This is a genomic window from Ancylobacter sp., from assembly GCF_965229075.1.
Classification (GTDB): Bacteria; Pseudomonadota; Alphaproteobacteria; order Rhizobiales; family Xanthobacteraceae; genus Ancylobacter.
Genome location: NZ_CBDDIO010000001.1, coordinates 781,305 through 834,057 on the forward strand (window position 1 = coordinate 781,305; position 52,753 = coordinate 834,057).

67 protein-coding genes and 1 tRNA gene (1 of these 68 running past the window's edge) are annotated in these 52,753 nt (G+C 64.7%); 53 read left to right on the plus strand and 15 right to left on the minus strand.

The genetic code is table 11. The annotated features are described in order from the left end of the window. The 37 genes from rpoC to ACO07Z_RS04025 all read left to right on the plus strand — a co-directional run. On the plus strand, positions 1-3,500 hold the 3' portion of the coding sequence (rpoC, locus tag ACO07Z_RS03845) for a DNA-directed RNA polymerase subunit beta' (RefSeq protein WP_421697479.1). Its footprint begins 691 nt before the window's first position; the window shows 3,500 of its 4,191 coding nt (coding positions 692-4,191); its start codon lies off the left edge, out of view; the stop codon is at positions 3,498-3,500. Positions 3,501-4,096: 596 nt separating this feature from the next. After that, the gene (rpsL, locus tag ACO07Z_RS03850; RefSeq protein WP_018390597.1) at positions 4,097-4,468 is read left to right on the plus strand and encodes a 30S ribosomal protein S12; all 372 of its coding nucleotides are present in this window, start codon (positions 4,097-4,099) and stop codon (positions 4,466-4,468) included. Between the two features lie 11 nt (positions 4,469-4,479). Next, on the plus strand, positions 4,480-4,950 hold the full coding sequence (gene rpsG / locus ACO07Z_RS03855; protein ID WP_244376923.1) for a 30S ribosomal protein S7: 471 nt from the start codon (positions 4,480-4,482) through the stop codon (positions 4,948-4,950). Positions 4,951-4,977: 27 nt separating this feature from the next. Further along, entirely contained in the window at positions 4,978-7,053 is a 2,076-nt protein-coding gene (gene fusA / locus ACO07Z_RS03860) for an elongation factor G (RefSeq protein ID WP_244376922.1), read from the plus strand. Positions 7,054-7,115: 62 nt separating this feature from the next. Further along, entirely contained in the window at positions 7,116-8,306 is a 1,191-nt protein-coding gene (tuf, locus tag ACO07Z_RS03865; RefSeq protein WP_421697473.1) for an elongation factor Tu, read from the plus strand. Positions 8,307-8,403: 97 nt separating this feature from the next. Beyond that, entirely contained in the window at positions 8,404-8,712 is a 309-nt protein-coding gene (gene rpsJ, locus ACO07Z_RS03870) for a 30S ribosomal protein S10 (protein ID WP_013166261.1), read from the plus strand. Positions 8,713-8,733: 21 nt separating this feature from the next. Continuing rightward, entirely contained in the window at positions 8,734-9,483 is a 750-nt protein-coding gene (rplC, locus tag ACO07Z_RS03875) for a 50S ribosomal protein L3 (protein WP_307017035.1), read from the plus strand. Next, positions 9,483-10,103 carry a 50S ribosomal protein L4 gene (gene rplD / locus ACO07Z_RS03880; RefSeq protein WP_244376919.1) on the plus strand — a complete coding sequence of 207 codons (621 nt, stop codon included), beginning with the start codon at positions 9,483-9,485 and terminating at the stop codon, positions 10,101-10,103. Before rplC ends, rplD begins: the two co-directional genes overlap by 1 nt. Beyond that, positions 10,100-10,396 carry a 50S ribosomal protein L23 gene (locus ACO07Z_RS03885; protein ID WP_244376918.1) on the plus strand — a complete coding sequence of 99 codons (297 nt, stop codon included), beginning with the start codon at positions 10,100-10,102 and terminating at the stop codon, positions 10,394-10,396. Before rplD ends, ACO07Z_RS03885 begins: the two co-directional genes overlap by 4 nt. A 23-nt stretch (positions 10,397-10,419) precedes the next feature. Beyond that, positions 10,420-11,253, plus strand: coding sequence for a 50S ribosomal protein L2 (gene rplB, locus ACO07Z_RS03890; protein ID WP_244376917.1), 834 nt, complete (start codon positions 10,420-10,422; stop codon positions 11,251-11,253). Between the two features lie 17 nt (positions 11,254-11,270). Further along, complete coding sequence (gene rpsS / locus ACO07Z_RS03895) at positions 11,271-11,549, plus strand: 30S ribosomal protein S19 (RefSeq protein WP_131835104.1); 279 nt, start codon at positions 11,271-11,273, stop codon at positions 11,547-11,549. 10 nt (positions 11,550-11,559) lie between these two features. Further along, positions 11,560-11,940, plus strand: coding sequence for a 50S ribosomal protein L22 (gene rplV / locus ACO07Z_RS03900; protein ID WP_018390605.1), 381 nt, complete (start codon positions 11,560-11,562; stop codon positions 11,938-11,940). Next, positions 11,940-12,647, plus strand: a complete 708-nt coding sequence (rpsC, locus tag ACO07Z_RS03905; protein WP_421697480.1) for a 30S ribosomal protein S3 — start codon at positions 11,940-11,942, stop codon at positions 12,645-12,647. The genes rplV and rpsC overlap by 1 nt, the downstream gene beginning before the upstream one ends. A 30-nt stretch (positions 12,648-12,677) precedes the next feature. Next, positions 12,678-13,091, plus strand: a complete 414-nt coding sequence (gene rplP, locus ACO07Z_RS03910; RefSeq protein WP_244376915.1) for a 50S ribosomal protein L16 — start codon at positions 12,678-12,680, stop codon at positions 13,089-13,091. A gap of 11 nt (positions 13,092-13,102) precedes the next feature. After that, positions 13,103-13,312: a 50S ribosomal protein L29 gene (gene rpmC, locus ACO07Z_RS03915; protein ID WP_244376914.1), complete on the plus strand. Its 210-nt coding sequence runs from the start codon at positions 13,103-13,105 to the stop codon at positions 13,310-13,312. Positions 13,313-13,322: 10 nt separating this feature from the next. After that, entirely contained in the window at positions 13,323-13,571 is a 249-nt protein-coding gene (gene rpsQ, locus ACO07Z_RS03920) for a 30S ribosomal protein S17 (protein WP_244376913.1), read from the plus strand. A 73-nt stretch (positions 13,572-13,644) separates the two neighbouring features. After that, positions 13,645-14,013, plus strand: coding sequence for a 50S ribosomal protein L14 (gene rplN / locus ACO07Z_RS03925; RefSeq protein WP_018390610.1), 369 nt, complete (start codon positions 13,645-13,647; stop codon positions 14,011-14,013). After that, positions 14,013-14,330 carry a 50S ribosomal protein L24 gene (gene rplX, locus ACO07Z_RS03930; RefSeq protein ID WP_244376912.1) on the plus strand — a complete coding sequence of 106 codons (318 nt, stop codon included), beginning with the start codon at positions 14,013-14,015 and terminating at the stop codon, positions 14,328-14,330. The genes rplN and rplX overlap by 1 nt, the downstream gene beginning before the upstream one ends. Next, complete coding sequence (gene rplE, locus ACO07Z_RS03935) at positions 14,323-14,880, plus strand: 50S ribosomal protein L5 (protein ID WP_421697481.1); 558 nt, start codon at positions 14,323-14,325, stop codon at positions 14,878-14,880. The genes rplX and rplE overlap by 8 nt, the downstream gene beginning before the upstream one ends. A 58-nt stretch (positions 14,881-14,938) precedes the next feature. Beyond that, positions 14,939-15,244 (plus strand): 30S ribosomal protein S14, encoded by a 306-nt coding sequence (gene rpsN / locus ACO07Z_RS03940; RefSeq protein ID WP_244376911.1) that lies wholly within the window; start codon positions 14,939-14,941, stop codon positions 15,242-15,244. Between the two features lie 13 nt (positions 15,245-15,257). Further along, the gene (gene rpsH / locus ACO07Z_RS03945) at positions 15,258-15,656 is read left to right on the plus strand and encodes a 30S ribosomal protein S8 (RefSeq protein ID WP_421697482.1); all 399 of its coding nucleotides are present in this window, start codon (positions 15,258-15,260) and stop codon (positions 15,654-15,656) included. 20 nt (positions 15,657-15,676) lie between these two features. Next, positions 15,677-16,210, plus strand: a complete 534-nt coding sequence (gene rplF, locus ACO07Z_RS03950; RefSeq protein ID WP_244376909.1) for a 50S ribosomal protein L6 — start codon at positions 15,677-15,679, stop codon at positions 16,208-16,210. Positions 16,211-16,222: 12 nt separating this feature from the next. Then, positions 16,223-16,585: a 50S ribosomal protein L18 gene (rplR, locus tag ACO07Z_RS03955; protein WP_244376908.1), complete on the plus strand. Its 363-nt coding sequence runs from the start codon at positions 16,223-16,225 to the stop codon at positions 16,583-16,585. Positions 16,586-16,625: 40 nt separating this feature from the next. Then, a complete protein-coding gene (rpsE, locus tag ACO07Z_RS03960) occupies positions 16,626-17,177 on the plus strand; it encodes a 30S ribosomal protein S5 (protein ID WP_013166279.1) in 552 nt (183 codons plus the stop codon). 25 nt (positions 17,178-17,202) lie between these two features. After that, positions 17,203-17,394, plus strand: a complete 192-nt coding sequence (gene rpmD, locus ACO07Z_RS03965) for a 50S ribosomal protein L30 (protein ID WP_018390618.1) — start codon at positions 17,203-17,205, stop codon at positions 17,392-17,394. A 21-nt stretch (positions 17,395-17,415) separates the two neighbouring features. Further along, the gene (gene rplO, locus ACO07Z_RS03970; protein ID WP_421697483.1) at positions 17,416-17,907 is read left to right on the plus strand and encodes a 50S ribosomal protein L15; all 492 of its coding nucleotides are present in this window, start codon (positions 17,416-17,418) and stop codon (positions 17,905-17,907) included. Between the two features lie 55 nt (positions 17,908-17,962). Beyond that, on the plus strand, positions 17,963-19,294 hold the full coding sequence (gene secY / locus ACO07Z_RS03975; protein ID WP_244376906.1) for a preprotein translocase subunit SecY: 1,332 nt from the start codon (positions 17,963-17,965) through the stop codon (positions 19,292-19,294). Next, positions 19,291-19,875 carry an adenylate kinase gene (locus ACO07Z_RS03980; protein WP_244376905.1) on the plus strand — a complete coding sequence of 195 codons (585 nt, stop codon included), beginning with the start codon at positions 19,291-19,293 and terminating at the stop codon, positions 19,873-19,875. Before secY ends, ACO07Z_RS03980 begins: the two co-directional genes overlap by 4 nt. Positions 19,876-20,063: 188 nt before the next feature. Next, positions 20,064-20,432 (plus strand): 30S ribosomal protein S13, encoded by a 369-nt coding sequence (gene rpsM, locus ACO07Z_RS03985; RefSeq protein WP_244376904.1) that lies wholly within the window; start codon positions 20,064-20,066, stop codon positions 20,430-20,432. Positions 20,433-20,548: 116 nt separating this feature from the next. Next, positions 20,549-20,938 carry a 30S ribosomal protein S11 gene (gene rpsK, locus ACO07Z_RS03990; protein WP_018390623.1) on the plus strand — a complete coding sequence of 130 codons (390 nt, stop codon included), beginning with the start codon at positions 20,549-20,551 and terminating at the stop codon, positions 20,936-20,938. Positions 20,939-21,061: 123 nt separating this feature from the next. Continuing rightward, complete coding sequence (locus ACO07Z_RS03995) at positions 21,062-22,078, plus strand: DNA-directed RNA polymerase subunit alpha (protein WP_307017049.1); 1,017 nt, start codon at positions 21,062-21,064, stop codon at positions 22,076-22,078. Between the two features lie 72 nt (positions 22,079-22,150). Further along, complete coding sequence (gene rplQ / locus ACO07Z_RS04000; RefSeq protein WP_244376902.1) at positions 22,151-22,579, plus strand: 50S ribosomal protein L17; 429 nt, start codon at positions 22,151-22,153, stop codon at positions 22,577-22,579. 129 nt (positions 22,580-22,708) lie between these two features. Further along, positions 22,709-24,136 carry a DegQ family serine endoprotease gene (locus ACO07Z_RS04005; RefSeq protein ID WP_421697484.1) on the plus strand — a complete coding sequence of 476 codons (1,428 nt, stop codon included), beginning with the start codon at positions 22,709-22,711 and terminating at the stop codon, positions 24,134-24,136. A 7-nt stretch (positions 24,137-24,143) separates the two neighbouring features. Next, positions 24,144-25,463, plus strand: a complete 1,320-nt coding sequence (locus ACO07Z_RS04010; RefSeq protein WP_421697485.1) for a replication-associated recombination protein A — start codon at positions 24,144-24,146, stop codon at positions 25,461-25,463. 24 nt (positions 25,464-25,487) lie between these two features. Continuing rightward, entirely contained in the window at positions 25,488-25,871 is a 384-nt protein-coding gene (crcB, locus tag ACO07Z_RS04015; RefSeq protein WP_421697486.1) for a fluoride efflux transporter CrcB, read from the plus strand. Positions 25,872-25,919: 48 nt separating this feature from the next. Beyond that, positions 25,920-27,014: an RluA family pseudouridine synthase gene (locus tag ACO07Z_RS04020; RefSeq protein WP_421697487.1), complete on the plus strand. Its 1,095-nt coding sequence runs from the start codon at positions 25,920-25,922 to the stop codon at positions 27,012-27,014. Positions 27,015-27,149: 135 nt separating this feature from the next. Then, positions 27,150-27,923, plus strand: a complete 774-nt coding sequence (locus ACO07Z_RS04025) for a polysaccharide deacetylase family protein (RefSeq protein ID WP_421697488.1) — start codon at positions 27,150-27,152, stop codon at positions 27,921-27,923. 111 nt (positions 27,924-28,034) lie between these two features. On the opposite strand, the gene ACO07Z_RS04030 is transcribed toward ACO07Z_RS04025, so the two are convergent. Continuing rightward, positions 28,035-28,119: transfer RNA gene (locus tag ACO07Z_RS04030), tRNA-Leu, on the minus strand. A 172-nt stretch (positions 28,120-28,291) separates the two neighbouring features. Here ACO07Z_RS04030 and lipB point away from each other — a divergent pair. After that, positions 28,292-29,026 carry a lipoyl(octanoyl) transferase LipB gene (gene lipB, locus ACO07Z_RS04035; protein ID WP_421697880.1) on the plus strand — a complete coding sequence of 245 codons (735 nt, stop codon included), beginning with the start codon at positions 28,292-28,294 and terminating at the stop codon, positions 29,024-29,026. Here the strand turns inward: lipB and ACO07Z_RS04040 are convergent. Continuing rightward, entirely contained in the window at positions 29,023-29,316 is a 294-nt protein-coding gene (locus tag ACO07Z_RS04040; protein ID WP_421697489.1) for an acylphosphatase, read from the minus strand. The genes lipB and ACO07Z_RS04040 overlap by 4 nt on opposite strands. A 159-nt stretch (positions 29,317-29,475) precedes the next feature. Here ACO07Z_RS04040 and mgtE point away from each other — a divergent pair, with 159 nt between their 5' ends. Further along, complete coding sequence (gene mgtE, locus ACO07Z_RS04045; protein ID WP_421697490.1) at positions 29,476-30,870, plus strand: magnesium transporter; 1,395 nt, start codon at positions 29,476-29,478, stop codon at positions 30,868-30,870. Between the two features lie 16 nt (positions 30,871-30,886). Beyond that, on the plus strand, positions 30,887-31,699 hold the full coding sequence (locus ACO07Z_RS04050; protein ID WP_421697491.1) for a YdcF family protein: 813 nt from the start codon (positions 30,887-30,889) through the stop codon (positions 31,697-31,699). A 28-nt stretch (positions 31,700-31,727) separates the two neighbouring features. On the opposite strand, the gene ACO07Z_RS04055 is transcribed toward ACO07Z_RS04050, so the two are convergent. Together ACO07Z_RS04055 and ACO07Z_RS04060 are read right to left on the minus strand one after the other, a co-directional pair. Next, positions 31,728-32,021: a DUF3253 domain-containing protein gene (locus ACO07Z_RS04055; protein ID WP_421697492.1), complete on the minus strand. Its 294-nt coding sequence runs from the start codon at positions 32,019-32,021 to the stop codon at positions 31,728-31,730. Further along, positions 32,011-32,694 carry a DUF599 domain-containing protein gene (locus ACO07Z_RS04060; RefSeq protein WP_421697881.1) on the minus strand — a complete coding sequence of 228 codons (684 nt, stop codon included), beginning with the start codon at positions 32,692-32,694 and terminating at the stop codon, positions 32,011-32,013. Before ACO07Z_RS04060 ends, ACO07Z_RS04055 begins: the two co-directional genes overlap by 11 nt. Positions 32,695-32,968: 274 nt before the next feature. Between ACO07Z_RS04060 and ACO07Z_RS04065 the strand changes: the two genes are divergently transcribed. The 4 genes from ACO07Z_RS04065 to ACO07Z_RS04080 all read left to right on the plus strand — a co-directional run bounded on the left by ACO07Z_RS04065 (position 32,969) and on the right by ACO07Z_RS04080 (position 34,686). Then, positions 32,969-33,094, plus strand: coding sequence for a hypothetical protein (locus tag ACO07Z_RS04065; RefSeq protein WP_421697493.1), 126 nt, complete (start codon positions 32,969-32,971; stop codon positions 33,092-33,094). Positions 33,095-33,282: 188 nt separating this feature from the next. Continuing rightward, on the plus strand, positions 33,283-33,957 hold the full coding sequence (locus tag ACO07Z_RS04070) for a glutathione S-transferase family protein (protein WP_421697494.1): 675 nt from the start codon (positions 33,283-33,285) through the stop codon (positions 33,955-33,957). Positions 33,958-33,984: 27 nt separating this feature from the next. Further along, a complete protein-coding gene (locus ACO07Z_RS04075; RefSeq protein ID WP_421697495.1) occupies positions 33,985-34,419 on the plus strand; it encodes a DUF1489 family protein in 435 nt (144 codons plus the stop codon). Positions 34,420-34,488: 69 nt separating this feature from the next. Then, on the plus strand, positions 34,489-34,686 hold the full coding sequence (locus ACO07Z_RS04080) for a hypothetical protein (RefSeq protein WP_421697496.1): 198 nt from the start codon (positions 34,489-34,491) through the stop codon (positions 34,684-34,686). Positions 34,687-34,691: 5 nt separating this feature from the next. Here the strand turns inward: ACO07Z_RS04080 and panC are convergent, their stop codons facing one another. Then, on the minus strand, positions 34,692-35,558 hold the full coding sequence (gene panC, locus ACO07Z_RS04085; RefSeq protein ID WP_421697497.1) for a pantoate--beta-alanine ligase: 867 nt from the start codon (positions 35,556-35,558) through the stop codon (positions 34,692-34,694). Positions 35,559-35,705: 147 nt separating this feature from the next. On the opposite strand from panC, the gene ACO07Z_RS04090 reads away from it, so the two are divergent. Together ACO07Z_RS04090 and ACO07Z_RS04095 are read left to right on the plus strand one after the other, a co-directional pair. Beyond that, on the plus strand, positions 35,706-36,434 hold the full coding sequence (locus ACO07Z_RS04090) for a VWA domain-containing protein (RefSeq protein ID WP_421697498.1): 729 nt from the start codon (positions 35,706-35,708) through the stop codon (positions 36,432-36,434). Further along, complete coding sequence (locus ACO07Z_RS04095; protein ID WP_421697499.1) at positions 36,431-37,129, plus strand: DnaJ domain-containing protein; 699 nt, start codon at positions 36,431-36,433, stop codon at positions 37,127-37,129. The genes ACO07Z_RS04090 and ACO07Z_RS04095 overlap by 4 nt, the downstream gene beginning before the upstream one ends. Before the next feature lie 13 nt (positions 37,130-37,142). On the opposite strand, the gene ACO07Z_RS04100 is transcribed toward ACO07Z_RS04095, so the two are convergent. Next, positions 37,143-38,774 carry a serine hydrolase gene (locus ACO07Z_RS04100; protein WP_421697500.1) on the minus strand — a complete coding sequence of 544 codons (1,632 nt, stop codon included), beginning with the start codon at positions 38,772-38,774 and terminating at the stop codon, positions 37,143-37,145. Positions 38,775-39,171: 397 nt separating this feature from the next. Between ACO07Z_RS04100 and ACO07Z_RS04105 the strand changes: the two genes are divergently transcribed. From ACO07Z_RS04105 to ACO07Z_RS04125, 5 genes are all read left to right on the plus strand, one after another. Further along, complete coding sequence (locus tag ACO07Z_RS04105) at positions 39,172-39,510, plus strand: phasin family protein (protein WP_421697501.1); 339 nt, start codon at positions 39,172-39,174, stop codon at positions 39,508-39,510. Between the two features lie 309 nt (positions 39,511-39,819). After that, positions 39,820-40,191, plus strand: coding sequence for an ATP-dependent Clp protease adapter ClpS (gene clpS / locus ACO07Z_RS04110; protein WP_370874064.1), 372 nt, complete (start codon positions 39,820-39,822; stop codon positions 40,189-40,191). A 31-nt stretch (positions 40,192-40,222) separates the two neighbouring features. Continuing rightward, complete coding sequence (gene clpA / locus ACO07Z_RS04115) at positions 40,223-42,664, plus strand: ATP-dependent Clp protease ATP-binding subunit ClpA (protein ID WP_421697502.1); 2,442 nt, start codon at positions 40,223-40,225, stop codon at positions 42,662-42,664. 177 nt (positions 42,665-42,841) lie between these two features. Beyond that, entirely contained in the window at positions 42,842-43,585 is a 744-nt protein-coding gene (locus tag ACO07Z_RS04120) for an AzlC family ABC transporter permease (RefSeq protein WP_421697503.1), read from the plus strand. After that, positions 43,582-43,935 carry an AzlD domain-containing protein gene (locus ACO07Z_RS04125; RefSeq protein WP_421697504.1) on the plus strand — a complete coding sequence of 118 codons (354 nt, stop codon included), beginning with the start codon at positions 43,582-43,584 and terminating at the stop codon, positions 43,933-43,935. Before ACO07Z_RS04120 ends, ACO07Z_RS04125 begins: the two co-directional genes overlap by 4 nt. Here the strand turns inward: ACO07Z_RS04125 and ACO07Z_RS04130 are convergent. From ACO07Z_RS04130 to ACO07Z_RS04145, 4 genes are all read right to left on the minus strand, one after another. Continuing rightward, on the minus strand, positions 43,925-44,347 hold the full coding sequence (locus ACO07Z_RS04130; protein ID WP_421697505.1) for an HIT family protein: 423 nt from the start codon (positions 44,345-44,347) through the stop codon (positions 43,925-43,927). The genes ACO07Z_RS04125 and ACO07Z_RS04130 overlap by 11 nt on opposite strands. A gap of 48 nt (positions 44,348-44,395) precedes the next feature. Then, positions 44,396-45,604, minus strand: coding sequence for a GNAT family N-acetyltransferase (locus ACO07Z_RS04135; protein ID WP_421697506.1), 1,209 nt, complete (start codon positions 45,602-45,604; stop codon positions 44,396-44,398). A gap of 116 nt (positions 45,605-45,720) precedes the next feature. Further along, positions 45,721-46,488, minus strand: a complete 768-nt coding sequence (locus tag ACO07Z_RS04140) for a glycerophosphodiester phosphodiesterase family protein (RefSeq protein WP_421697507.1) — start codon at positions 46,486-46,488, stop codon at positions 45,721-45,723. An 8-nt stretch (positions 46,489-46,496) separates the two neighbouring features. Beyond that, on the minus strand, positions 46,497-46,958 hold the full coding sequence (locus ACO07Z_RS04145; protein ID WP_421697508.1) for a RidA family protein: 462 nt from the start codon (positions 46,956-46,958) through the stop codon (positions 46,497-46,499). A gap of 157 nt (positions 46,959-47,115) precedes the next feature. On the opposite strand from ACO07Z_RS04145, the gene ACO07Z_RS04150 reads away from it, so the two are divergent. Next, positions 47,116-47,934 (plus strand): cell envelope integrity EipB family protein, encoded by an 819-nt coding sequence (locus ACO07Z_RS04150; RefSeq protein WP_421697509.1) that lies wholly within the window; start codon positions 47,116-47,118, stop codon positions 47,932-47,934. Here ACO07Z_RS04150 and ACO07Z_RS04155 read toward each other — a convergent pair. Continuing rightward, a complete protein-coding gene (locus tag ACO07Z_RS04155) occupies positions 47,891-49,261 on the minus strand; it encodes a DNA polymerase IV (protein WP_421697510.1) in 1,371 nt (456 codons plus the stop codon). The genes ACO07Z_RS04150 and ACO07Z_RS04155 overlap by 44 nt on opposite strands. 22 nt (positions 49,262-49,283) lie before the next feature. Next, the gene (locus ACO07Z_RS04160; protein ID WP_421697511.1) at positions 49,284-49,586 is read right to left on the minus strand and encodes a DUF3572 domain-containing protein; all 303 of its coding nucleotides are present in this window, start codon (positions 49,584-49,586) and stop codon (positions 49,284-49,286) included. Between the two features lie 106 nt (positions 49,587-49,692). Between ACO07Z_RS04160 and ACO07Z_RS04165 the strand changes: the two genes are divergently transcribed. Further along, positions 49,693-50,064, plus strand: coding sequence for a response regulator (locus ACO07Z_RS04165; protein WP_244376874.1), 372 nt, complete (start codon positions 49,693-49,695; stop codon positions 50,062-50,064). Positions 50,065-50,419: 355 nt separating this feature from the next. Here ACO07Z_RS04165 and rpmG read toward each other — a convergent pair whose 3' ends face one another. The 3 genes from rpmG to ACO07Z_RS04180 form a co-directional block, all read right to left on the minus strand. Continuing rightward, positions 50,420-50,587 (minus strand): 50S ribosomal protein L33, encoded by a 168-nt coding sequence (gene rpmG / locus ACO07Z_RS04170; protein ID WP_018390658.1) that lies wholly within the window; start codon positions 50,585-50,587, stop codon positions 50,420-50,422. 131 nt (positions 50,588-50,718) lie between these two features. Continuing rightward, the gene (locus tag ACO07Z_RS04175) at positions 50,719-51,879 is read right to left on the minus strand and encodes an MFS transporter (RefSeq protein ID WP_421697512.1); all 1,161 of its coding nucleotides are present in this window, start codon (positions 51,877-51,879) and stop codon (positions 50,719-50,721) included. Between the two features lie 117 nt (positions 51,880-51,996). Next, positions 51,997-52,737, minus strand: a complete 741-nt coding sequence (locus tag ACO07Z_RS04180) for an NUDIX hydrolase (protein WP_421697513.1) — start codon at positions 52,735-52,737, stop codon at positions 51,997-51,999. Between the last annotated feature and the right edge of the window lie 16 nt (positions 52,738-52,753).

Genomic DNA, 52,753 nt, shown 5'->3' on the forward strand with positions numbered 1-52,753 from the left:
AATCCGGCAACAAGCCGGAGTGGATGATCCTGACGCATGTGCCGGTGATCCCGCCGGACCTGCGCCCGCTCGTCCCGCTGGACGGCGGCCGTTTCGCCACGTCGGACCTCAACGACCTCTACCGCCGCGTCATCAACCGCAACAACCGTCTCAAGCGGCTGATCGAGCTGAAGGCTCCGGACATCATTATCCGCAACGAGAAGCGCATGCTTCAGGAAGCGGTTGATGCGCTGTTCGATAACGGCCGTCGCGGCCGCGTCATCACCGGTGCCAACAAGCGCCCGCTGAAGTCGCTCGCCGATATGCTGAAGGGCAAGCAGGGTCGGTTCCGCCAGAACCTGCTCGGCAAGCGCGTCGACTATTCCGGCCGTTCGGTGATCGTCGTCGGTCCCGAGCTGAAGCTGCACCAGTGCGGCCTGCCGAAGAAGATGGCGCTGGAGCTGTTCAAGCCCTTCATCTATTCGCGTCTCGACGCCAAGGGCCTGTCCGCGACCGTGAAGCAGGCGAAGAAGCTGGTCGAGAAGGAGCGTCCCGAGGTGTGGGACATCCTCGACGAGGTGATCCGCGAGCATCCCGTGATGCTGAACCGCGCGCCGACCCTGCATCGCCTGGGCATCCAGGCGTTCGAGCCGGTGCTGATCGAAGGCAAGGCGATCCAGCTGCACCCGCTGGTTTGCTCGGCCTTCAACGCGGACTTCGACGGCGACCAGATGGCGGTGCACGTGCCCCTGTCCATCGAGGCGCAGCTGGAAGCGCGCGTGCTGATGATGTCGACCAACAACATCCTGCACCCGGCGAACGGCGCGCCGATCATCGTGCCGTCGCAGGACATCGTTCTGGGCCTCTACTATCTCACCATGATGCGCGAGGGTGAGCCCGGTGAGGGCATGGCTTTCGCCAATATGGGCGAGATCGACCACGCGCTGGCGGCCAAGGCCATCACCCTGCACACCAAGGTGCGCGGGCGGTACATCGGCGTCGACGAGGACGGCAATCCGGCCCCGAAGATCTACGAGACCACCCCCGGCCGCATGAAGCTCGGCGAACTCCTGCCGAAGAACCCCAAGACCCCCTTCGACGTCGTCAACAAGCTGATGACCAAGAAGGAAATCTCGAACATGATCGACACCGTCTACCGCCACTGCGGTCAGAAGGAGACGGTCATCTTCTGCGACCGCATCATGACGCTCGGCTTCTCCAACGCCTTCCGCGCCGGCATTTCGTTCGGCAAGGATGACATGGTGGTGCCGTCCAAGAAGTGGGACATGGTCGAAGAGACCCGTGCGCTCACCAAGGAGTATGAGCAGCAGTACAATGACGGCCTGATCACCCAGGGCGAAAAGTACAACAAGGTCGTCGATGCGTGGGGCAAGTGCTCCGCCCGCCTCGCCGATGAGATGATGGCCGAGATTTCGGCGGTGAAGAAGGACCCGGTGACGGGTCGCGAGAAGCAGATCAACTCGATCTACATGATGGCGCATTCCGGCGCGCGTGGTTCGCGCGAGCAGATGCGTCAGCTGGCCGCCATGCGCGGCCTGATGGCGAAGCCGTCGGGTGAGATCATCGAGACACCGATCATCTCGAACTTCAAGGAAGGCCTCTCCGTGCTCGAGTACTTCAACTCGACCCACGGTGCCCGTAAGGGTCTGGCTGACACCGCGCTGAAGACCGCCAACTCGGGCTACCTGACCCGTCGTCTTGTTGACGTCGCCCAGGACAGCATCATCACCCTGCGTGATTGCGGCACCACCAACGGTATCGCGATGCGCGCCATCATCGACGCGGGCAACATCGTCGCCACGCTTGGCTCGCGTGTTCTCGGCCGCACCGCGGCTGAGGACGTGATCGAGGGCGCGACCGGCAATGTGATCGTGCCGGCCGGCCACATGATGGACGAGGCGGATGTCGAGCGCATCTCGAAGGCCGGCGTGCAGGAGATCAAGATCCGCTCCGTGCTGACCTGCGAAGCCAAGAATGGCGTCTGCGGCACCTGCTATGGCCGTGATCTGGCGCGCGGTACGCCGGTCAACATGGGCGAGGCGGTCGGCGTCATCGCGGCCCAGTCGATCGGCGAGCCGGGTACGCAGCTCACCATGCGTACCTTCCACATCGGTGGCGCGGCGCAGCTGTCCGAACAGTCCTTCATCGAGGCCTCTTTCGAGGGCACGGTGAAGATCCGCAACCGCAACGTCGTGCGGAACTCGGATGGCGAACTGATCGCGATGAGCCGCAACCTGTCGGTTCTGATCGTCGATCACGACGGTTCGGAAAAGGCGGCGCACCGCATCCAGTTCGGCGCCAAGCTGAAGGTGGATGATGGCGACGCCATCAAGCGCGGCCAGCGCATCGCGGAGTGGGACCCCTATACCCGTCCGATCCTCACCGAGGTCGAGGGTATCGTGGGTTACGAGGACCTGGTCGAAGGCGCCTCGCTCAGCGAGACGGTCGACGAATCGACCGGTATCGCCAAGCGTGTCGTTACCGACTGGCGCACTGGGCGTGGTTCGGAACTGCGTCCTTCGCTGGTGGTGAAGGGTGCGGATGGCAAGGTGCTGAAGCTGCAGCGCGGCGGCGATGCCCGCTACACGCTGCCGGTGGACGCGATCCTTTCCGCCGATCCCGGCTCGACCATCAAGGCGGGTGACGTGCTCGCACGTGTGCCGATGGAGTCGGCCAAGACCCGCGACATCACGGGCGGCCTGCCGCGCGTGGCGGAGCTGTTCGAGGCCCGTCGTCCGAAGGATGCGGCGATCATCGCTGAAATCTCCGGCACGATCCGCTTCGGCAAGGACTACAAGAACAAGCGCCGCGTGAGCATCGAACCGCAGGACTCGAACGACGATACGGCCGAGTACTTGATCCCGAAGGGCAAGCACATCCACCTGCAGGATGGCGACCTCGTCGAGAAGGGTGACTTCATCGTCGACGGCAACCCGGCGCCGCACGACATTCTGGCGATCAAGGGCGTCGAGGAACTCGCGGCCTATCTCGTGAACGAGATCCAGGAGGTCTACCGGCTGCAGGGCGTGCTCATCAACGACAAGCACATCGAGGTGATCGTTCGCCAGATGTTGCAGAAGGTGGAGATCGACGACGCCGGCGAGAGCGACCTGCTCACCAATGAGCAGATCGACGCCTCGGAGTTGAACGAGATCAATGAGCGGCTGATCGCCGAGGGCAAGAAGCCCGCGTCCGGTCACCCGGTTCTGCTCGGCATCACCAAGGCGAGCCTGCAGACGCGCTCGTTCATCTCGGCCGCCTCCTTCCAGGAGACGACGCGCGTGCTCACCGAGGCGGCTGTCAACGGCAAGTCCGACGACCTCGCAGGCCTCAAGGAGAACGTCATCGTCGGCCGCCTCATCCCGGCGGGCACCGGTGCGCAGATGGCGAAGCTCCGTGTGACGGCTACCACCCGCGACGACCTGATCGCCGCGCAGAACGAGCAGGACGGCGTCGCCTCCAATGCGCCGCGCCTCGAAGGTCCCGCCGCCGCCGAGTGATCGCTGCGGCAAGACCTGGCAGAATCGAAAGGCCGCCCCTCGCAGGGCGGCCTTTTTCGTGGATTCGGAAATCGCGGGCGCGGTGCACGAGTCGCCTGTATGCCGACGCGATTCCCTTTAATGGCGCTCACTGCCAGCGACGTAATTTCGAGCATCTTTGTTGCGTAGCGGGCGTCATGGATGAAATCTAACGACGGCAACGCCTCGCACGGGGCTGTGAGCGGCCAAACTCGCGGTTAAGGGTTGACGAACGGCGAGTCGCCGCGTAGAAGGCGCGTACTTTCACGGCAGGCGGTTGATGTTGCCGCGTTCGGACACCCTGTCTGGACACAGAACGTCAAGACGCTGCCGGAACGCACGCACGACCAAATCCGGCGCATGACCGCGCAACTGACAGATTTAATTTCTGTCGCGTGGTCCTCTGAACGTACAGCGCCCTCGGCCAGATCCTGGCCGGCGGCGCTTCTTTCGTTCGCAGATAGCTCGGTATGTGCTGACTGTTCCGATCCGTCGAGAGAAGAATGCGGTTGTGGCCGCGGAAATTGGGTTAGCGCGGGACATTCCTGTTCCAGCGCAGCGAGACGAAGGCGAGACACGTGCCGACGATCAACCAGCTGATCCGCAAGCCGCGGGAAGCCCAGAAGGCCCGGAACAAGGTTCCGGCGCTGCAGGCCAGCCCGCAGAAGCGCGGCGTATGCACCCGCGTCTATACGACGACCCCGAAGAAGCCGAACTCGGCGCTTCGTAAGGTCGCGAAGGTTCGTTTGACCAATGGCTATGAGGTCATCGGTTACATCCCCGGCGAGGGGCACAACCTGCAGGAACACTCCGTGGTGATGATCCGCGGCGGCCGCGTCAAGGATCTTCCTGGCGTGCGCTATCACATCCTGCGCGGCGTGCTCGATACGCAGGGCGTCAAGAACCGCAAGCAGCGCCGGTCGAAGTACGGCGCCAAGCGGCCGAAGTGAGGATTTGAGCGATGTCCCGTCGTCATCGTGCAGAGCGCCGTGAAGTCACTCCCGATCCGAAGTTCGGGTCGGAAGTGCTGAGCCGCTTCATGAACGCCGTCATGTATGACGGCAAGAAGTCGGTCGCCGAGGCGATCGTGTACGGCGCGCTCGACCTCGTCGAGACCCGTGCCAAGTCGGAGCCGCTGGGTGTGTTCACCCAGGCGCTCGACAATGTGAGCCCGGCCATCGAGGTGCGTTCCCGCCGTGTCGGCGGCGCCACCTACCAGGTGCCGGTCGAAGTGCGCCCCGAGCGCCGTCAGGCTCTTGCGATCCGCTGGCTGATCACTGCCGCCCGCGCCCGCAATGAGAAGACGATGGTCGAGCGCCTGTCGGGCGAACTGCTCGACGCCTCGAACAATCGCGGCACCGCCGTGAAGAAACGTGAAGACACGCACCGCATGGCGGAGGCCAACCGGGCCTTCTCTCACTATCGCTGGTGATGACGAGAGCCGGTACGAGGATCTGATATGTCGCGCACGCACGCTATCGAAGACTACCGCAACTTCGGCATCATGGCCCACATTGATGCCGGCAAGACCACGACCACTGAACGGATCCTCTATTACACCGGCAAGAGCCACAAGATCGGCGAAGTCCATGATGGCGCCGCCACCATGGACTGGATGACCCAGGAGCAGGAGCGCGGCATCACGATTACGTCGGCCGCGACGACCGCTTTCTGGCAGGGCAAGCGCCTGAACATCATCGACACCCCCGGCCACGTCGACTTCACCATCGAAGTCGAGCGTTCGCTGCGCGTGCTCGACGGTGCGGTGTGCGTGCTCGACGGTAACCAGGGTGTCGAGCCCCAGACGGAAACCGTGTGGCGTCAGGCCGATAAGTACAACGTTCCGCGCATCGTGTTCGTCAACAAGATGGACAAGACTGGCGCCGACTTCTTCCGTTGCGTGGAGATGATCGTCGACCGCGTGGACGGCAAGCCGGTGTGCTGCCAGCTGCCGATCGGTTCCGAGAACAACTTCAAGGGCATCATTGACCTCGTCCGCATGAAGGCGGTCGTGTGGGACAATGAAGAGCTCGGTGCGAAGTATCACGACGAAGAGATCCCGGCCGAACTGCTCGACCAGGCGGTCGAGTATCGCGGCAAGCTGCTCGAAGCGGCGGTCGAGCTCGACGACGACGTGCTGTCGGCCTATCTCGACGGCGTGGAGCCGGACGAGGCGACGCTCAAGGGCCTGATCCGCAAGGCGGTTATCGGTCGCGTGTTCAATCCGGTGTTCTGCGGCTCCGCCTTCAAGAACAAGGGCGTGCAGCCCCTGCTCGACGCGGTCGTGGACTTCCTGCCGTCGCCGATTGATCGTGGCGCGATCAAGGGTATCGACTTCAACACCGAAGAAGAGACCGATCGCAAGCCGTCGGACAGCGATCCGCTCTCCGTGCTCGCGTTCAAGATCATGGACGACCCCTTCGTCGGCACCATTACCTTCTGCCGCGTCTATTCGGGCAAGCTTGAGACCGGTATGGGTCTCCTGAACTCGACCCGCGACAAGAAGGAGCGTGTCGGTCGTATGCTGCTCATGCATGCGAACAACCGTGAGGACATCAAGGAGGCCTATGCGGGCGACATCGTCGCTCTTGCCGGCCTCAAGGAAGTCCGCACCGGCGACACGCTGTGCGACCCGGCCAAGCCCGTCATCCTTGAGAAGATGGAGTTCCCCGAGCCGGTCATCGAGATCGCGATCGAGCCGAAGTCCAAGGCCGACCAGGAAAAGCTGGGCCTCGCTCTCGCGAAGCTCGCCGCTGAGGATCCGTCCTTCCGCGTGTCGACCGACTTCGAGAGCGGCCAGACCATCCTCAAGGGGATGGGTGAACTGCACCTCGACATCAAGGTCGATATCCTGAAGCGCACCTACAAGGTTGACGCCAACATCGGCGCGCCGCAGGTCGCTTATCGCGAGACGATCACCCGCAAGACCGAAGTCGACTACACCCACAAGAAGCAGACCGGTGGTACAGGTCAGTTCGCTCGGGTGAAGTTCGTGGTCGAGCCGAACGAAGTCGGCAAGGGCTTCGCCTTCGAGAGCAAGATCATCGGCGGCGCCGTGCCGAAGGAGTATATCCCCGGCGTCACCAAGGGTCTGGAAAGCGTGCTCGGTTCGGGCGTGCTGGCCGGCTTCCCGGTGGTGGACGTCAAGGTCGACCTGATCGACGGCGCCTATCACGAAGTCGACTCGTCGGCGCTGGCCTTCGAAATCGCCTCGCGTGCCGCTTTCCGTGAAGCCCTGCAGAAGGGCGGCGCGGTGCTGCTGGAGCCGATCATGAAGGTCGAGGTCGTGACCCCGGAAGACTACACCGGTTCGGTCATCGGCGACCTCAACTCCCGTCGTGGCCAGATCCAGGGCCAGGACATGCGTGGCAATGCGAACGTCGTGAACGCGATGGTCCCGCTCGCCAACATGTTTGGCTACGTCAACACGCTCCGGTCCTTCTCGCAGGGCCGCGCTACCTTCACCATGCAGTTCGACCACTACGAGCAGGTGCCGTCGAACGTCGCTCAGGAGGTTCAGGCCAAGTACGCGTGAGCGTCGGCCTGAGTTTCTGAAGCGATTTCGTATCCACATCGATAAGACCGACGGAGAGCCCCGTGGCCAAAGAGAAGTTCAACCGTTCGAAGCCTCACTGCAACATCGGGACGATTGGCCATGTTGACCATGGCAAGACGTCTCTGACGGCAGCGATCACGAAGGTTCTTGCGGAGACGGGCGGCGCGACGTTCACGGCGTACGACCAGATCGACAAGGCGCCGGAAGAGAAGGCGCGCGGCATCACGATCTCGACCGCTCACGTTGAGTATGAGACGACGAACCGCCACTACGCGCATGTCGACTGCCCCGGCCACGCCGACTATGTGAAGAACATGATCACCGGCGCGGCGCAGATGGACGGCGCGATCCTGGTGGTGTCGGCGGCGGACGGCCCGATGCCGCAGACCCGCGAGCACATCCTTCTTGCGCGTCAGGTCGGCGTTCCGGCTCTGGTGGTGTTCCTCAACAAGTGCGACATGGTCGACGACGAGGAACTGCTTGAGCTGGTGGAGCTCGAGGTTCGCGAGCTTCTGTCGAAGTACGACTTCCCGGGCGACGACATCCCGATCATCCGTGGCTCGGCGCTGGTGGCGCTTGAGAACGGCGATCCGAAGCTCGGCCGCGACGCCATCCTGAAGCTGATGGAGTCGGTGGACGCCTACATCCCGCAGCCGGAGCGTCCGGTTGACCTGCCGTTCCTGATGCCGATCGAAGACGTGTTCTCGATTTCGGGCCGCGGCACGGTGGTGACCGGTCGCGTCGAGCGCGGCGTGATCAAGGTCGGCGAGGAAGTCGAGATCGTTGGCATCCGTCCGACGGTGAAGACGACGGTGACGGGCGTGGAAATGTTCCGCAAGCTGCTCGACCAGGGCCAGGCCGGCGACAACGTCGGTATCCTTGTCCGTGGCACGAAGCGCGAGGACGTTGAGCGCGGCCAGGTGGTGTGCAAGCCGGGTTCGGTGAAGCCGCACACGAAGTTCAAGGCCGAGGCCTACATCCTGACGAAGGAAGAGGGCGGGCGCCACACGCCGTTCTTCACCAACTACCGTCCGCAGTTCTATTTCCGCACGACGGACGTGACGGGCATCGTGACCCTGCCGGAAGGCACGGAAATGGTGATGCCGGGCGACAACATCACGGTTGACGTGGCGCTGATCGTTCCGATCGCGATGGAAGAGAAGCTGCGCTTCGCCATCCGCGAAGGCGGCCGCACCGTCGGCGCCGGCGTCGTCGCTTCCATCATCGAGTGACATCGACAATCCCGAGGGGCGCGGGAACGCCTGCGCCCCTTTTTCGTGGAGCTCGTTACTGAGCCCGACTGACGAGCCCTCTGGGAGCCTGAAGTCAATGAACGGCCAAAATATTCGGATCCGCCTCAAGGCGTTCGATCACCGCATCCTGGATGCCTCGACGCGCGAAATCGTTTCGACGGCCAAGCGCACGGGCGCCCAGGTTCGCGGGCCTATTCCGCTTCCGACGCGGATCGAGAAGTTCACGGTCAATCGTTCTCCCCACGTGGACAAGAAGTCCCGTGAGCAGTTCGAAATGCGGACGCACAAGCGTCTGCTGGACATAGTCGACCCGACCCCCCAGACGGTGGACGCGCTGATGAAGCTCGACCTCGCCGCGGGTGTCGACGTCGAGATCAAGCTCTGAGAGAGGCGAAGGGACACGGCCATGCGGTCAGGCGTCATCGCCCAGAAGGTCGGCATGACCCGCATCTTTAACGATGCAGGTGAACATGTTCCGGTCACTGTGCTGAAAGTCGATAATTGCCAGGTGGTTGCCCACCGTACGCTCGAGAAGAACGGCTACACGGCCGTCCAGCTCGGCGTCGGACAGGCGAAGCCGCAGAACACCACCCGCGCTCTGCGCGGCCACTTCGCCGTGGCGAAGGTTGAGCCGAAGCGCAAGATGGCGGAATTCCGCGTCGAGGAAACCGACCTCATTCCGGTCGGCGCCGAACTGACGGTCGATCACTTCGTGGTCGGTCAGTTCGTTGACGTGACGGGCACCTCCATCGGCAAGGGCTTTGCCGGTGGTATGAAGCGCCACAATTTCGGTGGTCTTCGCGCTACGCACGGCGTGTCGGTTTCGCATCGTTCGATCGGTTCGACCGGTGGTCGTCAGGACCCCGGCAAGACCTTTAAGAACAAGAAGATGCCGGGCCACATGGGTCACGAGACGGTGACGACCCAGAACCTCAAGGTGGTGCTCACCGATGTCGAGCGCGGCCTGATCGCGGTCGAGGGTGCGGTTCCCGGCAACAAGGGTGGCTGGATCATCGTCGCTGACGCGGTGAAGAAGAAGCTGCCCGACGCCGCGCCGAAGCCGGGCAAGTTCCGTCTCCCGGGCGCGGAAGCGTCGAGCGAGCCGGCGGCTGACGTTGCGCCCGCGACCGAGGCTGCGGCCGAGGAGAACGTGTGATGGAACTCGCCGTCAAGACTCTCGAAGGGGCCGAAGCCGGCTCCGTCACCCTGTCGGACGAGATCTTCGGTCTCGAGCCGCGCCAGGATATTCTGCACCGCTGCGTGGTGTGGCAGCTGTCGCGTCGTCAGGCCGGCACCCACCAGACCCTTTCGCGCGCCGACGTCAACCGCACCAAGCGGAAGATGTACAAGCAGAAGGGCACCGGCGGCGCTCGCCACGGTGCGGCTTCCGCGCCGCAGTTCCGCGGCGGCGCCAAGGCGTTCGGTCCGGTCTCCCGCAGCCATGCGAGCGACCTGCCGAAGAAGGTGCGTGCGCTCGCTCTGCGGCATGCTCTGTCATCGAAGGCCAAGGACCAGCAGATCGTCGTCCTCGACGACGCCGTGCTGTCCGAGCCGAAGACCAAGCTGCTCAAGGAGCGGCTGGCGGGCCTCGGCCTGTCGAGCGCCCTGGTCGTGTCCGGCGCCGAGGTGGATGCCAATTTCGGCCTCGCCTCGCGCAATGTCACCCATCTCGACGTGCTGCCCGTCCAGGGCATCAACGTCTACGACATCCTGCGCCGCCAGACCCTGGTGCTGACGAAGGCGGCTGTCGACGCTCTGGAGGCGCGCTTCAAATGAGTCTCGATCCGCGCCACTACGACGTGATCGTGTCCCCGGTGATCACCGAGAAGGCCACGATGGCGTCCGAGCACAACAAGGTCGTCTTCAAGGTTGCTCTGACGGCTACCAAGCCGCAGATCAAGGAAGCGGTCGAGAAGCTCTTCGACGTGAAGGTCGAGAGCGTCAACACGCTGGTCCGCAAGGGGAAGACGAAGTTCTTCAAGGGCCGCAAGGGCGTGCAGAGCGACGTGAAGAAGGCGGTCGTGACCCTCGCCGAGGGGCACTCCATCGACATCACGACGGGTCTGTGAGCCGGAATTAAGGGACCAGAGACATGGCGCTCAAAACCTTCAAGCCGGTAACGCCGAGCCTCCGCCAGCTGGTCATCGTCGACCGCTCGGCCCTGTACAAGGGCAAGCCGGTCAAGACGCTGACAGAGGGCAAGTCGGAGGCGGGCGGCCGCAACAACACCGGCCGGGTGACCGTGCGCTTCCGTGGCGGCGGGCACAAGCAGGCCTATCGCCTCGTCGACTTCAAGCGCACCAAGCGCGATGTGGCGGCGACGGTGGAGCGGATCGAATACGATCCCAACCGCACGGCCTTTATCGCCCTCATCAAGTATGAGGACGGTGAGCTCAACTACATCCTGGCGCCGCAGCGCCTCGCGGTTGGCGATCAGGTGATCGCTTCCAAGAGCGTGGACGTGAAGCCGGGCAACGCGGCTCCTCTCGGCAACCTGCCGGTGGGCACGATCGTGCACAATATCGAGCTGAAGATCGGCAAGGGCGGCCAGATCGCCCGTTCCGCCGGCTCCTATGCGCAGATCGTCGGTCGCGATCAGGGCTACGTCATCGTTCGCCTCAATTCGGGTGAGCAGCGGCTGGTCCATGGCGAGTGCATGGGTACGGTCGGCGCCGTGTCGAACCCGGACCACATGAACACCAATCTCGGCAAGGCTGGCCGCAAGCGCTGGCTGGGCCGTCGTCCGCACAACCGTGGTGTCACCATGAACCCGGTCGATCACCCGCATGGCGGCGGCGAAGGCCGCACCTCGGGTGGACGTCATCCGGTCACGCCCTGGGGTTTCCCCACCAAGGGCAAGAAGACCCGGAAGAACAAGTCGACCACGAAGTTCATCGTGTCCAGCCGGCACGCCCGCAAGAAGTGAGCGAGGGAAACTGAACTATGTCTCGATCGGTCTGGAAAGGTCCGTTCGTCGACGGCTACCTCCTCAAGAAGGCGGATGCCGCGCGCACGTCGGGTCGTCACGACGTCATCAAGATTTGGAGCCGCCGTTCCACCATCCTCCCGCAGTTCGTGGGGATCACGTTCGGCGTCTATAACGGCAACAAGCACGTCCCGGTTTCGGTTTCCGAGGACATGGTGGGCCACAAGTTCGGCGAGTTCGCCCCGACCCGTACCTATTACGGGCATGCGGCGGACAAGAAAGCCAAGCGGAAGTAGAGGCAGGGTCATGGGAAAGGCAGCTCGTCCGCGCACGCTCGCGGATACGGAAGCCAAGGCGGTTGCGCGTAACCTTCGCGTCAGCCCCCAGAAGCTCAACCTCGTCGCCGGTCTCATCCGGGGCAAGAAGGTCGCGACCGCTCTGGCCGACCTTCAGTTCTCGCGGAAGCGGATCGCCGGCGACGTGAAGAAGTGCCTGGAGTCGGCCATTGCCAATGCCGAGAATAATCATGAGCTCGATGTCGACGATCTGATCGTCGCCGAGGCGCATGTCGGCAAGGGCCTGGTCATGAAGCGCTTCGCGGCCCGCGCCCGTGGCCGTGCGAGCCGGATCGAAAAGCCGTTCTCGCATATCACCATCGTGGTGCGTGAAGTCGAGGAGAAGGCCTGATGGGTCAGAAGGTCAACCCGGTCGGGCTCCGGCTCGGCATCAACCGCACCTGGGACTCGCGCTGGTTCGCGGGCAAGGGCGAGTACGGCCAGCTGCTTCACGAGGACATCAAGATCCGTGAAGCGCTGCAGAAGCTCTTGAAGCAGGCCGCGGTCTCCAAGATCGTGATCGAGCGTCCGCACAAGAAGTGCCGCGTTACCATCCACTCGGCTCGTCCGGGCGGGGTGATCGGCAAGAAGGGCGCGGACATCGACAAGCTGCGCAAGAAGGTCGCCGAGATGACGAACTCGGAGGTCTTCATCAACATCGTCGAGATTCGGAAGCCCGAAATCGATGCGCGGCTCGTCGCTGAGTCGATTGCGCAGCAGCTCGAGCGCCGTGTGGCATTCCGCCGCGCCATGAAGCGCGCCGTCCAGTCGGCGATGCGTTTGGGCGCGGAAGGCATTCGTATCAACTGCTCCGGCCGCCTCGGCGGCGCGGAAATCGCCCGCCTCGAATGGTATCGTGAAGGGCGTGTGCCGCTTCACACCTTGCGCGCGGACGTGGATTACGGTACGGCCACCGCCTTCACGACCTACGGCACCTGCGGTGTGAAGGTCTGGATCTTCAAGGGCGAGATCCTGGAGCACGATCCGATGGCGCAGGACAAGCGCCAGGCGGAAGGCGATTCCTCGGGTGGTCGCCCGTCGCGTCGCGACGCGGCGTGAGCAGATTGATAAAGGAATAAGAGGCGCGACATGCTGCAACCAAAGCGCACGAAGTTCCGCAAGCAGTTCAAAGGCCGTATTCACGGCGTTGCGAAGGGCGGGACTGACCTCAATTTCGGCCAGTTCGGGCTGAAGGCCATGGAGCCGGAACGCGTTACCGCGCGTCAGATCGAAGCCGCGCGTCGCGCGCTCACCCGTCACATGAAGCGTGCGGGCCGGGTGTGGATTCGCGTTTTCCCCGACGTGCCGGTGTCTTCGAAGCCGACTGAAGTCCGCATGGGTAAGGGTAAGGGCGCGCCCGATTATTGGGCCGCCAAGATCAAGCCCGGCCGCATCATGTTCGAGATCGATGGCGTGAGCCAGGATATCGCTCGTGAAGCGCTTCGGCTGGCGGCGGCGAAGCTGCCGATCAAGACGCGTTTCGTCGAGCGCATCGCTGAGTGACGGAGGAACAGATGACGAAGGCTTCCGACATTCGGACGAAGACCGCCGACGAGCTGCAGGACCAGCTGCTGGGCCTCAAGAAGGAGCAGTTCAACCTGCGCTTCCAGAAGGCGACCGGCCAGCTCGAAAACACGGCGCGGGTGCGTCAGATCCGTCGCGACATCGCGCGGGTCAAGACGATCCAGGCGCAGAAGGCCGCGTCCGCGGCCAAGGCTAAGTGAGGAGAGGGCGATGCCGAAGCGTTTGCTGCAGGGCGTCGTGGTGAGCGACAAGCAGGACAAGACCGTCGTGGTCCGGGTCGAGCGCCGTTTCACCCATCCGCTGCTGAAGAAGACCGTCCGCCGTTCCAAGAAGTACCACGCCCATGACGAGGCGAACGCTTGGAAGGAAGGCGACACCGTCTGGATCGAGGAGCACCGCCCCTTGTCCAAGCTCAAGAACTGGATCGTGGTCCAGGGCGAGAAGCGGGCTGAAGTCTGAGCGCCCGGAAACGGGATTGAGGGGCGCGCGCCGGTGACGGCTGCGCGCGGTTTTTGCGAGAAATAGGTGCGTCATGATCCAGATGCAGACCAATCTCGACGTGGCGGACAATTCCGGTGCGCGTCGCGTCATGTGCATCAAGGTGCTTGGCGGTTCGAAGCGCAAGTATGCCCATGTCGGTGACATCATCGTGGTGTCGGTGAAGGAAGCTATCCCGCGCGGCCGCGTGAAGAAGGGCGACGTGATGAAGGCGGTTGTGGTTCGCACCGCCAAGGACATCCGTCGCGTCGATGGTTCGGTGATCCGCTTCGACCGCAATGCGGCCGTGCTGATCAACAACAACAAGGAGCCGGTCGGCACCCGCATCTTCGGGCCGGTTCCGCGCGAGCTCCGCGCCAAGAACCACATGAAGATCATCTCGCTGGCGCCGGAGGTGCTTTGATGGCCGCTAAGATCAAGAAGGGCGACAAGGTCGTCGTTCTCACCGGCCGCGACAAGGGTCGCACGGGCGAGGTTTTCGAGGTGCTGCCGAAGGAAGGCACCGCGCGCGTGCGCGGCGTCAACCTCGTGAAGCGGCACCAGCGGCAGAGCGCGAACCAGGAAGGCGGGATCATCTCGAAGGAGGCCCCGCTCAACCTGTCGAACATCGCACTCGCCGATCCGAAGGATGGCAAGCCGACCCGCGTCGGTTTCCTTGTGCAGGCGGACGGCACCAAGGTGCGCGTCGCCAAGCGCTCGGGGGAGAAGATCGATGGCTGAGACCAGCTACAGCCCGCGGATGAAGGCCTTCTATGAGGCTGTCGTCCGCCAGAAGATGATCGAGCAGTTCGGCTACAAGAACCCCATGGAAGTGCCGACGATCGAGAAGATCGTCATCAACATGGGCGTTGGCGAAGCGACTGCCGACACCAAGAAGGTGCAGACCGCTGCCGGGGACCTCGCGCTCATCGCCGGTCAGAAGCCGGTCGTGACCCGCGCCCGCAAGGCGATCTCGAACTTCAAGCTGCGCGAGAACCAGCCGGTCGGCGCGAAGGTCACCCTTCGCAAGACCCGCATGTTCGAGTTCGTCGACCGCCTGGTGAATATCGCCCTGCCGCGCGTCCGCGACTTCCGTGGCCTGAATCCGAAGAGCTTCGACGGCCGTGGCAACTACGCCATGGGCATCAAGGAGCACATCGTGTTCCCCGAGATCAACTACGACAAGGTTGATCAGATGTGGGGCATGGACATCATCGTCTGCACGACGGCGAAGACGGACGAAGAGGCGCGCGCGCTTCTGAAGGCCTTCAACTTCCCGTTCCGTCAGTAAGCATCCCCTTCCGGCTGTGGGGCGGAGCCCCAAACGCGGAGACTAGGAGCAAGATCATATGGCCAAGAAGAGCTCGGTCGAAAAGAACGAACACCGCCGCAAGCTCGTGAAGAGCTATGCCGGCCGGCGTTCGCGTCTGAAGGCCCTGGTGAGCAACAAGGAACTGCCGATCGAGGAACGCTTCGCCGCGGTTCTCAAGCTGGCGGAACTGCCGCGCAATTCGGCGAAGGTGCGCATTCGCAATCGTTGCGAAGTCACCGGCCGCCCGCGCGCCTATTATCGCAAGCTGAAGATGAGCCGTATCGCGCTGCGCGAGCTCGGTTCCCAGGGCCAGATTCCTGGCCTCGTCAAGTCGAGCTGGTGAGGAGGGTCGATCCATGTCCACGACTGATCCGATCGGCGATCTGATTACCCGCATCCGCAACGCGCAGATGCGCCGCAAGGAAAAGATCTCCACGCCGGGTTCGCGTCTGCGCGCCAGCGTGCTCGAGGTTCTTGCGGCCGAAGGCTACATCCGCGGCTATTCGGCTTCCGAGCCGGTCAATGGCCGTACCGAGTTCGAGATCGAACTCAAGTACTTCGATGGCGAGCCGGTGATCCGCGAGATTTCGCGTGTCTCCAAGCCGGGTCGGCGGGTTTATTCCTCCGTCAAGACCCTTCCCCGCGTCGCCAACGGCCTTGGCGTCGCTGTCGTCTCCACGCCGCAGGGCGTGATGGCGGACCACGAAGCCCGCGAGAAGAACGTGGGCGGCGAGGTCCTCTTCACGATCTTCTGATCGGGGAGGAGAGAGAGCACATGTCCAAGATCGGTAAAGCCCCCATCACCATTCCGGCCGGCGTCACGGCGTCGATCGATGGTCAGACGGTGAAGGTCAAGGGTCCCAAGGGGACGCTGGAGACCACCGTTGTCGACGAGATCTCGGTCAAGATGGAGGACGGGGCCATCCTGTTCGCCCTCAACGGCGAGACCAACCGCCACAAGGCGATGTGGGGCCTGTCCCGCACGCTGGTGGCCAATCTGGTCGAAGGCGTGACCAAGGGCTTCGAGAAGAAGCTCGAGATCAGCGGCGTCGGCTATCGCGCGGCCGTGCAAGGCAAGAGCCTGAGCCTGGCGCTCGGCTTCAGCCACGACGTCAACTATCCGATCCCGGAAGGGATTCAGATCGTGACGCCGAAGCCGACCGAGATCGTCATCAGCGGCATCGACCGTCAGCAGGTCGGTCAGGTCGCTGCCGAGATTCGCGACTATCGCGGTCCCGAGCCCTACAAGGGCAAGGGCGTGAAGTACGCGGGTGAGTTCATCTTCCGCAAGGAAGGCAAGAAGAAGTAACGGACCCGAACCATGGCACAGTACAAGGACGCTACCGAGCGCCGTAAGGCGCGTGTCCGTCGTGCTCTCCGCACGACGGCGAACGGGCGGCCGCGCCTCTCGGTGCATCGCTCGTCGAAGCACATCTATGCGCAGATCATCGACGATGCGCGTGGCGTGACGCTTGCGTCCGCCTCCACGCTCGAGAAGACCCTGCGGGAAAGCCTCAAGACCGGCGCGGATATCGCGGCGGCCCAGGCGATCGGCAAGCTCGTGGCGGAACGCGCCGTCGCAGCCGGTGTGAAGGACGTGGTCTTCGACCGCGGCGCCTTCATCTATCACGGCCGCGTCAAGGCGCTCGCCGAGTCCGCCCGCGAGGGCGGTCTCAACTTCTGAGATCACGAGCGGGATCCCCCGCAGAACGAAGGATATGATCATGGCTCGTGAACGTGAGCGTGAACGCGAGGATCGCGACAACACGTTCGTGGACAAGCTGGTCCACATCAACCGTGTCGCGAAGGTTGTGAAGGGTGGCCGTCGCTTCGGCTTTGCCGCTCTTGTGGTTGTCGGTGACCAGAAGGGTCGCGTCGGTTTCGGTCACGGTAAGGCCCGTGAAGTGCCGGAAGCGATCCGTAAGGCGACGGAAGCTGCCAAGCGCGCGCTGATCCGCGTGCCGCTGCGCGAAGGCCGTACGCTGCATCATGACGTGCATGGCCATCACGGCGCTGGCAAGGTGATCCTGCGTGCGGCTCCGGCCGGTACCGGCATCATCGCCGGTGGCCCGATGCGCGCGGTGTTCGAGACGCTTGGCATGCAGGACGTGGTGGCGAAGTCGTTTGGCTCGTCCAACCCGTACAACATGGTCCGTGCGACCTTCGAGGCCCTGAAGAACCAGGACAGCCCGCGTCTCGTCGCGGCGCGTCGCAGCCTCAAAGTCTCGCAGCTTCAGTCGCGCCGTCGTGTTGACGACGCCGAAGCGACCGACTGACGCCTGAGAGGTAGGGAAGCTAATCATGGCGAACAGCACCAATACGGTCACGGTCGAACAGACCGGCAGCCCGATCCGCCGCCCCGAGGCTCAGCGCGCGACGCTGATCGGTCTCGGCCTCAACAAGCTCGGGCGTCGCTCGACGCTTGAAGACACCCCGGCCGTGCGTGGCATGATCTACAAGGTCCGCCACCTCGTTCGCGTCGTCGAAGCGTGACGGCGCTGTAGGAGACTGGCGATGAGCAGCCTTAACGAGATCAAGGACAATTCCGGCGCTCGCAAGAAGCGCATGCGCGTCGGCCGCGGCATCGGTTCGGGCAAGGGCAAGACCGCGGGTCGCGGCGTGAAGGGTCAGACCTCGCGCACCGGCGTTGCGATCAAGGGCTTCGAGGGCGGCCAGATGCCGATCCATCGTCGTCTGCCCAAGCGCGGCTTCACGAACATCTTCGCGCTGGACTGGAACGAGGTTTCTCTCGGCCGCATCCAGACCGCGATTGACGCTGGTAAGCTGGATGGCAAGGAGACCATCACTCAGGCGTCGCTCGTCGAGGCCGGCGTCCTGCGCCGTGCCAAGGACGGCGTGCGCGTGCTGGGTTCCGGCGAGCTGACCGCCAAGGTCACGCTGGAAGTTGCCCACGCGACCAAGTCTGCGGTCGAAGCGATCGAGAAGGCCGGCGGCCAGGTGACGCTGCTCGCGTCCAAGGCCGAGGCTAGCGAGACGGCGGCCTGACGCTTAAGTCAGGCCGTACTAAACTTACAGGGCACAGACGAGGAGCGGAGCCACCATGGCCTCGGCAGCAGAACAGCTCGCGGCAAACCTCAACTTCGGTGCTCTGGCAAAAGCCGATGAACTGAAGAAGCGCATCTGGTTCACCCTGGGTGCGCTTCTCGTTTATCGGCTGGGCACCTACATTCCGATGCCGGGGATCAATCCCGACGCGCTCGCCGACGTGTTCCGTACGGCGCAGCAGGGCATCATCGGCCTCTTCAACATGTTCTCGGGCGGCGCGGTCTCGCGCATGGCAATTTTCGCCCTGAACATCATGCCGTACATCTCCGCCTCCATCATCATTCAACTGCTGACCACCGTCTCGCCGACGCTGGAAGCGTTGAAGAAGGAGGGCGAGTCCGGCCGCAAGCAGATCAACCAGTACACGCGCTACCTCACGGTCGTGCTGGCTGTGTTCCAGTCCTACGGCATTGCTGTTGGGCTCGAAGGCTCCGGCGCCGTGGTTTCGGATCCCGGCTGGTTCTTCCGCATCTCCACGGTGATCACGCTTACCGGCGGCACTATGTTCCTGATGTGGCTCGGCGAGCAGATCACCTCGCGCGGCATTGGCAACGGCATTTCGCTGATCATCTTCGCTGGCATCGTGGCGGAATTGCCCTCGGCGATCGCCAACACGCTCGAGCTGGGTCGCCAGGGCGCGCTGTCCACCGGCATCATCCTCGCGGTGATTTTGATGGCCGTCGGCATCATCATGTTCATCGTGTTCATGGAGCGGGCGCAGCGCCGGCTGCTGATCCAGTACCCCAAGCGTCAGGTCGGCAATAAGGTGTATGAGGGTCAGTCCTCGCACCTGCCGCTGAAGCTGAACACCTCGGGCGTGATTCCTCCGATTTTCGCCTCGTCGCTGTTGCTGATCCCGACCACGGTTGCGAGCTTCATGCAGAACTCGGGGCCGGCCTGGCTGACGACGGTAACGACGTTGATCGGACACGGGCAGCCGCTGTTCATGCTGCTCTATGTGCTGCTGATCGTGTTCTTCTGCTTCTTCTACACCGCGATCGTGTTCAACCCGACCGAGACGGCCGACAATCTGAAGAAGCATGGCGGCTTCATTCCGGGCATCCGCCCGGGCGAGCGGACTGCCGAGTACATCGACTATGTGCTGACTCGCATCACGGTCATCGGTGCGGCTTACCTTGCGATTGTGTGCCTCTTCCCGGAGATTCTGATCTCCTATGCCGCGGTCCCGTTCTACTTCGGCGGAACCTCGCTGCTTATCGTGGTCAGCGTGACCATGGATACGGTGGCTCAGGTTCAGGGTCATTTGCTGGCGCATCAATATGAGGGGCTGGTCAAGAAGGCCAAGCTCAGGGGGAAGCGCCGATGAGGCTTATACTGCTCGGACCTCCGGGCGCGGGGAAGGGCACGCAAGCGCAGCGACTGGTGGCGCGGCACGGTATCGTGCAACTGTCTACCGGCGACATGCTGCGCGAGGCGGTTCGTAACGAGACGCCGATCGGCCTGAAGGCTAAGGCGGTGATGGACGCCGGGAATCTGGTCTCAGACGAGATCGTGATCGGCATCATCTCTGATCGGATCGATCAGGCGGATTGCGCGAAGGGGTTCATCCTCGACGGCTTTCCGCGCACGGTCGCACAGGCTGAGGCACTCGACCGCATTCTGGCGGAGAAGGGTCTGAAGCTCGACGCGGTAATCGAACTGAAGGTCGACCAGACCAAGCTGGTCGACCGGATCGTCCAGCGCGCCAAGGAGACGGCGGCGCGGGGTGAGCCGGTTCGTAAGGACGACGATCCGGAGGTCTTCAAGACTCGGCTCGAGGCCTTCAATCGCGATACCGCCGTCGTCGCCCCCTATTATGCGGAGCGGGGGATGCTGGCGACCATCGACGGGATGAAGCCGATTGATGAGGTTACCAAGGCGATTGCCGACGTCCTCGAATTGGCGTGAGGACTCTTGTGCGGCTTGACATTGGAGCGGAATCGCTCTAAGTGCCGCGCTTCACTCAAGCGGGTGCCGCCGATCGACATCACGTCGCGGATGTCGGGCGGCCTCGTGCGTATCTCCGCAAGGGCCGGCCTCCACCGGCGCGGAGCATTCCAAATCACCGGTTCGCCGGTCCACATGGAGAGAGCGACGTGGCTCGTATTGCAGGCGTTAACATCCCGACCAACAAGCGCGTCATCATTGCGCTTCAGTACATTCACGGCATCGGTGCGAAGAACGCAGCCGATATCGTTGAGAAGGTCGGCATTCCCCTTGATCGTCGCGTGAACCAGCTCACCGACCAGGAAGTGCTGCAGATTCGCGAGACGATTGATCGTGATTATCTCGTCGAGGGCGATCTGCGCCGCGAAGTATCGATGAACATCAAGCGCCTGATGGACCTTGGCTGCTATCGTGGCCTGCGTCATCGGCGTGGCCTGCCGGTGCGCGGTCAGCGGACCCACACCAATGCCCGCACCCGCAAGGGTCCGGCCAAGGCGATCGCCGGCAAGAAGAAGTGAGGGGAGCGGGCGCGAGCCCGCTTTTCCGCGCCGGCGCCGCGTGCGGCCGGCGCATTCGTTCCTACTGATGTCCCGAGCGCCTGGAATGACGGGCGCGCCCGAAGGATCCAAAGTCTATGGCTAAAGAAGCTGCCCGCATTAAGCGCCGTGAGCGCAAGAACATTGCCTCCGGCGTTGCGCATGTGAATGCGTCGTTCAACAACACCATGATCACCATCACCGACGCGCAGGGCAACACCATTGCCTGGTCCTCGGCGGGCGCCATGGGCTTCAAGGGGTCGCGTAAGTCCACGCCGTATGCGGCGCAGGTCGCGGCCGAGGATTGCGCCCGCAAGGCCGCCGATCACGGCATGCGCACCATCGAGGTCGAAGTTTCCGGTCCCGGTTCGGGGCGCGAGTCGGCGCTGCGGGCTTTCCAGGCGGCGGGTTTCACCGTGACGTCGATCCGCGACGTGACGCCGATCCCGCACAATGGCTGCCGTCCGCGCAAGCGTCGGCGCGTCTGACGCCTAATCATCCAGCGGCGCCTCGGGCGCCGCAGGGGCCGCTGCTTCGGGCCTTCCCTTCGCCGCTGAGGGGACGTTGCCGGGCAGGGAGTCCGGGGCACCGTCGAAACCAAGGGTGACGTCGTGATTCAAAAGAACTGGCAAGAGCTGATCAAGCCCGAGAAGCTTGAAGTCTCGCTCGGCAGCGACCCGAAGCGCCTGGCGACTGTCGTCGCCGAGCCGCTCGAGCGCGGCTTCGGGCAGACGCTCGGCAATGCGCTGCGCCGCATCCTGCTGTCGTCGCTCCAGGGCGCGGCGGTGACGTCCGTGCATATTGATGGGGTGCTGCACGAGTTCTCGTCGATCCCGGGCGTGCGTGAGGATGTGACGGACATCGTCCTGAACATCAAGGACATCGCCATCAAGATGGCTGGCGATGGCCCTAAGCGCATGGTCGTGAAGAAGCAGGGCCCGGGCGTCGTCACCGCTGGCGACATCCAGACCGTGGGCGATGTGCAGGTGCTGAACCCCGAGCTTGTGCTGTGCACGCTCGATGATGGTGCCGAAATCCGCATGGAATTCACCGTCGACACCGGCAAGGGCTATGTGGCGGCTGACCGCAACCGTCCCGAAGACGCGCCGATCGGCCTCATCCCCGTCGATAGCCTCTATTCGCCGGTCAAGAAGGTCTCCTACAAGGTCGAGAACACCCGCGAGGGCCAGATTCTCGACTATGACAAGCTGACCCTCACCATCGAGACCAACGGTTCGGTCGGTCCGGAGGACGCGCTCGCCTATGCCGCGCGCATCCTGCAGGACCAGCTGGAAATCTTCGTCAACTTCGAAGAGCCCAAGCGGGAGACGGAAAGCCCTGTTATGCAGGAGCTGCCCTTCAACCCGGCGCTGCTCAAGAAGGTGGACGAGCTGGAGCTCTCGGTGCGTTCGGCGAACTGCCTGAAGAACGACAACATCGTCTATATCGGCGACCTGATCCAGAAGACCGAGGCGGAGATGCTCCGTACCCCGAACTTCGGCCGCAAGTCGCTGAACGAGATCAAGGAAGTGCTCGCCAGCATGGGCCTGCATCTCGGCATGGAAGTGCCGGGCTGGCCGCCGGAGAACATTGAGGATCTCGCCAAGCGGTTCGAAGATCATTATTGAGCATTGAGCGCGGCGTTCGAGCCGTCATCCGTATCTCCCGGCTCGAAAGCCGCCGCATGTAGGAATTTTGCCATGAACCACGGCAAGACGTATCGTAAGTTCAACCGCACCGCCGAGCACCGCAAGGCGATGTTTGCCAATATGGCGCAGGCGCTCATCACCCATGAGCAGATCGTCACCACCCTGCCGAAGGCGAAGGATCTTCGCCCGGTGGTGGAAAAGCTGATCACCCTCGGCAAGCGCGGCGGCCTGCACGCCCGTCGCCAGGCCATCGCCGAAGTCCGTGACGTCGCCGTCGTGCGCAAGCTGTTCGACGTGATCGGCCCGCGCTACAAGGAGCGCAATGGCGGCTACACCCGCATCATCAAGGCGGGCTTCCGCCATGGTGATTCGGCGGCCATTGCTGTGATCGAGCTGGTCGATCGCGACGAGTCGGCGAAGGGCGCTGCCGATCTGGCCCGCCACGAGGCGGCCAAGGCGGCGGAAGCCGCTGCTGCCTGAGCGGGAAGCTTCGACATTGAATGCGGAAAGGGGCGGTTTGACCGCCCCTTTTCTTTTTGGCGATGCGTGGGGATAGCGAAGGGGCCGCTGCCCTTTCTCCGCCGCAGGGCGGGGGTTATATCTTGCGCCATGAAACGGATCGCTCTCCTCGTCGCTTCCACTCTCCTCGTCACTCCCGCTTTGGCGCAGGCGCCGGCTGCCGGCGGCCCGCGCGTGCCGGCGTCGCGGGCGGAGATCGGCCTCAGTTTCGCGCCCGTGGTGGCGCGCACCGCGCCCGCCATCGTCAATGTCTATGCGCAGAAGACGGCGCCGCGGAACAACCCGCTGCTCGACGACCCCTTCTTCCGGCGCTTCTTCGGTGATCGGGGTTCGCCGGATGTGCCGGGCTTCGACCGGCGCCGCGAGCGTGTCGAGCAGTCGCTCGGCTCCGGAGTATTGGTCGATCGGTCGGGAATCGTCGTCACCAACAACCATGTCATCGACGGTGCCGATGAAATTCGCATCGCACTATCGGACAAGCGAGAGTTCGATGCCGAAGTGGTGCTGCGCGATGCCCGCACCGATATCGCTATTCTGCAGATCAAGGGTGGCAAGGGCGACTTCCCGTCCGCCACGCTAGGTTCGTCGGATGACCTTCAGGTGGGCGATATCGTACTCGCCATCGGCAATCCGTTCGGCGTGGGGCAGACGGTGACCCAGGGCATTGTCTCCGCGCTGTCCCGCACCCAGCGCGGGATCACCGATTATGGCTTCTTCATCCAAACGGACGCGGCGATCAATCCGGGTAACTCCGGCGGCGCGCTGGTGGACGGCGCGGGCCGTGTGGTCGGCATCAATACGGCGATCTTCTCGCGATCGGGTGGGTCGCAGGGGATCGGTTTTGCCATTCCCGCCGATATGGTGCGGGTCGTGCTGCAATCGGCGCTTTCGGGTAGCAAGGTCGTGCGCCGGCCGTGGCTGGGGGCGGATCTTCAGCAGGTCACGCCGGACATTGCCGAGGGGCTCGACGTGACACGGCCAACCGGCGCGCTGGTGCAGAGCATTTTCCCCGGCAGTCCGGCGGAGAAGGCGGGGCTGCGGGCGGGCGATCTCATCGTTGCCGTCGCCGGTCAGGAGGTGGACGATCCCGACGCCTTCGGCTTCCGCTTCGCCACCCGTCCGCTTGGCGGTTCGGTCGACCTTGGCATCGTCCGCCAAGGCAAGCCGGCGACGCTGAAGGTGGCGCTGGAAACCGCGCCGGAGACGGTTCCGCGCGATGAAATCACGCTCACCGGCCGCTCGCCGCTCGCAGGGGCGAAGGTCGTCAACGTTTCGCCGGCGGTTATGGAGGAAATGCGCACGCTGGATGCCACCAAGGGCGTCGTCATTGTGGCGGTTGAAGAGGGATCGCCTGCGGAGCGAACCAGTTTCCGCGTCGGCGATGTCATCATGGATATCAACGGCACCGCCATCACCACCACGGCCGATTTGCAGCGGATCACCCGCACACCGGTCCGCGCGTGGCGCGTGACCCTCCAGCGTGGCGGGCGGGTTATTTCCGCCCTGCTGCCGGGCTGAGGCGACCTTGGCTGATCTCTTTGCCTCCGCCGGGCTCGATAGTGCCGCTCCTCGGCCGCTGGCCGACCGGTTGCGGCCGCAGAAGCTGGGCGATGTCGTCGGGCAGGAGCACCTGACCGGGGAGGGCGGGGCTCTCACGCGGATGATCGCGAACCGCTCGCTCGGCTCGCTCATCTTCTGGGGCCCGCCCGGAACCGGCAAGACGACGGTGGCGCGGCTGCTGGCGCGGGAAACCGACCTGCATTTTGAGCAGGTCTCGGCCATCTTCACCGGCGTCGCCGAGCTCAAGAAGGTCTTCGAGGCGGCGCGGGGGCGGCGGGCGATCGGCCAGGGCACGCTGCTCTTCGTCGACGAGATCCACCGCTTCAACCGCGCCCAGCAAGACGGTTTTCTCCCCGTGATGGAAGACGGCACGATCACGCTGATCGGCGCCACGACGGAGAACCCGTCCTTCGAGCTGAATGCGGCGCTGCTTTCGCGCGCGCGTGTGCTGGTGTTCAAGGCGCTCGACGCCGCAGCGATCGAACGTCTGCTCCAGAGGGCGGAGGCTCTCGAGGGCCGTCGTCTCCCGCTCGATGCGGAGGCTCGTGCGGCGCTGGCTGGCATGGCCGATGGCGATGGGCGCTATCTTCTCGGCCTTGCCGAAGAATTGCTTTCCCTCCCGGAGGGGCCGGACCTCGACGTCAAGGCTCTTGCCGCGACGATGCAGAAGCGCGCGCCGATCTATGACAAGGGGCAGGACGAGCATTACAACCTGCTCAGCTGCTTTCATAAGAGCCTGCGCGGCTCGGATGTGAACGGCGCCATGTACTGGGCCGCACGCATGCTGACAGGGGGCGAGGACCCCGGCACCGTGTTCCGCCGGCTGTGCTGCGCGGCGTCGGAGGATGTGGGCATGGCGGACCCGCAGGCCATGCCGCAGGTGGTGGCGGCCTGGACGGCGTTCGAGCGGGTGGGCTGGCCAGAAGGGCGCCTGTTCCTCGCCCAGGCCATCGCCTATGTCGCGACGGCGCCGAAATCTAATGCCGCCTATTCCGCCTTTAATGCCGCTCTCGCCCTGGCGCAGAAGACCGGTTCGCTGGCGCCGCCGAAACACATCCTCAACGCCCCGACAAAGCTGATGAAGGAGCTCGGCTACCACGCCGGCTACCAGTACGATCACGATTATCCCGATGCGTTCGCCGGGCAGTCGTTCTTTCCCGAAGAGCTGGCCGGCGATGCACGTGTAGATTTCTACGCACCGAACGAGCGCGGCTTCGAGCGCGAGGTGAAGAAGCGTCTGGAGTATTGGGCGCGGCTGCGCCAGGAGCGGCAGGGCGGCGGCTAGACGGAAACGAACGGGGCAAGCGGCGTGCAGAGCATTCTTCTCATCTTCATCGGCGCCGGAATTGGCGGGGTGCTGCGCAACGCGTTTGGAATGACCGCCATGCGCCTGTTCGGCATGGGCTTTCCCTATGGCACCCTAGCGATCAACGTGATCGGCAGTTTCACCATCGGTCTCGTGGCGGGGTGGCTGACCTTCCTGGCCAGCGGCGGCTGGACCATGCATGCCCGCGCGTTCATCATCACCGGCATTCTTGGTGGCTTCACCACCTTCTCCACTTTTTCCCTCGACACAGCGTTGCTGGTGCAGCGAGGCGAGATCGGGTTGGCAGCCCTCTATGTGGCCGGCTCCGTCGCTCTTGCGCTGGTTGGCGTGTTCGCAGGCCTTGCGATCATGCGCGCTCTCGCGTGACGTAGCGCTCCGTCTCGGCTATGTGCAGGGGTAAGGAGTACCCACATCATGGCCGTTGAGACACGCCGCGTCGACGCGGATGAAGAGGGCATGCGGCTCGACCGCTGGTTCAAGACCCATTATCCCGACCTTTCCTTCGGCCATCTGCAGAAACTGCTGCGCAGCGGGCAGGTGCGGGTCGAAGGCGGGAGGGTGAAAACCAATACCCGGCTCTCCGCCGGTCAGGCCATCCGCATCCCGCCGCTCGAGGAAAAGCCGCAGCTTTCCGCCGCGGAGCATCTGGAAGCGGAGGAGGCCATCGCACGCGGCGAGGTGCCGCCCGCCCGTGCTCCCCGCGCGGCTCGTCCGGCCGAGGGCGAGGAACTCGCCGCCCCAGCCGTGCGCCGCGCCAGCTCGGACGACAAGGATGCCCGCGCGCTCAAGGACATGACGTTGTTCGAGGACCGCGACGTGCTGGTCCTTAACAAGCCGTTCGGTCTCGCCGTTCAGGGTGGGTCCGGCACCTATCGCCATGTCGATGGCATGCTGGAGGCCCTGCGTGGCACGGACGGGCAGAAGCCCCGTCTGGTTCACCGCATCGATAAGGACACGTCCGGCATCCTGCTGGTGGCGAAGACCCGTCTTGCGGCGTCGACCCTCGCCAAGACCTTCCGCTCGCGGTCGGCCCGCAAGGTGTACTGGGCACTGGTTCCCGGCGTACCTCGCCCGTCGCAGGGGCGCATCTCCACCTACCTAGCCAAGGACGAGGCGGCGGAGAAAATGCGTGTCGCCCGCCACGGCGACGACGAGGCGAGCCACGCCATCTCCTATTATGCCGTTGTCGACCATGCGGCGCAGAAACTGGCGTGGCTGTCGATGAAGCCTGTGACCGGGCGCACCCATCAGCTGCGCGCCCATGCCGCCCATATCGGTCACCCCATCGTCGGCGACCCGAAATACTTCAATGTCGAGAACTGGCCGCTGCCCGGCGGCTTGCAGAACCGGCTTCACCTGTTGGCGCGGCGGCTGGTCATTCCGCACCCGCGCGGCGACCGTCTGATCGATGTTTCCGCCCCGCTGCCGCCACACATGCAGCAGAGCTGGAGCGTGCTCGGCTTTGACGCGTCGCAGTACGACCCCATCGTTGACGCGCCGGAGAGCTGACCTTCCCAGCTGGCGGCTACACCCATCATGCGGCAGGCGGAGAGCAGGGGAGCGCGGCACGCGCGCCTCGCCGGATGGCGCCGCCGCGCGCAATCCGCTAGGCAGAGGCCGCTTTCTCACTCGGGGTTTTTCACCATGCTCAATGTCGTCCGGCTCGCGCTTGTTCTGACGGTGTTGATGGGGGCGACAGCCGTGCGGGCCGGTGAGTGTGACGGCAAGCTGGGCACGTCGCGGGTGCTTGTGGTCGATCCCGTGGGGCTGCAGGTGGGCACCAAGCATTTTCCACAGACGCTCGACCTCGCCGACCGCGAAGTGGTGCTCACCTTCGACGACGGCCCGCTGCCAGCCACCACCCCGTCGGTGCTGAAGACGCTGGCGCGCGAATGCGTGCGCGCCACTTTCTTCGTCATCGGCCGCAATGCGGCCGCGCATCCCGATCTTGTGCGTCGTGAGATCGCTGAGGGGCACACTGTGGCCCATCACAGTATGACGCATCCGATGACGCTGGCCGATATCCCCTATGACAAGGCTGTGGCCGACATCGAGAAGGGCTTCAAGGCCGATGACGGGGCAGCCTACGGCGCCAGCAGCGCCAATCCCCGCGTGCCTTTCTTCCGCTTTCCGGGCTTTGGCGCCTCGCCCGAACTGCTGGACCATCTCAAGCAGCGAGGTGTCGGCGTGTTCGGTGCCGATCTGTGGGCATCAGACTGGAATCCGATGACACCGGAGGAGCAGTTGACCCTGGTCATGACCCGGCTCGACCATGCGGGCCGGGGGATCATCCTCTTCCACGACACACGCGGGCAGACCGCGAAGATGCTGCCGGCCTTCCTCTCTGCGCTAAAGGACAAGGGATACCGGGTGGTCCACATCGTGCCGGCGCCGCCGCGCACGGCGGGTGTTCATTAGCGCTGGCGGGGCCGGCAGATCGGCGACCTTGACGGCAGCCTGCTGAAACGGCTCTTGCTGAAACGACAACGGCGACCCGAAGGTCGCCGTGTGCTCCGAAACCGGAAAATCTGGTGCGGTCGAGAGGACTCGAACCTCCACGGTGTTACCCACTGCCACCTCAAGGCAGCGCGTCTACCAATTCCGCCACGACCGCATCGCCAGCGCCAACTGCTTCGTGAGAGGCAAGCGCGAGCGGGGCATCGTCTAGCAGATGGAATAGGGGTCTACAAGTGCCGGCGCGGATCGGGCCGGGCCTGTGGACAGTTCCGCCGCAAGGTGGAGGCGACAGGAAGGGTAGCAGCCATTATGTATCGACCATGAACGAGATGCGCCCCTCTTCGACGGTTCCCATAGCCCGTGATGCGCTGAGCCCGCTCCTGCCGCCGCAGCCGGGCGCGGCACCTGTGCGCTGGCGCGTGTCCTCATCGCCCGTCGCCTATCCCGAAGCGCTGGCGGAGATGGACCGGGTAGCGGGGGCCATCGCTTCCGGGGAGGCGGATGAGTTGGTGTGGCTGCTGGAGCATCCGCCACTTTATACGTCGGGCACGAGCGCCCGGCCGGAAGACCTCGTCGATGCCGATAGGTTCCCGATCTTCCAGACCGGGCGGGGAGGGCAGTTCACCTATCATGGGCCCGGCCAGCGCGTCGCTTATGTCATGCTGGACCTCAAGCGGCGTGAGCCGGATGTCCGCCGCTATGTCGCGGCCCTGGAGGAATGGCTGATTCGAGCGCTCGATTCGTTCAATGTGCGCGGCGAGCGGCGCGAGGACCGCGTGGGAGTATGGGTCCGCCGCCCTGAGAAGGCCGGGTCCGGCGAAGACAAGATCGCCGCGATCGGCATAAGAGTGCGCCGCTGGGTGACGCTCCACGGCATCTCGCTGAATGTGGAGCCGGATCTCTCTCATTTCGGTGGCATCGTTCCCTGCGGCGTGCGGGAGCATGGTGTGACCAGCCTGGTCGACCTTGGCCTTCCCGTGACGATGGACGACGCCGATCTGGCCTTGCGCCGGTCATTCGAGACCGTCTTCGGGCCGACGGTGACCGAAGATGCTCCGCCCTAGACAGTGGGGCGCAAGGTGAATCCGTTTTCGGCGTCGCTGGCCGATATCGTCTCGTCTTGGGTTACAAGGTCGGTGACATCAGCGGCGGCCGGGCCGATCTGGCAGAGGGCGAGAAAAGCCGCCAGCGCGTCCGATGGGGCGAGGATCAGCGCTTCGACGGAACCGTCCTGCCGATTGCGCACCCAACCGTGCAGGCCGCGCTTCCCGGCCTCCCGGGCGAGCCAAGCCCGGTAGCCGACGCCCTGGACGCGTCCGCGAACGAATAGCCGGGTGGCGGTCACGGTCGACATGGTGAAATCCTGCAACAAAGTTCCGGTAGTGCGAAACCGCACGGCTCTTAAAGAATTGTCCCCCGGCCGACTCTTCATTAACACCGGCTCGTCAGCGAACGTGCATCGTTTCCGCTAAGGTCGAGCCGTTTCCCCTCACCACCCCGTCCGGAGCAGGGCATGCGCGAAGAGGCCGAGTTCGCCACCCCCTCGCGTGGCTCGGAGCATGATAGCGACCCGACCGAAGCCCCTGGCTTCGTCGATGCGGTGGTCGGCGCGATCGACGCCGGCGATGTCGAAGCGCTTCGAACCATTCTTCGCGACCTGCACGAAACGGACGTGGCGCGGCTGTTGGAAGCGCTGCCCGCGCCGGACCGGCCGAAGCTGATCGAACTTCTCGGCAGCGACTTCGACTTCACGGCACTGACCGAACTGGACGAGACGGCGCGCGTCCAGATTCTGGAGGCGTTGCCGACTCAGACCGTCGTCGAGGGCATGCGGGACCTCGATTCCGACGATGCGGTCTACATCCTCGAAGACCTCGACGATGCCGACAAGCAGGAGATTCTCTCCAACTTCTCCATCCCGGAACGCGCGGCGCTGCAGCGCAGCCTCGATTATCCCGAGGAAAGCGCCGGCCGGCGCATGCAGACCGAGTTCATCGCGCTACCGCCCTTTTGGACGGTCGGCCAGACGCTGGACTATATCGGCGAGACCGAGGGGCTGCCGGAAACCTTCTTCGAGGTGTTCGTGGTCGATGCCACCTATCGCCTCGACGGTTCCGTGCCGCTGGACCGGTTGCTGCGCACCAGGCGTGGCGCCAAGCTTGGCGATGTGGTCACGCCGGATCGCCATGTCGTCAACGCGACCGACGACCAGGAGGACGTGGCGCGGGTTTTCGAGCGCTACAACCTCATCTCCGCTCCCGTCGTCGACGAGGCCGGCCGGCTCGTTGGCGTGCTCACCGTCGATGACATCGTTGATGTGATCCAGGAGGAGGCGGACGAGGACCTGAAGGCACTTGGAGGCGTGGCCGGCGACGAGGAGCTTTCGGACAGCTTCTGGTACATCGCCCGCAGCCGTTTCTCCTGGCTGCTCCTGAACCTCATCGCTGCCAACATCGCCTCCTTCGTCATCGCGTTGTTCGAGGGAGAGTTGCAGCGCATGGTGGCGCTGGCGGTCCTGATGCCCATCGTTGCCAGCCAGGGCGGCAACGCCGCGACGCAGACCATGACGGTCGCCGTGCGTGCGCTCGCCACCCGGGAACTGCGGCCGAGCAATGCGCGCCGTGTCATCGCGCGCGAATTGCTGGTGGGTCTGTTCAACGGCGTGGTGTTCGCGGTCATCATGGCCGCAGTGGTGTTCGCCCGGTTCGGCCTTGCCGATCTCGGCTTCGTCATCGCGCTGGCGATGATCATCAACCTAGCGGCGGCAGCCCTTGGGGGAATCCTCGTTCCATTGGCGTTGGACCGCCTGAAGGTGGATCCCGCCGTGGCGTCGGGACCCTTTGTGACCACGATCACCGATGTGGTCGGCTTTTTCGCCTTCCTCTCGATCGCGTCGCTCTGGTTCTGAAGGGAGCGCACGCGACGTGTTCTTCACTCTGTCCAAAATCTTCTGGATGGTGGCGGCGCCTTCCACCCTGCTTAGCTTGGTCGCCATCGGCGGACTGATCCTCAGTCTGCGCTGGCGTCGGTTCGGGCTGACGCTGGCCGCCATCGGCGCTGGGGGGCTGTTGCTGATCGGCCTTGGTCCGTTCGGACGGATGATGCTGGTGCCGTTGGAGAACCGCTTTCCCGTCTTTGTCGATGGTGGCCGGCGTATTGACGGCATTGTGGTGCTTGGCGGCGCCGAACTGCCCGGCATCACGGCCGCGCGCGGGCAGCCCGCGTTCCAGGAATCGGCGGAGCGGATTCTGGCGCTTGGTGAGCTCGCCCGCCGCTATCCCGAGGCGCGGATCGTCTTCTCGGGCGGCAGTGGCAAGCTCCTGAAGCCAGCGATGCAGGAGGCGGACGTGGTGCGCCTGGCGCTGCCGCAAATCGGGCTGCCTGAAGGGCGGGTGATGTTCGAGCAGACCTCGCGCAACACCGCCGAGAACGCCCGGTTGACAAGGGCGCTCGTCAATCCGGCACCGGGCGAGAACTGGTTGTTGGTTACCTCGGCCTTTCACATGCCGAGAGCCGTGGGCTGCTTCCGCGCGGCGGGCTTCCCGGTCACCGCTTATCCCGTCGACTTCCGCACGACCGGGGATCCCGGCTATTTTCGCCTGTTCGGTTCGGTGGCGGAAGGGTCAGGCTTCTTTGAGCTGGCGCTGCGTGAATGGATCGGGCTCACAGTGTATTACTTCACAGGCCGTATCGATAGCCCGCTGCCGGCGCCAGCGGCTCCGGCAGTCCTCCGGTAGCTAGCTCAGGAAGGGGATCGCGGAGGCCCTAAGGCGCCGTTATCTCATCGCCGGCGGGCGGCAGCCCAAGGCGATAGACGCCGCGCAGATCTGCCGGCGCGACGGGCTTGCCCTTGCGATAAAGCACCAGTCGGCCGGCTGCGGCGAGACGCAGGGCGCCGCGCCGCACGGAGGGGAGCAGGCTCTGCCAGTCGGTACCGGTGGCGACGCTACGCGCGATCTCTTCCGGTGTCACCGTCCTGGCGGCGCCGGGCTGGCTGGCGACTGCGAGAATCGCCGCCTCGACGGCTTCCTCGGAAGGGCGGGAAATATCATCCGTCATTGTCGAGCACCCACTGCGAGTCACGGCCCAACTGCCGGTTAATCATGACGAGGAAGATGGCAAAGGTCGCCGCCATCAGCGCCCAGCCATTGATATACCAGCCGAGATAGGCAATCGCGAAGAAGAACGCGCGTTGCCCACGGTTGAAGTGTCGGCCGGCAATGGTGGCCATGCGTGCAAGCTTGACCACATGGGCCTGCGCCTGCGGCGTTGCGGCTTCTGAGGGAGGCGGCGTCGAGCCCAGCAGAATGGTTGAGTAATTGAACAGCCGGTAGGCCCAAGCGAATTTGAAGAACGCATTGGCGAAGATGAGCGTCAGGCCCAGTGTCTTCAATTCCCAGCTGGTGCGGTTCTGGACGCCGAAGGGCAGGTCGCGGAAAAGCGCCATCACCGCTTCGGTGGATTGCAGAATGGCCAGCGAGGCGCCGATTGCTAGCAGCGATGTGGAAGCGAAAAACGCGGTGCCGTTCTGCAGGGCCGCGACGATTTGGGCATCGACGATGCGGTTTTCGCGTTCCAGCATGCGGAGCATCCACTGGTAGCGATACGCGTCCATGCGGCGGTTCAGCGTGCGCTTTTCCGCCCAACCGCCTTCCATGACCATATGATAGGCGACCCAGGACAGGCAGAAGGCGGCGAAGGCCATCCCATCGATGAAGGTGAACCCCAGCATGGCGCTCTCGATTGCTCCGGCGGTCAACGCCCTGTTGGCCCGCGCTGCCGTGAGGGTGCGCGCGGTGGAGAGAGCTTTCAACCGATCTCAGTTCGACTTGTCGAGGGCAGTGGGCATGCGCTTAGGGCAGGGCAGTGCTGCGTGGAGCGCCCGGGAATGTGGCAATTTCGCGGTTGCGAACGTCGTAACGATTTATTAAATACTGTTTCAGATCGCGCCCCTACGCCGACGGTCGGCGGGCGCATCGCGGTGAACGTATCGTTCCGAGGTCATCATGAATTCCATTCCCGAGCGCTCCTGTTGGGGAGTCGCCCGCTGGGCTGTGGCCGCGTTCCTGACGGCGATTGCCCTTATCTATCTGTTCGGGGGCTTCCAGGCAGCGCAGATCGCCGCAGGGTGATCCCCACGGCGTTGGTCTCCAAGGTGTCAGTTCTAGGACACGGCTCGGCCCGCAAGGCCGGGCCGTTGTCATGTCGGGTCATGACTTGCCACGATCAACGGGATTGATGGGCGACATCACGGCCCTTCGTTTGCACGTCCGCCCGAGATGACGGAACCTGTCAGTCGAATGGACCAGGGAGCGGCGACGTGGTGCTGAGGCTGATCATCGGAAACAAGAACTACTCGTCGTGGTCGCTGCGGCCTTGGCTGGCGATGACCGCGCTGGGCATTCCGTTCGAGGAAGAGCTGGTGCCCCTCGATGCACCGGATTTCAAGGAGCGTATCTGGGCCCGCTCACCTGCCGGCAAGGTGCCAGTGCTGATCGACGGTGAAGCCGTGGTGTGGGAGTCGAGCGCCATTCTTGAGCACTTGGCCGAGCGCTTTCCCGAGAAGGGCGTGTGGCCGAGCGATCCTGTCGCCCGCGCCTATGCCCGCTCGCTCGCGACCGAAATGCACAACGGATTCGGCGCGCTGCGCAGCGTGGCGCCGATGAATCTCTGGCGCCCTGTCGAGGCCCGCTCCTTTCCGGAGGAAGCGTTGCAAGACGTGCGCCGCATCACCCGGCGCTGGGGCGAGGCCCGCGCCCGTTTCGGCGGCGGCGGTGACTTCCTGTTCGGGGCGTTCTGCGCCGCTGACGCCATGTACGCGCCGGTGGCGACGCGGCTGCGGACCTACGCCATTGAGGTCGATCCTGTCGCTGCCGCCTATGTCGAGGCCGTTCATGCCCACCCGGCTTTTGTTGCCTGGAAGGAGGCGGCCCTGCAGGAAACGGGAGCGCTCGCCGAGGATGAGGTCGACTGGCCGGTGGTCAAGCGGGTATAGAGCCCAGATCGCGTCTCGGACCCTGCCATGCCGCTCCACCTGCTGAAATTGTGCGTCGGCGCCGTGTCGGTCGAGGACCTGGAAGAATGGATCGCCGAATCGCTGGCCGGAAAGGCGGCGCGCGGTGAGGCGGTCGAGCAGGTGCACACCACGCGCATGGTGCCGACCCGGACGGCTGAGCTTCTGTCCGGCGGATCGCTCTACTGGGTGATCAAGGGTGAGGTCGCCTGCCGGCAGGCTCTGACCGGCATCCGTCCCTTCGTCGATGGAGATGGCATCCGCCGGTGCCATCTCGTGCTTGATCCGACGGTGCATCGCGTCGCACCCCGGCCGAACCGGCCGTTTCAGGGATGGCGGTACCTCAAGGCTGCCGAAGCGCCTCCAGACCTTGGAGCGGCCGGGGCGGCTCCCGCCCTGCCGGACGAACTCCGCCGCGAACTCCGCTCGCTGGGACTTCTCTGAGGCGAGGCAGGGACCCGAAGTGCCTTTCGCACGTTATTCCCGTACGGAATGAGCGAAAGGAACACCGGCATGAGCCAGACGAACCCCGAAGGTATGACCCACGTCAATTCCGACGATCGACGCGTTGTTGATAATGGCGAGGTGGTGGTGAAGGCCAAGACCGAGGAACGTCAAGCCGTCGAAGTGAAGCCAATGCGCTATGTTCTTGGCATCAGCCTTGGCTTGGTCATCGTCGGAATGGCGGTGGCCTATGTGACCATGGGCTGAGGCCGTTAGTTCAGCGTAGGCACGGACACATTGTCGATGAGGCGCGTCGCTCCGATGCGGGCCGCCACGAGCAAGCGGATGGGGCCGTCACCCGCACCGTTAATGGGGGCGAGCGTTTCGGCATGGCGCGCCTCGACATAGTCGAGGTGGAAGCCAGCGGCGGAAATCACGGCGCGCGCCTCTTCGACCGCAGCCTCCACCTTGCCATCCCGCGCGATGCGCTCTGCGGCCCCGCTCAGAGCACGGTAGAGGATGGTGGCTGTCGCGCGATCTGCCGTCGAGAGGTAAACATTTCGCGACGACATGGCGAGGCCGTCGGGCTCTCGTACCGTCGGCACGCCGACGATCTGCACTGGCAGATCGAGGTCGCGGGCGAGGCGCGTGACGACCTGTAGCTGCTGGTAGTCCTTCTCGCCAAACAACGCGACGTCCGGGAGCGCTTGGAGAAGGAGCTTAGCCACAACCGTAGCGACTCCGGCGAAGTGAGTCGGGCGAAAGGTGGTTTCCAGGCCTAGTGCCGGGCCGGCCAGCGAGATGATCGTGCAAAATCCCTCCGGGTACATCTCGCCGACATCGGGCACGAAAGCCACGTCCACTCCCGCGGCTTCGGCCTTGGCGAGGTCGGCCTCCAGCGTTCGCGGGTAGCGCGACAGGTCCTCGGTCGGTGCAAATTGAGTGGGGTTGACGAAAATCGTCACAATCACCCGCTCCGCCCGCTCCCTGGCAGCGGCCATCAGCGCCACGTGACCCGCGTGCAGCGCTCCCATCGTTGGAACAAGTGCGACTTTGTCCCCAGCGGCGCGCCACCCTTGAATCTGCGCTCGCAGCGCGGCAACGGTGTGGACGGTGCGGATCGCGCGGTCGCGTGTCATGGCGAAATCTCGTTCTGTCGGGGCGCGGAAGCTAGCAGAGCCGGACCGAGCGTCAACGCCGGCTGCATGTTCAACCCTTGGCGAGCGGGCTGTTGTCGAAGGCCACTCCCCCGATACACTTGCGCCGAATCCGTAGCAGGACCCCGCATGGCCGCCGACAAGACAACACCCGCGAGGACCGCGCCGCACGTCCCGGCGGGTCACTCCGCCGATACGGCATCCTTTCTCGCCGAGTTGGAGCGCCGCGCGCCTCTGACTGCAGAGAAGCGCGGGCGACTGATCTTCGGTCTCGACGCGACGATGAGCCGGGAAGCGACCTGGGACCTTGCCTGCGCCCTGCAGGCGGAAATGTTCGAGGAGGCTGCCCGCATCGGCGGGCTGGATATGCAGCTCGTCTATTATCGTGGCTCCGGCGAGTGCCGGGCCTCGCCCTGGCTGAATGAGGGGACAAAGCTGGGCGCGCTGATGGACCGTATTCAGTGCCAGGGTGGACGAACCCAGATTGGCCGGGTGCTCAGCCATGCGGCAGCGCAGGCGGCCAAGGGGCCCGTCGGGGCGCTCGTCTTCATCGGCGACGCGATGGAAGAGAATATCGACGCACTCTGCGCAGAGGCTGGCACACTCGCATTGCGCGGGGTGCCAGCCTTCATGTTCCAGGAGGGGGCTGATCCGCAGGCCGAGCGCGCGTTTCGCGAGATCGCACGGCTGACGAAGGGCGCGTTTTGCCGTTTCGACGCGGGCGCTTCAGCCGAACTGCGGGCGTTGCTGCGGGCCGCCGCGTCCTATGCCGCTGGCGGCACCAAAGCGCTTACCGCGTTGGCCGGCGCCTCGCCTGGAGCGCGCCGGCTCATTTCCGCCATGCAGGATACGCGATGATCAATCTGCTGATCGGGGCGGCGATCGTCGCGCTGCTCTATTACGGCCTCAAGGCGTTTGGCCGTGCCAATCCGGCGGTACTCGCTCAATTCGGACGCAGAGTGGGAGGCGGCGCGCTGATCCTCGTCGCCGGTTTTCTCGGCATGCGAGGGCATATCGAGACGGCGCTTCCCCTGGGAATTTTCGGCCTTTCGCTGTTCGGGTGGGACATCCGCAAGGCGTTTACGTCCGGCCGGAGTGCGCCGACCGAAGGGCGAACTTCCACGGTGCGCACCGCCTTTCTCGACATGGAACTCGACCATGACAGCGGAAGGCTGACGGGGAAGGTGACCAACGGCCCCTTCGCCGGGGCGGCGCTTGACGCCCTCGATGTCCCAAGTGTGGCCCGTCTCGCCCTCGACGTTGATGTCGAGAGCCGCCAGCTACTCGAAGCTTATCTTGACCGCCGGTCGGCCGGCTGGCGTGAGAACGTGGAGGGACAAGCGGGCGGGCGGCGCGCTGACCCGCCGCGCCGCGGCGCGATGACGGAAGAGGAGGCCTACCAGATCCTGGGGCTTGAGCCGGGGACGGGGGCGGACCAAATCCGCCAGGCTCACCGTTCCCTTATGAAGAAACTCCATCCCGACCAGGGCGGGTCGAACTATCTCGCTGCCCGGGTAAACGAAGCGAAGGATGTCCTGCTCGACCGCCATTGACGCCTCCCCCGGATCAGTTGCGGAACACCATGCAGCCGAAGTCGCTGCGCTTCAGGGCATCGCAGGCCTTGCGCGCGGCGGACTCGGCATCGAAGCCGGCGAACCGGGCGCGGACGATCCGGGTCGACCCCTTCACCGCCTGCTCTGTGTAGGCATCGGCCTTCGCAAGGGCCCGGCCGGCCTTCTGCTGCGCCTTGGCGAGCTGTGCGCGCGCATCGGCCTCGCTGCCGAAAGCGCCGATCTGGATCGCCCAGCCCGAGCGCGGAGCCGTGGACTGCTCGGCGGTCTCGGCTTCCTGGCGCGGAATTTCGATCGGGCCTGCGCTCGCCACCTGCACCTGCTGGCGGATGGCGTGCTGCGCCGGAGCGGCAGCTGCGGTCTCCGAGGATTCCGCGATGAAGCCGTTATTGGTGAAGGAGAGCGTACCCAGAATGCCCGGCTGGTTGCTGAAGGTGGCAACCGGCTGGCTCGGACGAGCCACCGCGACGGTCTTGACCGCAACCGGCACGATCGGGGCGGCGGATCCAACGGGGGGCGTGTTGGCGGCGGGGGCATTCGTCGCAGCCCGGGCCGGGCGCGCCGGAGAGGGGGCGGGTGTCGGGACGGAAGCGGTCGGCTCCATATCGGGAACGGCCGAGGCCATGGCGACGCGCGGGCTGGTGGTCGGCACCGGAATGGTCTTGGGGGCCGCCGGAGCCTCTTCCGCCATGGCCACGGGAGCGGAGGCGTCGTCGGCAGAAGCGCCAGGCGGCGGGCTGCTCATGCGCGCCACCATCTGTCGGCCAGACTGAGCCTTGCCGAGGTTTTCGCCGATCAGGGCCACCATGCGGTCATCGCGCGAGGCAGCGCTGGCGCCGCCCATCACGACGGCGATGACGTAACGACCGTTCTTCTTCACGCTGGTGAGCAGGTTGAAGCCAGACGCGTTGGTGTACCCGGTCTTGATCCCGTCGACGCCATCGACCCGCCCCAGCAGGCGGTTGTGGTTGCGAATGGCGACGCCGCGATACTGGAAGCTGCGAATCTCGAAATAGGCGTAGTACTTCGGAAAGCGTTCCTGAATGGCGCGGCCGAGGGTGGCGAGATCGCGGGCCGTGGTCACCTGCTCGGGGTTGGGCAGACCGTTGGGATTCTTGAACACCGAGCGCGACATGCCGAGCTGGCGAGCCCGCCGCGTCATCAGATTGGCGAAGGAGGAGGAACTGCCGGAGATGTTCTCGGCGACCACCACGGCAACATCATTCGCGGAGCGGGTGATCAGCGCCTGGATGGCGTCCTCGACCGAAATCGTTGAGCCGGCCTTCACGCCCAGCTTGGAGGGCTGCTGTGCAGCGGCATAGGCGGAAACGCGAAGCGGGGTGTTCAGCTTCATCCGGCCGCTCTCCAGCTGCTCAAACAGCAGATAGAGCGTCATCACTTTGGTGACCGAGGCCGGATGGCGTAGCGCATCGGCATTTTCGGCGTCGAGAACGCGACCGGTATTGGCATCGACGACGATGTGCGAATAGCCCCGTTGCCAGTTGCCTGTGCTGGCGACGGCCCGGGTCGCCGCGGGCTTCGCCCGAACCGTCTTCTTCTTCGGCGCGGCCTCTGCAAAGCCGGCTCCGAGGATGGAGACCGCCAACACCGCCACGGCGGCACGCATGAAAGTGGTGCCGACCATTTCCGGAACCCGCATCTGTTCGTCCCGCTACTCGCTGCCGGCAGGTGATGCCGGAACTCAACCCATTCGTCAGGAAAAAGGCCGCTGCGGCGCGGCGTTGCTGCCGCTGCGAAGGCCTAGACCGTTAAGGAACCCTGCCGAACCATCACTTCCCAAAGCTTAAAAAGGGCAGGGTTACAGAGTCGTAAAGAAGGCTCATCAACGCTGTTGATATGGCATGAAGATGGTGCGGAGCCTGCGTCGTGGCGGCAATGTTGCGTCGCACAAATTTCTTGACCCCCTTGGTGCGGTGCATTACAAAATTTGGAGGGAGAATTCCCGGGCGGGCGCGAGTGGCCAAGTGAGCGACGCGCGTTTTGGAACACCAAGGAGCGGGCTCATGCTGCAGAATTTTGACGACATCCAGAAGGTCGGTAAGGACAACCTCGAACTCGCGGTCAAGAGCTTCGGCACCGTGTCCAAGGGCGTCCAGTCGATCGCGGTGGAAGTGGCCGATTACTCGAAAAAGTCCTTCGAGGAAGGCACCGCTGCCGCTGAGAAGCTGTTCGGCGCCAAGACGCTCGACAAGGCGGTTGAGATCCAGTCCGACTATTTCAAGAGCGCCTATGAGAGCTTCGTCGCTCAGGCGACCAAGATGGGCGAGCTGTACGCCGATCTGGCTAAGGAGACGTACAAGCCCTACGAGAGCGTTCTCGCCAAGGTCGCCGTCACCAAGTGATCCGCGCTCATTGAGCGATCGCGGGCGAGGCCGGGTTCCGGCAATCGCCTGACGCGATGGACGTGGCGAAACGGGAGTTTGTCTCGTCCCGATGTTTCTAAAGGCCCGGCCGTAGCGCCGGGCCTTTTTCATTGCGACGACGCTTTCCTCGGTTCGCTTTCACCGGCCGCGCGCGTGGCCCGGCGGATGCCGCCTCATGGAATTGTCACCGTAATGCGACAGTCGGTTCCGTCCGCCCCTCTGGCGTGAGCGGGGGTGCATACATATTATAGCTACCGAAGGCCGGTTCGCCGGTTAGGGAATGCATGAATGTCCGACCACGCTGAAAGTCAGCTGCGTGCAATGATGATGGCCGACGATGAGCGCCGACGCCGTGGGGACAACGCCCCCGGCACGGCGGTGATCACGCGCACCAAGCCGCAGGTCAAGCGGCCGAATCTCTACCGGGTGCTCCTTGTCAACGACGACTACACGCCAATGGAGTTCGTCGTGCATGTGCTGGAGCACTTCTTCAGCAAAAACCGGGAGGAAGCCACCCAGATCATGCTGCATGTGCATCAGCATGGCGTGGGGGAGTGCGGTATCTTCACCTATGAAGTGGCCGAGACAAAGGTCACGCAGGTGATGGACTTCGCGCGCAAGCACCAGCATCCTTTGCAGTGCGTCATGGAGAAGAAGTGACGCCCCGCGACGGCTAAACGAAGAGGTCCCGATGCCCACCTTCTCCCGAAGCCTCGAGCAGTCGCTGCACAGGGCCCTCGCGCTCGCCAACGAACGCCACCATGAATATGCGACGCTGGAGCACCTGCTGCTGTCCTTGGTCGATGACCAGGACTCGGCGGCGGTGATGCGGGCCTGCAATGTCGACATCGACAAATTGCGGCGCAATCTGGTCGAGTATATCGACACCGAGCTCGACAATCTGGTCCAGGACGCCGGCGAGGATTCGAAGCCGACGGCCGGTTTTCAGCGCGTCATTCAGCGCGCCGTCATTCATGTTCAGTCCTCCGGCCGCGAGGAGGTGACCGGCGCCAATGTGCTGGTCGCCATCTTCGCCGAGCGCGAGAGCCACGCGGCCTATTTCCTGCAAGAGCAGGACATGACGCGCTATGATGCCGTCAACTACATCAGCCACGGCATCGCCAAGCGCGCCGGCATGTCGGAAAGTCGCCCTGTTCGCGGCGCCGAGGAGGAGACGGAGACGAAGACCGGGGAGGACACCAAGAAGAAGGCCGATGCGCTCGACGCTTATTGCGTGAACCTCAACAAGAAGGCACGTGAGGGCAAGATCGACCCGCTGATCGGCCGCGACAGCGAGATCCAGCGCACCATCCAGGTGCTCTGCCGCCGCTCCAAGAACAACCCGCTTTTCGTGGGCGACCCCGGCGTCGGCAAGACTGCCATCGCGGAAGGTCTGGCGCGCCGCATCGTTGCCGGCGAGGTGCCGGATGTTCTCGCCAAGGCGACGGTCTTTTCGCTCGACATGGGCGCGCTGTTGGCCGGCACCCGCTATCGCGGTGACTTCGAAGAGCGCCTCAAGCAGGTGGTCAAGGAGATCGAGGCCTATCCCGACGCCATCATGTTCATCGACGAGATCCACACGGTGATCGGTGCCGGTGCGACCTCGGGCGGGGCGATGGACGCCTCCAACCTGCTCAAGCCTGCTCTCGCCGCAGGCACGCTGCGCTGCATCGGCTCGACGACCTACAAGGAATACCGCCAGTATTTCGAGAAGGATCGCGCCCTCGTCCGCCGCTTCCAGAAGATCGACGTGCCGGAGCCGACCGTCCCGGACGCTATCGAGATCCTCAAGGGCCTCAAGCCCTATTTCGAGGATTATCATCGGCTGCGCTACACCAACGACGCCATCAAGGCGGCGGTGGAATTGTCCGCCCGCTACATCCATGACCGCAAGCTGCCGGACAAGGCGATCGATATTATCGACGAGTCCGGTGCGGCGCAGATGCTGCTCCCCGAAGGGCGCCGCAAGAAAACGATCGGCGTGAAGGAGATCGAGGCGACCATTGCCACCATCGCCCGCATCCCGCCAAAGTCGGTGTCGAAGTCGGACACCGAGATTCTTTCCGCGCTGGAAACGACGCTGAAGCGCGTGGTCTACGGCCAGGATAAGGCCATCGAGGCGCTGGCGTCGGCAATCAAGCTGGCCCGGGCCGGACTGCGCGAGCCGGAGAAGCCAATTGGCTCCTATCTGTTCTCCGGGCCGACCGGCGTCGGCAAGACCGAAGTGGCGAAGCAACTCGCGTCCAGCCTCGGCGTGGAGCTCCTGCGCTTCGATATGTCCGAGTACATGGAGCGGCACACCATCTCGCGGCTGATCGGCGCGCCTCCCGGCTACGTCGGTTTCGACCAGGGCGGCCTTTTGACCGACGGTATCGATCAGCACCCGCATTGCGTGCTGCTGCTCGATGAGATCGAGAAGGCGCATCCCGACCTGTTCAACATCCTGTTGCAGGTGATGGACCATGGGAAGCTGACCGACCACAACGGCAAGCAGGTGGATTTCCGCAACGTCATTCTCATCATGACGACCAATGCGGGTGCCGCCGACCTGTCGAAGTCCGCCTTCGGCTTCACGCGCTCGAAGCGCGAGGGCGACGATGTGGAGGCCATCAACCGTCTCTTCGCGCCGGAGTTCCGCAACCGGCTCGACGCCATCATTCCCTTCGCCCACCTCACCAACGAGATCATCGCGCTGGTGGTGGAGAAGTTCGTGCTCCAGCTGGAGGCGCAGCTGGCGGATCGCAACGTCACCATCGAGCTGTCCGATGAGGCCACGGCCTGGCTGGTGGAGCGTGGCTACGACCAGCAGATGGGCGCGCGTCCCATGGGCCGGGTGATCCAGGAACACATCAAGAAGCCGCTTGCCGACGAAGTGCTGTTCGGCAAGCTGCGTAATGGTGGGCATGTGCGCGTCGTCCTGAAGACTGACGACGAGGGCGAGAGTGCTTTGGCTTTCGAATTCCCGGAGGGGCCGATCACCCCCAAGCCGGAGAAGATCGAGGCGCCCGAGACCAAGCGCGCGCCGCGTCGCAAGACGCCGGCGGCAAAGGCCAAGAAGCCCGTCGCCGCTGCCGCCAAGCGGGCAAAGCCCGGAACATCGAAAGTGCCGAAGGTGCCTCTGGTCAAGGCGTGAGCTGGACGCTTCCAGCGTTGCCAATGAATGAGGAGCCGCCCGCGACATTGTCGCGGGCGGCTTTTTTGGGCCCGGCTTTTGGAGGCGACCGTCTCTCATGGCTGCTATGCAGCAGGGCGGCGCCCGTTTCGCTTGACGCCAGGGGGAGGGCGCCGCAAAAGGCCCAGGCGAGTTGACATGCAATCCCCCCAGGTTTCGCTCCCTTCCGACCCTGTTCCACCCGCGCGCTGGTTCCTGCGCGGGATGCGCGGCGCCGTATCCACGCCCGGTCTAGTGCTGGTGGCCACCTTTATCGGCTTTGGCGGGTTGCTGCATGACCTTGCCTTTCCCATCGGCGCGGGCCTGCTGTCGACGCTTCTGGTCTGGGCCTTGCCGGCGCAGGTGATCCTGGTCGGCGGACTCGCCACTGGGGCATCGCCGCCCGCGCTCGCCGTGGCGGTCTGCCTTTCCGGCGTGCGGCTGCTGCCGATGGTGGTGTCGCTGATGCCGCTCATGCGGGGGCCTCGCCCGCGCCTCGGCTGGGAACTGCTCTGCGCTCATTTCGTCGCCATGACGGTGTGGGTTGAGGGCTTCCGGTTGCTGCCGAAGGTACCCGAGGAAGGGCGCCCGGCCTATGCAGCGGGGCTGGGGCTCGGCCTCACTCTGCTGAGCATGGCCGGCACCGCGATCGGCTTCTATCTCACGGGGGCATTGCCGGGGCCGCTGGCGGTGGCGTTGCTGCTGCTTACGCCGATTTCATTCGCCATTTTGTTGGTGCGCAACGCACGGCAAAGTGTCGACTGGCTGGCCATCGGGCTTGGCGCGGCGATCTCGCCGCTCGTCGCCAACTCGCCCGGCGGGCTGGACCTGTTCTGGGCCGGTGTGGGCGGCGGCACGCTGGCCTTCTTCATCGCCCGTCACCTGCCGGAACGGCGCGCATGAGCCTTTACTCGACCGAACTCGGGGCCATGTTGGTGGTGATCTTCGTCGGTTTCCTGCCCAACGAGGTTTGGCGGGTGCTTGGCGTGCTGTTCGGGCGGCGGATCGACCCCGGCAGCGTGTGGATGCAATGGGTGCAGGCCGTGGCCACGGCGCTGCTGGCGGCGGTGGTGGCGCGGTTACTGCTGGTGCCCAGTGGCGCGCTGGTCGCCCTGCCGCTCAGCCTGCGCATCGGCGCGGTGGCGAGCGGCATTGCCGGCTTCCTCGCCCTGCGCCGCTCCGTGCTCGCCGGCGTGCTCACCGCCGAGGCCGTTCTGGTGGCCGGCGCCTGGTGGCTGGGCATCAGCCCTTAAGCGCTGCTTTCAGCTGCGCCGCCTGCTGCGCCAGCACTTCCGATGTTTCCTTGTAGGAGAGCGGCGGGCGCAGATCGATCCCGGCATGGCGCGGAATGACATGAACATGCAGGTGGAACACTTCCTGTCCGCCGGCCTTCTCATTGTGCTGGGTGATGGTGATGCCCTCGGCGTCAAATACCTGCATCTGAGCCCGGGCGACGCGCTGCGCCACGGCCATCACGGCGGCCAGGTCACCAGGTTCGACATCCAGCAGATTGCGCGCCGGCGCCTTCGGGATCACCAGCGCATGGCCGGCGGCGCGCGGCATGATGTCGAGGAAGGCAAGCACGCGCTCGTCCTCATAAATCCTGTGGGCGGGAATGTCGCCGCGCAGGATCATCGCGAAGATGTTGCCGGGATCGTAGGCCATGGGTTCCTCCCTGTCGGCCTGATCTGATCGCAAGCCCGCCTCCGCCGGTCAAGGCTCTCCGCTCGTGTCAGGGACCACTTGCTGACGGAACGGGCCCAACTCGCTGAGTTCGGCGCCGGCCTCAGCGACATAACGGCGTTCGCGGTCGAGATAGTGAACGACGGCGGCGCGGAACTGCGCATCGGCGATGTAGTGGGCCGAGCGGGTGATGACCGGCATGTAGCCGCGTGCCAGCTTGTGCTCGCCCTGCGCGCCGGCCTCCACCGTCCGCAGCCCGTGCGCGATCGCGTAGTCGATGGCCTGGTGGTAGCAGACCTCGAAATGCAGGAAGGGGTGATGTTCGATCGCGCCCCAGTGCCGGCCATAGAGCGTGTCGGCGCCGATGAAGTTGATCGCGCCGGCGATCCAGCGCCCGGCGCGCTTGGCCATCACAAGCAGGATGCGCTCGGGCATGCGCTCGCCGATCAGCGAATAGAAGGCGCGGTTGAGGTAAGGCCGCCCCCATTTGCGCGCGCCGGTTTCCATATAGAAGCCGAAGAAGGCATCCCACACTTCCTCGGTCAGGTCTGAGCCGGTGAGCCAGTGAACAGTGATGCCGTTCTCAAGCGCTTCCCGGCGCTCGCGACGGATCTGCTTGCGCTTGCGCGAGGCGAGGGCGTCGAGGAAGGCCTCGAAATCCCCATAGCCTTCATTGCGCCAGTGGAATTGCTGGTCCGTGCGCGGCAGGAAACCTTCCCCTTCCAGTGCCGCCGCGTCTTCCTCGGTGAGGAAGGTGGCATGCACCGAGGACACCTTGCGCAGCTTCGCGAGCGCCACCAGCCCGGCCGCTAGTGCCTGCCGCACCGTCTCGGCCTGCGGCCCAGTGCCCGCGAGCAGGCGCGGCCCGGTGGCGGGGGTGAAAGGCACGCTCACCTGAAGCTTGGGATAATAGCGGCCTCCCGCGCGCTCATAAGCCTCGGCCCAGCCATGGTCGAAGACATATTCGCCCTGCGAGTGCGACTTGAGATAGGCCGGGGCGACACCCAGCACCTCGCCGTCGTCCCCCTCCAGCACCAGATGCTGCGGCAGCCAGCCGGTCGATGCGGCGACGCAGCCGGATTCCTCGAGCGCCGAGAGAAAAGCATGGCTGACAAACGGGTTAAGCGAGGGTCTTGATTCGGCGCCGAAGGGTGTAATGGTTGCGCAGGCATCCCAGGCATTGGCAGGGAGAGCGCGGATATCGCTCTCGACGCGCAGGCGGAACGTGTCGTCGGACATTCGGCAAGGGCTCGCGGAAGGGCGGCGCAGGGATTGGCCCAATGGGGCGCCATTGTGCGTCGCACCCGGTGGGAACAGCAAGAGCGCTCACGCGATCGGGAAGCAGTGTTCCCGGCTCAGGGCAGAAAGCCCTCGAAGATCATCTGATCGGCATGGCGGGCGGCGGTTTCCCGATCCTCGGCGGTTCGGACGGTCCAAGTCAGCAGCGGCATGGGGCGCTGCTGGCGAGCGGCGTCGACGGCTGCCGACGGCAGTTCCTTCACATAATGGGCGATGAAGTCGGGTTGCGTGCGCTGCAGATGCAGCAGGTTGCCCCATTCATGCTTGGTCTCATGGCTGAGCATGTCCCATTCCGGGTCGTCGTAGCGGTACTCCATCGTGATGCCGCGCGGGATATGCGGCGCGAGCGCCCGCACCGCAGTGACGAGGTCGGGATCGAACGACATCAACGCCGCTGGCCCCCCATAATCGGCCAGCACGTCCGCCGCCCGGGCAGCGACCGCCGTGTCGCCGTTGAAAGCACTCTTCAGCTCGATAACCAGCGGCACGCGCCCGCTGACGCGGCCGAGGAGTTCGCCCAGCGTCATCATCCGGTCGGCCGTGCCACGCATCTCCACCGCCTTCAGCTCCTCAGCGGTGAGGGCGTTGGCCGGCCCTTCCGCCAGGGTCAGACGCTCCAGCGTGTCGTCATGGAATACCATGGCCTCGCCATCGGCGGAGAGCTGGATGTCCACTTCGATGGCATAGTCGCGCGCCAGAGCGGCATCGACCGCCGAGGGCGTGTTCTCGATCACACCGCGCGCCGCAGCGTGCAGCGCGCGGTGTGCGATCGGCCTAGCGGTGAGCCAGGCCGGCGCATTGGCGGTGGAGATGTTTGGAGCCATGGTGGGCCTCAGGCGAATTCGATCACGGCCTCGACTTCGACACTGACATTGAAGGGCAGCTGCGCCACGCCCACGGCCGAGCGCGCATGGCGGCCAGCATCGCCGAAGACCTCCACAAACAGGTCGGAGCAGCCATTCACCACCTTCGGCTGATCGGTGAAGTCAGGTGAGGAGTTGACGAAGCCGACCAGCTTGACCACCCGTTTCACTCGGTCGAGATCGCCGAGCGCCGCCTTGATCTGGGCGATGAGGTTGATGGCGCACTGGCGGGCGGCGGCGCGGCCGGCCTCGATGTCGCCCTCGCCGGCAAGCTTGCCGGTCATGAAGCTGCCATTGGCCATGGAAATCTGGCCGGAAATCCAGAGCTGGTTGCCGCTGATGACGAAGGGCACATAGTTCGCCGCCGGGGCGCTGGCCGCGGGGATGGTAATGCCGAGGGCCGCAAGCTTGGCCTCAACCGTTCCGGTCATGGAATTCTCCTGCTATCGTGGGTGCGCTGCCCGTCTCGGCATGCGACGGCCAATGGGCGGCAACCGACCTGCAATTGCCATCTTCGATGGGTCATGTTTGGCGGATCGGTTCGCCATTCGCAAGCTGCGACTGACGTCTGCGAGGAGCCCGTTACCTATGCCGTCCGCCTGTTTTCGCCGCTCTGTCCTCGCCACGCTCTTGCTGGGAGCCTCCGCCCTGCCAGCAATGGCGATCCAGCTCTCGCCACACCGCGCCACCTACGCGGTCTCGCTCGACGCTTCCAAGTCCGGCACCCGTATCAATGGGGCCGAGGGGCGTATCGTTTATGAGATGCGGGGCAGCGCCTGCGCCGGTTATTCGGTCCAGCTGCGGCAGGATACCCAGCTGGCGACGGAAGGGGGCAGGGTCAACAGCGCGGTGTCGACGGCGACATGGGAAGATGGCGACGGCAAATCCTATCGCTTCCGCGTCTCCAACCGCATTAATGGTGAGACCACGGAAGAGGCGGACGGCGTCGCCGAGCGCAAGGACGGCGCCTTGACGGTGACGGCGACCAAGCCGGAAGCGCAGACGGTGACGCTCGGCGAGAACGTGCTGCTGCCGACACAGCATGTTCTGCGCCTTATCGGCAGTGCGGAGAGCGGCGAGGCGATCGTCGAAGCGCCGGTATTCGACGGTTCGCCCGATGCCAAGAAGGTCTATGACACGCTGGCCGTGATCGGTCGTGAGACGCGCGACGCCAAGGGCCTGGAAGAAGCCGCGACGGCAGGCGATCTCGCCGGGCGGGCGCGTTTCCCGGTGACGATCAGCTATTATGAGCGAGGCGGCAGCAACGAGACGCCGGATTATGTCATCAGCTTCGACATGTTCGACAATGGTGTGAGCCGCAAGCTGAAGCTCGACTATGGCGAGTTCGCGCTGAACGGCACCCTCATTTCCTACGAGGCGCTGCCGAAGGAAGAGTGCGCGAAATAGGCGCATCGGGCTCGCCTTCGTCATCGGGGCGGTTGCGGTGGGGCTGTTCGGACTCGCGCCGTGTCGGCGCGTCGAGGGTGATGCCGCGGTCGATGATCGTTTTGCCGAAGCGGGCGCGCAGCGAGTCCGTCGCCAGTTCCGCAAGGCCCCGCTTGGTGGCCGAGGTGTCGATGAGATCGGCGGGGTCGGCCAAGGCCGGGTCAGCGAGTTCCGAGACGCCGACGCCGATAAGCCTGAAACGCCGCCCATTGGTCTCGCGGGCCAGCAACTCCCGCGCATGGTCAAAGATGCGGTGGGCGAGGCGGGTTGGGTCCTCTAGCGAGCGGGCGCGGGTGATCAGCCGAAAATCGGCGGTCTTCAGCTTCAGAGTGACCGTACGGCCGGCGAGATCCGCGGCCTTCAGCCGATCGGAGAGCTTGCGGGTGAGCCGGTAGAGTTCCCGTTCCAGCGTGCGGTAGTCGGCAATGTCACTGTCGAAGGTGGTTTCCGTCGACACGCTCTTGGTCTCGCGCTCAGGGTTCACCGAGCGCGTGTCAATGCCGCGTGCCAGGCGCCACAGCCGCAGCCCCTCATTGCCGAAGCGGCGGGCGAGGGTGGTCTCGTTCGCCGCTTGCAGGTCGGCGATGGTGCGGAAGCCCTCGCGCGCAAGCCGCTCCTGCGTCGCCTTGCCGACCCCCCAGATCGCGCCGACGCTCCGCTCCGCCAGGAAGGCCATGGCCTCCTGTGTCCCGATCACCGCGAAGCCGCGCGGCTTGTCGAGTTCGGAGGCCATCTTTGCGAGGAATTTGTTTGGCGCGAGGCCGACGGAGATGGTGACACCAATTTCCGTCTCGACCGAACGGGCCAGCCGGGCGAGCGCCCGCGCCGGGCTCTCGCCATGCAGAAGTTCGGTGCCGGCAAGGTCGAGAAAGGCCTCGTCGATCGAAAGCGGCTCCACCAGGGGGGTGAGGCGCAGGAACCGCTCGCGAATCTGCCGCCCGACCGCGACATATTTCGCCATGTTGGGCTTGATGACGGTGGCTTCCGGACACAAAGCGAGCGCCTTGAACATCGGCATGGCCGAGCGTACGCCCTTGACGCGCGCGAGGTAGCAGGCGGTCGAGACCACGCCCCGCTTGCCGCCGCCGATAATGACGGGAACGTCGCGCAGCGCCGGGTCATCGCGCTTCTCCACCGAGGCATAGAAGGCGTCGCAGTCGATATGGGCGACGTGCAGCGTGTCGAGTTCGGCATGGCGCAGCAGCCGCGGGCTGCCGCACTGCGTGCAGCGTCTCTCCTCGCCGGCATCGGTGAGGCAGTCTCGGCAGAATGCCGGCAGGCGCGCCATCGCCCGAGCTCCGTATGCTCCCTCAGTCCTCGCCTATATCGGCGTGGAAGAGGATTTCACGCGCTGCCACGACATGGCCGGGGTCGATCTCCGCCTCGCCGGCATGGGCGATCAGCAGATCCTGCCGGTTGATGAGATAATCGAGCAGGGCGACATGGAAGGCGGCCGCCCCCGCGACCCCGCGCAGATCGGCCGGCGACAGCCCACTCTCCGCCAGAAATGGGCCGATGCGCTCAGGATCGCCGGCGAGAAAGGCGAGGGCGCCCAACGCGACCTGCCGGGCCGCGTCGATCTGGGAAGGGGGGCGGGAGTTGCGGCGTTTCATTTCCGGTTCCGTAAGGAATGGGTGGGTAAAGCTAACGCATCGACGGGCGGAAGGGTGAGTGATTCCAGCTTGCCCGGTGTGCCGTCGTTGCAGGGACAGTCGACCGATGCCCAAGACCGTTCTGATCGTTGAGGACAATGAGCTCAATATGAAGCTCTTCAACGATCTGCTCGAAGCCCATGGCTATATCACGGTCGGGACGCGCAATGGCGTGGAAGCCCTCGATCTCGCGCGCCGTCATCGGCCGGACCTCATACTGATGGACATCCAGCTCCCTGAGGTTTCGGGCCTCGATGTCACGCGCGCACTGAAGGCCGATCCAGAACTCAAGGCCATTCCCGTTATCGCGGTGACCGCCTTCGCCATGAAGGGCGATGAGGAACGCATTCGCGAAGGTGGCTGCGAGGCCTATCTTTCCAAACCGATTTCCGTCGCCAAATTCCTCGAAACCGTTCGCCAGTTCGTGCCGGTGTCCTGAACGGTATCACAGGCGCGCGGAGCTTCGCGCTCCGGTGCGAATCTGCGGCGAAACCCCGTTGCATTTGGCTGCGTTTGGGTTAGCTTTTCCTCGGTATCCGTTTGCCCTACGGAGTGCTCGGGTCCGCCGCATCTCCTGGGTCCGTGGGGTCTGGTCGGCGGGCGGTGTCTACGGATGGCCTCTCCGTTCACCGCTCGCCGATTCCCGCCCGCCAGCCGGTACCTGTTCCTCGATCAAAAACGTCCTTGATCGCTGCAGCGTCGCTTAAGATGAGCGAGGAACGTATCTCGATGTTTCGCCAAAGAAAAAGGCGCCAAACGGCGCCTTTTCGCGTCAAAAGCCGACGGGGCTCAGATCACTTGATCTTGCCTTCGCGGAACTCGACATGCTTGCGCGCCACCGGGTCGTACTTCTTCACGACCAGCTTGTCGGTCATGGTGCGCGAGTTCTTCTTGGTCACGTAAAAGAAGCCGGTGTCGGCGCTCGACACGAGCTTGATCTTGATGGTCGTTGCCTTGGCCATGACCGGGTCTCCTGGAGCGTGGCTCTCGAACGTGGGGCCGCCACGCCGAAGAAATTGGGTTCGCGCGGCAAAACCGCCGCTCGTTGCGCGTCCGTATCCGTGATCGGCGCGCGAATGTCAAGGAAGCGTGGTCAGCGATCGCGCCAAATCTGTGCTGCCACCACCAGCACATAGAGCACCAGGAAGGCGGCGATCACCCAGGCAAAGCCGTGCGGATCAATCAGTTGCATGCCGCCCCCTACAGCCGTGGGGCCGACGGTGAGGCCGATCGAGTACAGCATCACGAAAGCCGCATTGGCGGTGGCGAGTGCCGCACCGTCGAAGCGGGCGCCGAGCAAAGCCAGGCCGACCGTATAGAGGCCGGCGACGATTCCCGTGGTGAGAAAGGCCACGGTCCACAGCGCCCAGCTGTCTATGGCGAGATAGGGGATAAGCAGCGCGCCGCCGAGGCTGACAATGCCACAGCCCAGAAGAAGGCGCCGCCGGTCCACCTTGTCGCTGAGCAGGCCGAGCGGCAGCTGCAGCGCGACATTGCCGAGCTCGGCTATGGTGAGCAGCAGAGCGGCGTCGCCGGCATCAAGCCCACGGCGCAGGCCGTAGAGCGGCAGGAAATTGATGATGCCAGTTTCCACGGCGCCGAAGATGAACGCGGCGAGGGTGGCGGCGGGGGCGATCCGCATCAGTGTCCACACGCCGCCGGAGGTGCTCTCCTTCTCGATGGCGGGTGCGCTCGAGGCGCCGATCAGCACCGGAATTCCGGCGAGGCCGAAGAAGGCGGCGCCGCACAGATAGGGCGCCCATCCCTGCGTGCCGACGAGGCTCAAAATGGCCGGGCCGCCGGCGAAGCCGATCGACAGCACCGTGCCGTAAATGCCGATGACCAGCCCGCGCCGGTCGCTCGGCGCGGCGGCGTTGATCCAGAACTCGCTGACCACGAACAGCACGCACAGGGCCGCGCCATAGATGAAGCGCAGCGGAAACCACAGCACGAAGGACGCTGTGACCTTGAAGGCGACGAGGCTGATCGCGGCGCTGAGGATGGCCGCCAGCAGCAGCGGGCCGGCGCCGAGACGACGCACCAGATTCGGCAGAAACGGCGCCAATGCTATGGTTGCGAGGCCTCCGACCGCCGTGTTCAGCCCGATCCAGGTGGAGGAGACGCCGCGGTCGTGCAGCTCGAAGGCGAGGAGCGGGATCGACAAAGCAAGGCCGAGGCCGACGGCGGAGATGGCGGCAATCGCGGCGGCGATGGAGGCGATATTGACAGGGCGGGAGGCGGCGGGGGCATGCATGGGGTCACCTGAGGTCGGGAAGCGCCTCCCGGGTCGCCCGCTCTAGCCCATGGATGACAAAAGTCGAATGACTTTTGGGAATGACCTCATGCGGCGCGTTTCTGGCCCGCGCCCCGTTCAGGCCAGCGCCTCGCGGTAGACCTTGGCGCCGCGCGAGAAGAAGAACGGCACCGGCTGCCACGGGCGATGGCCGCCGGACAGGCGCGGGGCGACCTCGCCGAGGATCGCCCGGGTGATCTCAGGCACGTCCGCCCGCAACGCCTCGTCGAGCGTAAACCATTGAGCTTCCACGAATTCCGCCTCCGGCCCCACCGTGCCGTCAAGGCGATGGGCGACCTGCGACAGCTCCGCCATGAAGAAGCGCGTGTCGAAGCGGCGGGCGAGGCGGGGCGGGGTGACGGCGCGGGCGACGAAGGTCAGCGCCTCCAGATTGGGAAACAGTCCGGCCGCGCCGAAGGGCGCCCAGGCGCCGGGAAGGGGGCCCGGATCGCCGGCCTCCTGCGTGCCGATGAGCAGGCCGACCTCCTCCGCCGTCTCGCGGATGGCGGCGAGCGCCAGCGCGCGGGCGCGGCCGGCGCTGGGGCGGGTGACGCGGGCTAACAGCCTGCGTTCACTCTCGCAATCCAGCATGCCATAGACCGGCACGCGCCGGTCCACCGCGTCCACGCGCCCGCCGGGAAAGACGAATTTGCCCGGCATGAAGCGCAGTGCCGGGTTGCGGCGGCCGAGCAGAAGGCGCGGCGTCTTCTTCGAGCGGTCCACCAGAATCAGCGCCGCCGCGTCCACCGGGCGGATGACCGGGTGCGTCGCGTCGAGCCTTTCGCGGGGAAAATGGGGGGAAACGTCGGTCAGGCTCATGAGGGCGATGCGGTGC

Coding starts and splice junctions, on each gene's coding strand:
- ACO07Z_RS04090 (WP_421697498.1), top strand. CDS start 35,706: ATGGCCGCCGACAAGACAACACCCGCGAGGACCGCGCCGCACGTCCCG.
- clpS (WP_370874064.1), top strand. CDS start 39,820: ATGTCCGACCACGCTGAAAGTCAGCTGCGTGCAATGATGATGGCCGAC.
- ACO07Z_RS04150 (WP_421697509.1), top strand. CDS start 47,116: ATGCCGTCCGCCTGTTTTCGCCGCTCTGTCCTCGCCACGCTCTTGCTG.
- ACO07Z_RS04180 (WP_421697513.1), bottom strand. CDS start 52,737: ATGAGCCTGACCGACGTTTCCCCCCATTTTCCCCGCGAAAGGCTCGAC.
- rpsC (WP_421697480.1), top strand. CDS start 11,940: ATGGGTCAGAAGGTCAACCCGGTCGGGCTCCGGCTCGGCATCAACCGC.
- ACO07Z_RS04165 (WP_244376874.1), top strand. CDS start 49,693: ATGCCCAAGACCGTTCTGATCGTTGAGGACAATGAGCTCAATATGAAG.
- ACO07Z_RS04125 (WP_421697504.1), top strand. CDS start 43,582: ATGAGCCTTTACTCGACCGAACTCGGGGCCATGTTGGTGGTGATCTTC.
- ACO07Z_RS03980 (WP_244376905.1), top strand. CDS start 19,291: ATGAGGCTTATACTGCTCGGACCTCCGGGCGCGGGGAAGGGCACGCAA.
- ACO07Z_RS04005 (WP_421697484.1), top strand. CDS start 22,709: ATGAAACGGATCGCTCTCCTCGTCGCTTCCACTCTCCTCGTCACTCCC.
- ACO07Z_RS03885 (WP_244376918.1), top strand. CDS start 10,100: ATGAGTCTCGATCCGCGCCACTACGACGTGATCGTGTCCCCGGTGATC.
- rpsG (WP_244376923.1), top strand. CDS start 4,480: ATGTCCCGTCGTCATCGTGCAGAGCGCCGTGAAGTCACTCCCGATCCG.
- mgtE (WP_421697490.1), top strand. CDS start 29,476: ATGCGCGAAGAGGCCGAGTTCGCCACCCCCTCGCGTGGCTCGGAGCAT.
- rplV (WP_018390605.1), top strand. CDS start 11,560: ATGGGAAAGGCAGCTCGTCCGCGCACGCTCGCGGATACGGAAGCCAAG.
- rplX (WP_244376912.1), top strand. CDS start 14,013: ATGGCCGCTAAGATCAAGAAGGGCGACAAGGTCGTCGTTCTCACCGGC.
- ACO07Z_RS04065 (WP_421697493.1), top strand. CDS start 32,969: ATGAATTCCATTCCCGAGCGCTCCTGTTGGGGAGTCGCCCGCTGGGCT.
- ACO07Z_RS04080 (WP_421697496.1), top strand. CDS start 34,489: ATGAGCCAGACGAACCCCGAAGGTATGACCCACGTCAATTCCGACGAT.
- rpsK (WP_018390623.1), top strand. CDS start 20,549: ATGGCTAAAGAAGCTGCCCGCATTAAGCGCCGTGAGCGCAAGAACATT.
- ACO07Z_RS04120 (WP_421697503.1), top strand. CDS start 42,842: ATGCAATCCCCCCAGGTTTCGCTCCCTTCCGACCCTGTTCCACCCGCG.
- ACO07Z_RS04060 (WP_421697881.1), bottom strand. CDS start 32,694: ATGCTGGGGTTCACCTTCATCGATGGGATGGCCTTCGCCGCCTTCTGC.
- rpsJ (WP_013166261.1), top strand. CDS start 8,404: ATGAACGGCCAAAATATTCGGATCCGCCTCAAGGCGTTCGATCACCGC.
- ACO07Z_RS04075 (WP_421697495.1), top strand. CDS start 33,985: ATGCCGCTCCACCTGCTGAAATTGTGCGTCGGCGCCGTGTCGGTCGAG.
- rpmG (WP_018390658.1), bottom strand. CDS start 50,587: ATGGCCAAGGCAACGACCATCAAGATCAAGCTCGTGTCGAGCGCCGAC.
- rplQ (WP_244376902.1), top strand. CDS start 22,151: ATGAACCACGGCAAGACGTATCGTAAGTTCAACCGCACCGCCGAGCAC.
- ACO07Z_RS04040 (WP_421697489.1), bottom strand. CDS start 29,316: ATGTCGACCGTGACCGCCACCCGGCTATTCGTTCGCGGACGCGTCCAG.
- lipB (WP_421697880.1), top strand. CDS start 28,292: ATGCGCCCCTCTTCGACGGTTCCCATAGCCCGTGATGCGCTGAGCCCG.
- rplN (WP_018390610.1), top strand. CDS start 13,645: ATGATCCAGATGCAGACCAATCTCGACGTGGCGGACAATTCCGGTGCG.
- ACO07Z_RS04140 (WP_421697507.1), bottom strand. CDS start 46,488: ATGGCTCCAAACATCTCCACCGCCAATGCGCCGGCCTGGCTCACCGCT.
- ACO07Z_RS04160 (WP_421697511.1), bottom strand. CDS start 49,586: ATGAAACGCCGCAACTCCCGCCCCCCTTCCCAGATCGACGCGGCCCGG.
- rpsH (WP_421697482.1), top strand. CDS start 15,258: ATGTCCACGACTGATCCGATCGGCGATCTGATTACCCGCATCCGCAAC.
- rpmD (WP_018390618.1), top strand. CDS start 17,203: ATGGCGAACAGCACCAATACGGTCACGGTCGAACAGACCGGCAGCCCG.
- secY (WP_244376906.1), top strand. CDS start 17,963: ATGGCCTCGGCAGCAGAACAGCTCGCGGCAAACCTCAACTTCGGTGCT.
- rplO (WP_421697483.1), top strand. CDS start 17,416: ATGAGCAGCCTTAACGAGATCAAGGACAATTCCGGCGCTCGCAAGAAG.
- ACO07Z_RS04105 (WP_421697501.1), top strand. CDS start 39,172: ATGCTGCAGAATTTTGACGACATCCAGAAGGTCGGTAAGGACAACCTC.
- rplD (WP_244376919.1), top strand. CDS start 9,483: ATGGAACTCGCCGTCAAGACTCTCGAAGGGGCCGAAGCCGGCTCCGTC.
- fusA (WP_244376922.1), top strand. CDS start 4,978: ATGTCGCGCACGCACGCTATCGAAGACTACCGCAACTTCGGCATCATG.
- ACO07Z_RS04145 (WP_421697508.1), bottom strand. CDS start 46,958: ATGACCGGAACGGTTGAGGCCAAGCTTGCGGCCCTCGGCATTACCATC.
- rpsE (WP_013166279.1), top strand. CDS start 16,626: ATGGCTCGTGAACGTGAGCGTGAACGCGAGGATCGCGACAACACGTTC.
- ACO07Z_RS04135 (WP_421697506.1), bottom strand. CDS start 45,604: ATGTCCGACGACACGTTCCGCCTGCGCGTCGAGAGCGATATCCGCGCT.
- rplC (WP_307017035.1), top strand. CDS start 8,734: ATGCGGTCAGGCGTCATCGCCCAGAAGGTCGGCATGACCCGCATCTTT.
- ACO07Z_RS04100 (WP_421697500.1), bottom strand. CDS start 38,774: ATGCGTGCCGCCGTGGCGGTGTTGGCGGTCTCCATCCTCGGAGCCGGC.
- rplE (WP_421697481.1), top strand. CDS start 14,323: ATGGCTGAGACCAGCTACAGCCCGCGGATGAAGGCCTTCTATGAGGCT.
- ACO07Z_RS04175 (WP_421697512.1), bottom strand. CDS start 51,879: ATGCATGCCCCCGCCGCCTCCCGCCCTGTCAATATCGCCTCCATCGCC.
- rplP (WP_244376915.1), top strand. CDS start 12,678: ATGCTGCAACCAAAGCGCACGAAGTTCCGCAAGCAGTTCAAAGGCCGT.
- ACO07Z_RS04055 (WP_421697492.1), bottom strand. CDS start 32,021: ATGACGGATGATATTTCCCGCCCTTCCGAGGAAGCCGTCGAGGCGGCG.
- ACO07Z_RS04095 (WP_421697499.1), top strand. CDS start 36,431: ATGATCAATCTGCTGATCGGGGCGGCGATCGTCGCGCTGCTCTATTAC.
- rplF (WP_244376909.1), top strand. CDS start 15,677: ATGTCCAAGATCGGTAAAGCCCCCATCACCATTCCGGCCGGCGTCACG.
- ACO07Z_RS04025 (WP_421697488.1), top strand. CDS start 27,150: ATGCTCAATGTCGTCCGGCTCGCGCTTGTTCTGACGGTGTTGATGGGG.
- rpmC (WP_244376914.1), top strand. CDS start 13,103: ATGACGAAGGCTTCCGACATTCGGACGAAGACCGCCGACGAGCTGCAG.
- rpsQ (WP_244376913.1), top strand. CDS start 13,323: ATGCCGAAGCGTTTGCTGCAGGGCGTCGTGGTGAGCGACAAGCAGGAC.
- ACO07Z_RS04155 (WP_421697510.1), bottom strand. CDS start 49,261: ATGGCGCGCCTGCCGGCATTCTGCCGAGACTGCCTCACCGATGCCGGC.
- rpsN (WP_244376911.1), top strand. CDS start 14,939: ATGGCCAAGAAGAGCTCGGTCGAAAAGAACGAACACCGCCGCAAGCTC.
- panC (WP_421697497.1), bottom strand. CDS start 35,558: ATGACACGCGACCGCGCGATCCGCACCGTCCACACCGTTGCCGCGCTG.
- rplR (WP_244376908.1), top strand. CDS start 16,223: ATGGCACAGTACAAGGACGCTACCGAGCGCCGTAAGGCGCGTGTCCGT.
- clpA (WP_421697502.1), top strand. CDS start 40,223: ATGCCCACCTTCTCCCGAAGCCTCGAGCAGTCGCTGCACAGGGCCCTC.
- rplB (WP_244376917.1), top strand. CDS start 10,420: ATGGCGCTCAAAACCTTCAAGCCGGTAACGCCGAGCCTCCGCCAGCTG.
- ACO07Z_RS04130 (WP_421697505.1), bottom strand. CDS start 44,347: ATGGCCTACGATCCCGGCAACATCTTCGCGATGATCCTGCGCGGCGAC.
- rpsS (WP_131835104.1), top strand. CDS start 11,271: ATGTCTCGATCGGTCTGGAAAGGTCCGTTCGTCGACGGCTACCTCCTC.
- ACO07Z_RS04020 (WP_421697487.1), top strand. CDS start 25,920: ATGGCCGTTGAGACACGCCGCGTCGACGCGGATGAAGAGGGCATGCGG.